Genomic DNA, 57,671 nt, shown 5'->3' with positions numbered 1-57,671 from the left:
TCTTTCATTTGAGTTCCAAAAATGGTGTTGTTACTTGTACAGTGAAAATAATCTGCATCAGCTGGGACGGTGTATCCTTTTGGAATGTGATTGTAATTTTCTTCTTTTGAAGAGGCAACAACAACTGTTTCTCCAAAGAATTTAGCTTCTTTTATTGCTCCGCTAGCCCATGTTCCTGAGTCAAGATAAGCTGCTTTCCCGTTTTCTTTCATTAAGTTATAAGGAACCATCAAGAACTCTAAGCTTGCACCACCTGCAAGGAAAAGCGCTTTATATCCTTGTCCTTCTAAACCTAGTAATTCAATAGCAAGATCTCTGGCTTCATCCATAACTGCCACAAAGTCTTTGCTTCGGTGCGAAATTTCCAAAATAGATAAGCCGGAATCATTAAAGTTTAAAATGGCCTTTGCTGATTTCTCAAAAACTTCTTGCGGTAAAATGCATGGTCCTGCGCTGTAGTTGTGTTTTTTCATGGTGTAGTTTATGTCCAAAAAATTAAAAAGCAAATTTCGGGATTAGGAGTTTAAAAAGCGTTAATTATTTCGGAATTATTAAACATATTTAGCCTATGTTGTTAACAAAAACGAAATAGTATCGACGTTATCTGCGTAATTCCATAATTGAGGATGTTGTGTTTGTCCAAAATCAATACTATTCAGGATCAGATTGTCACTTACAATGCATTGAATTTGCTCACTTTCTGATTCTAATCGCGTTTGCAATTCAGTGACGTCTTCGTAGTATTCATAAAACACGCTCGAAATAGGAGAGGCGTGGCTTTTATCTTCTTTTAAAGTTAAAAAACCATTGTCTAACAATTTGAAGTTGCTCATTAAGAAAACAGCCTTGTTGTAATCGTAATTATTGGCATACTTTTCATAATGGATGACGTCCTGATACTCAAAAATAGCTTCAAAAAAGGCGTTAAAAGAATATCCTTTTGGTACAAAAAGTTTAGAAACATTACGACATCCTAAACCAAAATAGCGAAAAATATCTTCCCCTAAAGCAATCAGTTGAACTTTAGTTTCTTTTCCACTTAGAACAGCAACCGAGTTCCTGCTTTTTCTAATTATGGATGGTTTATCTTTAAAATAATATTCAAAATAACGGGCTGTATTGTTACTTCCAGTGGCTATTACCGCATCAAAATTTTCTAATTTCCCTTCGACAAAAGTAATTTTATCAGCAAATTTTGGTTCAATCGCTATGATGTATTTTGCTAGAAAAGGAAGCAAGTGCTGGTCGTTAGACGATGTTTTAACCAAAACAGTATTTCCAGAAATTAAAACAGAAAGGAAGTCATGAAAGCCAACTAAAGGAATGTTTCCGGCTAGTATTAAAGCAATATTTTTAGATTTTGTCGTGTCTATAGTATAATCTGATAACCATTGATTCAAATTCTCTTCGGTAAGTGCTGTAGCCCAAGATTGAATTGAAAAATATACGTGTTCTGGGGTATACCAGCCATTATGAGATTGTGATAGTTTTATCAGATCGATAAAGGCATCAAAAAAGGGATCGTTATTTAAAACGTCAGGGTTTTTAATCGTATTATCTTCAGAAAATTGGCTTAAGAATTTCCCTAATTCAACAAAAACACTTTTTTTTGTTTCTAATGTCATAATGTTTGCTTATGAATTGTTTTGATTGTAATTTTGTACAAAAATAAGCTTTAATAAGTCGAAAGGCAAAAGTCTTAAAGTCAAAAGTGACTTAACTTGACTTTTTTTAGCTCAAATAACAAATACTATAGTAAAATGGCAATAATAATAACTGACGAATGTATTAATTGTGGAGCCTGTGAACCAGAGTGCCCAAATACAGCAATATATGAAGGTGCAGATGATTGGAGATATAAAGATGGTACTAAATTAACGGGAAAAATAATTTTACCCGATGGTACTGAGGTAGATTCTGATGATGCACAAACACCAATATCTGATGAAGTATATTATATTGTTCCAGGAAAATGTACAGAATGTAAAGGATTTCATGATGAGCCACAATGTGCCGCTGTATGTCCCGTAGATTGCTGCATTCCTGATGACGATCATGTAGAAACAGAAGACACCTTATTGAGCAGAAAAGCATTCTTGCACAACGAATAAGTTTTTTTGAAAATATAAATTTTAAAAACCTGAATAGCAATATTCAGGTTTTTTTGTTTCTATTTACTTCGTAACCTGCATTTAAACTGATTTTATGGTAGTTTAAGTGGTATTTTCATAATAAATAGGAATTTAAAACTATTTTCATATTATTTGTTTGTTAAATTTTTATTCAATGGTATGAAAAGACTCTTTTTATTATTAATAATTCTCTGTGGTTATAGTGTTTATAGTCAAAATGGTACGTATTCTATTTTGATTAAAGATATAGATACGCAATTGCCTATCGAGAACGCTACTTTAATAATACTAAAAACAGATCAAATTTTATTAAGTAATAAGGACGGTATAGTAGCTTTTCAATTAAGGGGGGCATCTAGTATCGAGATTTCTGAACCAACTTATTACTCTCAAAATATTCGTTGGGCATTGCTTGAACAAAATGATTTTGTGATTTACTTAAAAAGTAAGAGTAATAAATTAGATGAAATTATTTTGTCTAGAGAGAGTCCGCAAAAAACACTTCAGAAAATTGTAGCAAATTCTATTCAAAAATTAACCGTTCCTGCACGGATAAAAGTTTACGTTAGAGAATTTTTTAAACTGAATCATCAGTATGCATATTATAATGACGGGCTAGTGAATTTTCAGTTTTCAAAAAAACAAAAGAAATTAATTACGACTTTGCTAGTAGAGCAGAATAGATCTTATGGTCTAATAGAAGATAATATAGCAGCTGACTTATTGGGCTATAATTTGAATAACTTAATGGAGAATTATTGTACATTTAAGTATTTAGAGCCTATTTTAGAGACAAAAATGGGTAATGAATATGAATTTGTTATTAAGGCACACAAGTCTAATGATAAATTTTACATTATGTCCATTATTCCAATAGATGAGTCTAAAGGAATCCTAGATACTTTTGAGATAATTTACGATCCTGTAAAAAAAATAATTAACGAATATACTATCAAAATAGCATTTAAAAAGTTAGAGAATTCAATTGAAAAAGAGAAATTAAATGTTAAAAATATAACTAAATCTTCTGTGCAAGTGAGTTATAGGTTAGATGATCAAGGCTATTATTTGCTAAAAGCAAATGAAGAAATTGCCTATGATTTAACCGTAAGAGATAAATTGAAAAGTGTTGAAGTACGCAATAGTTTTATTACTACTGATTTTAATAAAGAAATCTTTACCTATAAGGAAAATGACGTATTTAAAGAAAAAACACTCTTTAATAAAAACAATAAAATTCTAACTAATTACTGGGATCTATCCGGTTTTATTGCTACAGATGAGGAAAAAGCAATAGTTAATGGTTTAGCATACAAGATGTAATTTTTGTACCCTTGTAAATCTCATAAAAAAAAACCTATTCGCATGGGCGAATAGGTTTTTTTATTTTTTGGACTCAAACAATAATATACACTTATCGCTATTTTGCAATATAATAAGTAGTGATAGTCACCGTATCAGTAGCTTCGTCATAATTTTCCAGAACTAGGTTTCCATCTGTAGTAAAATAACCATAAGATGTTTTATCTTTTGCTTTGTAGATATAATTATTATTTGACGTTTTTCTTAAAACAGCCGATTTTTCACCATTGGGATTTAACATGATGTAGCCACTTTTATCACTTGTAACTTGGTACTTCACTCCATCTAATTCATAATAGGCAGATCTGTCAATGGCAATTATTTTGGTTACTCCGTTTTCGGTAATTTTTGTCGTAGCAGTTACTTCTACTGGGCTTTCTTTTATATCTTTATTTAAAACGTTGGAATCAGCATCTTTTAGTCGAATCATTTGGACTTCTTCTATTTCCTTGGTTTGAATTACTTTTTTATCCCCATCAGAATCTTTTACGGTTGTGATATTAGTTTTAACTTCTGACTTTACATTTTTTTTCTGAGCTTGAATATTTATAGAAAATAAAAAAGCAGCCATTCCTAGCATTATAATTTTCATGATATTTAATTTTAATGATTTGTATTTTACAAATTTAGAAGTATCTCACTTTAAAACTGTTACATAATTTCTGTAAAAGATTGTATTATTTACGTTCTCTTTTTTGCTACAATGACATAAGTATCATACGCATAGGTTTTTCTATCTATCGTTTTTATGATTTGAAAACCATTCATATACAAAAATAGTTGCATTTCATTTAAGGTAAAGACACGAACGGTCGAAAAATCAGTGGCAATCAATTCTTTTTCCTGATTTTGAATAATATAATATTTTGCGGTCCAATCTAACATGAAATTTTCCAGTAAAGTGGTTTCCCAAGTACTTTCTCTTAAATAGTCAGTTCCTTCGTGTTCTGCTTTATGAATGATAAGCTGGTTTTCATTTGCATAGGGGATAAATCTATTGGCATCTATGAAATCAAAAATGATAATGCCATCGTCGGTAATGTTATTATGAAGCGAATTGAAGGTTTCATTAACATCTTCGTTAGAAGTAAGGTAACTAGTGGAACGACCTGTTATAATAATGGAGTCTACCTTTTTTTCTAGATTAAAGTCCCGCATATCACCTAGAATAAAACGACAATTTTTTGTTCTTTCTTTGGCAATAGCGATCATGCTTGTGCTATAGTCCAAACCAATATAATCTTGATGGTTTTCTTGGAATCGTTTGGCCAAATTCCCTGTGCCACTTCCTATTTCAAGTACAGTTTTGCATTTGTATTCATGAATTAGTTGATTGTAGAATTTATATTCTTCATCGTAGTCAACAAATGTTTGATACATGGCATCATATATAGTAGCCATTTTTCCATCGTATAGGGTAGCCATGTTCTGTTAATTTGAGTGGTTTACTAATAAGGGTTTTGTTGTCGAAATGGGTTAACTACCGTAGTTCAGTTTAATAAAATATAAATTTAGGAAAAAATATGATATAAAAAAAGGGCTATCCACTAGATAGCCCTTTTCAAAATTATTCGATTATAGAATTAGAATTTATAGTTCAATGATAAGTTGAACATAGTTCCTAATTGACTGAAATGATATCCATCATATGTCATTTGAGAATAACGTTGGTTAAAAGTAATCAAATTAGATTGATTTTGTACTTGTAAAGGGTCGCTTAAGAGATTAGTACCAGCCGCGTTTTCAGCTTTAAATTCCCATTCTGGTAATACGTTCAATAAGTTATTTATATTTAATGATAAAGTTAATTTTTCAGTTGCTGAGAAACTAACTCCTAAATCTGTAACAACTTTAGGAATAAACTCAGTTCTTAAGTCTGAACTTAGTCCAGCTTGGTTAAATGTCGTTTTTCCAAAATAAGTGTTGTTAAGAGAAAAAGCAAATTTACCTAGATCATAGTTTGCCCCTAAAATCCATTTTGTAACTGGTCTTGAAGTAAACATTAAAGATTCAAGCGTTTGACCGAAGTTATCGCTTTTTACCGGAGAAATTCTTTCATTTTGAAAAGTGATGTTTCCTGATAAATTAAAACCTAATGTACCTTCACCTATTAAAATATTATTGTAATTGGCAACTACATCTAATCCAGAAGTTCTAGAATCGAATGAGTTTTCAAACCAAGCTACGTTACCATAAGGAGTAGATTTAATATCACCCAAAATAATTCTGTCTTCTACTTTGATGTTGTAATAATCCAAAGTAAAATTAAAATTTCTGGATGGTTTAGCACCAATTCCAATAGTTACGTTAGTTGATTTTTCAGCATCTAATTTCGGAACACCAATTAAGCGTGCTTGAGGAGATACGTTATTGATAATACCACTTACTTGGATCCCTTCTCCTGCAACAAAAGAATATTGCGATTTCTGAGTGTAGATTTGATGTAAAGTAGGTGCTCTAAATCCAGTAGATAAAGATCCTCTTAAAGTAATTTTATCTTCAGCAAATTTATATCTAGAGCTTATTTTCCAAACTGTTGCAGCTCCAAAATCAGAATAATCTTCATAACGAACCGTACCGTTAATCAAGAAATCTTCTGTTACATCATAGGCAAGATCAAAATAACCTCCTAAGTTATAACGGTTCCATTTTCCTGAGTTTTCTGGTCTATTTCCTGCAAAAGAATCGGCTCCAGATCCATCCCAAGATGCTTTGTCGCCTTCAATTACTTCGAAAGTTTCTGATCTAATTTCAGAACCAAAACCGATACTAATTTTATCTGATAAAATTTTAGAGATATCTAAGTTACCGACAACATGATTGAAAGAAGTTCCTCCTGGGTTAAATGAAATAGGACTATTTTCTCTGTATACATTTTCACCATTTAGATCTTGAATATCTGATGGATTGTGTGAGTTATCTACATTATACCTTTGAGTATTACCTCCCACAGTAACGCTGGCGTCAGTATTCCAACCGTTTTGAACAGCTTTGTAACCTAAAGTAGCATTATAGTCGTTTAAATCACCTGTGAATGTTGGTACGTATCCTTGGTAAGATGCAGCCGTTCCGTCTCCAAAGAAATCCTTTAAATAAGGAAGACTTGATAATTGTTTCCAATATGTGGTTCTGTAATTAGCAAACGAATTTACTTTTTTGTAAACATAAGCTGCGTTATAATACATTAAAGTGTTTTCTGATAAATCAAAACCACCGTTTACTAAGAATTTAGCTGCAGCAGTTTCTGGAGAACCGTTAATATTACCTGCATCTGGCTTCTTAGCAAGAAAATCGTTTATTTGTATTATTCCAGCAGCATTATCTGCTCGGATAGATGCTGGATTTGCTCCATTAACCCACTTGTCAGGGTCATTAGGGTCTGTATAAATAAAATCGGCGTATTCTCCGCCAGAAAGCGGTTCATTGTCTGGTCCAAGATTTTTTGTTCCTCCATCAACTGTACCGGGTCTGTTTGCCTGACTTACTTTAGAAAAATCTAAAGTGTAGTTTATATATCCTTTGTCTCCAACAGTTGCTCCGTTGTTTAAGCTTACACCTAACATTTCACCGTCACCTTCAGAAGTTAGTCCACTTCTTAGTGTAACTGATCCACCGTTAGTACTCTTTTTTAAGATGATATTCATTACTCCAGCAATAGCATCAGAACCGTATTGTGCAGATGCACCATCGCGAAGAATCTCTACTCTTTCGATAGCGTCAGTAGGTATAGCTGAGATATCAGCACCTGTTTCACCGCGTCCTGGAGACGTTTGAACATAAAGTAAAGAACTTAAGTTTTTACGTTTACCATTAATAAGGATTAACGTTCTACTTGGTCCCATGTTTCTAATTTCATAAGGATCTAATAAAGAAGTCGCATCATTTACCGGTGTTTGTACCGTGTTAAAAGATGGAATCTTGTATTGTAAAGCTTTGTCAAATGATGCTTGTCCAGTTGAAGCTAAGTCTTTAGCAGAAATTACATCAATAGGAAGAGCTGTCGTGGTATTGCTCCTTTGAGCAGTTCTTGTCCCTGTAACAACAATTTCATTTAAGGCTTGACCACCTTCTTCTGATAAAACAACATCAATTTTAGAACCAGTAGCAGCTCTTTCTACTTTGTTAAACCCGATATAACTAAAAACAATTGTAGCTCCATCCTGTACTTTTATTTTGTAAGCCCCGTCCATATCAGTAGATACTCCATTGGTGGTTCCTTTTTCAATGATGTTAACTCCAGGAAGCGCTGCTCCTGAACCATCTTTTACTACTCCAGAAATTTCTTTTTGTGCAAAAAGAAAACTGACATTTAGCAGTAAAAATAATAATGTGATTTTTTTCATAATTTAGTTAATTTGGTTTTTGGTTTAGTGCAATTTCTGTTGCAAGATAAATTTTTTTTTAACAAAACATTGGCTTAAATCCCGTTTTTTTATAAAATGTTACCATAAGAGTGTTAATCTATTGTTTTTTCTTACGAAGCATTTATTAAATATTATATTTGCAAAATTTTAAAGTAAATAGTATAACTTATAGCGATGAAATGCTATATGTAAACATAAATATCATGAAAGCAGGAATTGTAGGATTACCGAATGTTGGAAAATCAACTTTATTTAATTGTTTATCAAATGCAAAAGCACAAAGTGCAAACTTTCCTTTTTGTACTATCGAACCTAATATAGGAGTTGTAAATGTACCCGATTCTAGAATGGAAAAACTAGAAGAATTAGTTAAGCCAGAACGCGTACAAATGGCAACTGTAGATATCGTAGATATTGCCGGTTTGGTAAAAGGAGCAAGTAAAGGAGAAGGTTTAGGAAATCAATTTCTAGGTAATATTAGAGAATGTAATGCTATCATTCATGTACTTCGTTGTTTTGATAATGACAACATCGTTCACGTTGACGGAAATGTGAATCCTATTCGTGACAAAGAAACTATTGATATTGAGTTGCAGTTGAAAGATCTTGAAAACGTTGAAAAACGTTTAGAGAAAGTAAATCGTGCAGCTAAAACAGGTAATAAAGAAGCGCAAACAGAAAAAGCCCTTTTAGACCGTATCAGAGAAACATTGCTTCAAGCTAAATCAGCAAGAATCGTAGTTCCTCAAAATCATGATGAAGAAGTTTTAATGGAAGCATTTCAATTGATTACAGCAAAACCAGTTTTGTATGTATGTAATGTAGATGAGAATTCAGCGGTTAGCGGAAATAAATATGTAGATCAGGTTCGCGAATTAGTAAAAGATGAAGATGCCGAGGTTATAATTCTTTCTGTTGGAGCTGAGGCAGATATTACCGAATTAGAAAGTTACGAAGAGCGTCAAGTTTTTCTAGAAGATATGGGCTTAATGGAGCCAGGTGCTTCCGTTTTAATTAGAGCTGCTTATAAATTATTGAAACAACAAACTTATTTTACCGCAGGTGTAAAAGAAGTTAGAGCATGGACAATAGATGTTGGGTCAACTGCACCGCAAGCTGCTGGAGTGATTCATACTGATTTCGAAAAAGGATTTATCCGTGCCGAGGTAATTTCATATGAAGACTTCGTTCATTATGGTTCAGAAGCTAAATGTAAAGAAGCAGGAAAATTCAAAGTAGAAGGAAAAGAATATGTAGTTAAAGATGGTGATGTAATGCATTTCCGTTTTAACGTATAGGAACAAAATTGAATAAAGAAAATAGATAAACTGTTGAAGAAATTCAGCAGTTTTTTTATGCCTACTGAATACTTTCTTAAGTACCTATTTCCAGCTTTCTGTTACAAGATTTTTCCAGACCTCCTTTTTTCTAAGACCATAAAGGAGCTTCCTTTGGTCGCTCTTTTTGCTCAAGAAAAAAACAAATCGGTCTAGAAAAATGCTTTCCACTTCAATCTGGGGTAAATAAAAAAACAGTATCATTTTTGATAAATTTTGAAAATGTTTCAAGATTTAAAATTCATAGTTGATTATTCAATCTTATTTTATTTGCTTTTTTTTTAGTATTTTTAAGGAAATAACACAATTATGAAAATTATAGCCTTTGGCGCAAGCCCCAGTAAAAATTCTATCAATAAAAAATTGGCAACCTATGCTGCCAGTTTATTTGAAAATGGTGAAGTAGAAGTGCTTGATTTAAATGCGTACCAGATGCCGATATTTACTGTAGATATTGAAGAATATATAGGGAAGCATCCTTTAGCGCAGCAATTTTTAGATAAAATAGCTGGTGCAGATATTTTAGTAGTTTCGATGGCAGAAAATAATGGAAATTATTCGGCCGCTTTTAAAAATATTTTTGACTGGTGTTCACGCATTTCGGGGAAAGTTTTCCAAGAAAAGCCAATGCTTCTTATGTCAACCTCAGACGGAAAGAAAGGAGCAGCAAATGTTTTGGGTATTGCTAAAAATGCATTCCCATATTATGGCGGCAATGTAAAAGCTTCGTTCTCATTGCCTAGTTTTTATAGCAATTTTGATGTTGAAAAAGGGGATATTTCTAATCCTGAATTAGATAATCAATTGAAGGCGATTGTTAGTAGTTTTCAATTCTAAAATCAAGAATCGTTAATCTTAAGTCTAAAATCATTTTGTCAAAAACATTCTTAATAACTTTGAGGGCTTACTCTATTAAAATATATTGAGATACCCTATATTAGCACAAAATCCACAAAATTTAAAATGTCAGATCAAAATCAGTATACCGAAGATAATATTCGATCGCTCGACTGGAAAGAGCACATCCGTATGCGTCCTGGGATGTATATTGGGAAATTAGGAGATGGATCTTCGCCTGATGACGGGATTTACATTCTTCTAAAAGAGGTACTAGACAATTGTATCGATGAATTCGTTATGGGTGCTGGCAAAACTATCGAGGTGACGATTAAGGATAAAACGGTTACCGTTAGGGATTATGGTCGTGGAATTCCTCTTGGGAAAGTGATTGACGTGGTTTCTAAAATGAACACGGGGGGTAAATACGATTCTTTAGCTTTTAAGAAATCAGTTGGTTTGAATGGCGTAGGAACAAAGGCAGTAAATGCATTATCGCATTACTTTCGTGTGGAATCCGTTCGCGATGAGAAACAAAAAGCCGCCGAATTTTCAGCAGGTAATTTGATGTTGGAAGAAGATGTTATTGATACCACAAAGAGAAAGGGAACCAAGGTAACTTTTATTCCAGACGAAGCCATTTTCAAAAATTACAAATACCGCTATGAGTATGTAATCAAGATGTTGAAGAATTATTGTTACCTAAATAATGGATTGACAATACTCTTTAACGGAGAAAAATATTTTTCTGAAAATGGTCTAAAAGACTTATTGGAAGAAACAATTCATGCCGATGATTTAGAATATCCTATTATTCACTTGAAAGGAGAGGATATCGAAATCGCATTAACACACAGTAAGACACAATATAGCGAAGAATACCATTCGTTTGTAAACGGACAGAATACCACACAAGGAGGAACGCATCTTGCCGCTTATCGTGAAGCGATTGTAAAAACCATTCGTGAGTTTTACAATAAAAGTTTTGAAGCTTCAGATGTGCGAAAATCGATTGTAAGTGCTGTTAGTATCAAAGTGATGGAACCGGTATTTGAATCACAGACTAAAACAAAGTTGGGTTCTACTGATATGGGATCAGAACCAGGAATGCCATCTGTACGAACTTTTGTAAATGATTTTGTTAAAACTAAATTAGACAATTACTTACATAAAAATACGGCGACTGCCGATGCTTTATTACGCAAAATTCTTCAAGCAGAACGAGAAAGAAAAGAATTATCGGGCATTCGAAAATTAGCAAAAGACAGAGCTAAAAAATCGAATTTACACAACAAAAAATTAAGAGATTGTCGTGCACATCTTACTGATACAAAAAACCCGAGGAATCTAGAAAGCACGCTTTTTATTACTGAGGGAGATTCGGCATCAGGTTCCATTACTAAATCTCGTGATGTGAATACACAGGCTGTTTTTAGTTTGCGTGGAAAGCCTTTAAACTCCTACGGCATGAGCAAAAAAATTGTTTATGAAAATGAGGAATTTAATTTATTACAGGCTGCCTTAGATATTGAAGATGACATGGAAAACCTACGTTACAATAATATTGTGATCGCTACGGATGCCGATGTTGATGGAATGCACATTCGCTTGTTGTTGATTACTTTTTTTCTGCAATTTTTTCCTGAGTTGATAAAAGATGGGCATTTATATATTTTGCAAACACCCCTTTTTAGGGTGCGAAACAAGAAAGAAACTATTTATTGCTATTCTGATGAAGAGCGAAAAGCAGCCATTGAAAAACTGAAACCTAAACCAGAAATCACCCGATTTAAAGGTTTGGGAGAGATATCACCAGATGAGTTTAAAAATTTCATTGGAGATACGATTCGCCTTGACCCAGTGATGATGGATAAAAACACCTCGATAGAACAATTGTTATCGTTCTATATGGGGAAAAATACGCCAGACCGACAAGAATTTATCATCAAGAACTTGAAAGTGGAGTTGGACGTGATTGAAGCGGTATAAAAAATAATATTAAATTGATAAGAACATTTCTTATACAATTCAAAGAAAATAGATGGACGAAGAAGAAAATTTAAATCCAGAAGAGCAACAAGAAGCGCAAAAATCTGAAGGGCATTTTTATAACAATAATGAAGACGGTGCGGACACCATTACCAAAGTTACAGGAATGTACAAGGACTGGTTTTTGGACTATGCTTCTTATGTAATTCTGGAACGTGCGGTTCCTGCAATTGAAGATGGTTTTAAACCAGTGCAACGTAGAATCATGCACTCGCTTAAAGAGTTAGACGATGGTCGTTATAATAAGGTAGCTAACGTAGTAGGGCACACTATGCAGTATCACCCACACGGAGATGCGAGTATTGGTGATGCGATGGTACAAATAGGTCAAAAAGAATTGTTGATTGACTGCCAAGGAAACTGGGGGAATATCCTTACCGGAGACAGTGCGGCAGCTTCTCGTTACATTGAAGCCCGTTTGTCTAAATTTGCTTTGGAAGTTATTTATAGTCCAAAAATTACGGATTGGGGAATGTCTTATGATGGTAGACGAGCAGAGCCTAACAACCTTCCTGTTAAGTTTCCATTGCTTTTGGCACAAGGTGCTGAAGGGATTGCGGTAGGACTTTCGACCAAAGTATTGCCACATAATTTCAACGAGTTAATAGATGCTTCGGTGAAAATATTGAAGGGGAAACCGTTTACGATTTATCCCGACTTTATGACCCAGGGTATTGCAGACATCTCCAATTATAATAATGGATTGCGAGGCGGTCGTGTGCGTGTGCGTGCAAAAATTGCGCAACTGGACAAAAACACCCTTGTGATTACCCAAATTCCGTTTTCGACCAATACGACTACTTTGATTGACAGTATTTTGAAAGCCAATGATAAGGGGAAAATCAAAATCAAAAAAATTGAAGACAATACCGCTGCCGATGTCGAAATTCTAATTCATCTTTTTCCGGGAGTTTCTCCAGATAAAACAATAGATGCGTTATTTGCTTTCACTGCCTGCGAAACATCCGTAGCGCCACTAGGTTGTGTGATTGAAGACAATAAGCCTTTGTTTATTGGTGTTTCTGACATGTTGAAAATTTCGACCAATAGAACGGTTGGTTTGTTGAAGAGTGAACTCGAAATTCAATTAAGTGAATTGGAAGAGCAATGGCATTTCTTGTCTTTGGAACGTATATTTATCGAAAACAAAATCTACCGTGACATTGAGGAAAAAACCACAAGAGAAGACGTTTTACAAGCAGTTGATGATGGGCTGAAACCACATATTAAACATTTAAAACGCGCTATTACTGAAGAAGATATTCTCCGATTATTAGATATCCGAATCATGCGTATCTCTAAATTTGATAGCAATAAGGCACAAGATAAAATTGAAGCATTAGAGGGAAATATAGAGCAAGTAAAACACGATTTAGAGCATTTGATTGATTTTGCAATTGCTTATTTTATCAAGCTAAAAGAGAAGTACGGAAAAGGGCGCGAACGCCAAACCGAACTTCGTGTTTTTGATGATATCGAAGCCACAAAAGTGGTTTTAAGAAACACTAAATTATACGTTAATAGAGAAGAAGGATTTGTAGGAACGAGTTTGAAAAAAGACGAGTACGTTACAGATTGTTCAGACATTGATGATGTAATTGTTTTTCTTCGGGACGGAAGTATGATGGTGACTAAAGTGGATGCCAAAACCTTTGTGGGTAAAGATATTATTCATATCGCCATCTTCGACAAAGGGGATAAGCGTACCATTTATAACGTGATTTATCGTGATGGTAAATCGGGTCCGTCTTATATAAAGAGATTTAATGTTTCTGGCGTAACCAGAGACAAACTATATGATTTGACAAATGGAACTAAGGGATCACAAATTTTGTATTTCACCTGCAATCCAAATGGAGAAGCTGAAGTGATTACGGTTCTCTTGCGTCAGATAGGAAGTATCAAGAAATTGAAATTTGATATTGATTTTGCTAGTATGGCTATTAAAGGACGCAGTTCGAAAGGGAATTTGGCCTCTAAACATCCAATTAAGAAGATTGAAATTAAAGAAAAAGGAATATCGACTTTACTGCCAAGAAAAGTTTGGTATGACGATACTGTTCAGCGATTAAATGTGGATGGACGAGGAGAGTTGCTTGGAGAATTTAGGCCAAGTGATAAAATATTGATTATCCAACAATCAGGAAAATTAAAAGTGATTACGCCAGAATTGTCTACTCATTTTGATTCGGATATGGTAGTGTTAGAAAAATGGGTTCCTAAAAAACCAATTTCGGCCATTTATTATGATGGAGAAAAAGAACGTTATTACATCAAACGCTTTTTGGTTGAAACCGAAAATAAAGAAGAGTTGATTATTACGGAGCATCCAAATTCACAATTGGAAATTGTATCAACGGATTACCGTCCAGTAGTTGAGTTGGTTTTTCCAAAGATAAAAGGGGTTCAAAAAGAATCGATGACAGTCGATATTGAAGACTTTATTGCGGTAAAAGGATTTAAGGCACTAGGAAATCAATTAACGACAGATAAGATCAAACAAGTGAATATGTTAGACCCATTACCTTATGAAGTTCCTGAAGAAATTGTTCCTGAGCGCCGAATCACAAACGACGACGGTACTGATGTTCAACTCGACGATGACGGACAAGTGATATTATTTTAATTATTAGAACATAAAAAAAAGCTCCGGAAGGAGCTTTTTTTATGTTCTAATAGTATTTAACTACTTCTTTTTAGTGACTTTCATATTGATCACTTCTACCATCAAAGAGAAAGAGATCGCAAAATACAAATATCCTTTTGGCACCGGTGTTACATGACTGCCTAAAATAAGCGCATTTGATAAGTGAGCGCTTTCTGTAAGCAACATAAAGCCAATAAGAATTAAAAAGGATAATCCCAGAATTTGTATCGAAGGATGTTTATTGACAAAATTACCAACAGGAACAGCAAACTGCATCATGATAAGAACTGAAATTACAACTGCTGTTATCATGATGTATATAGCACCTTCTACACCATTAGTCATACCGACTGCGGTAAGAATACTGTCAAAAGAGAAAACCAAGTCAATCATAATGATTTGCAAAAGCACATTTTGAAATGATTTTGTGGCGGCTTTACCTAATTCCTTTTCTTCGAGTCCTTTTTCATCCACTTTTTCTCTGATTTCACTGGTACTCTTATAAATAAGGAATAAACCACCAAGTAGGAGGATGATACTTTGGCCAGATACTTGTGCACTAAACCAATCAAAATCAATGGAAAACCAAGGTTTTTTCATTGCGATTAAGTGAGATATCCCTAGAAGAAGTAAGATCCTCATGAACATAGCAAGAAACATCCCTATTTTAGTTGCTTTTTTGCGACTTTCCAGCGGTAATTTGCCCGTGGCAATGGAAATGAAAATGATGTTGTCTATTCCTAGAACAATTTCCAGAAATGTTAATGTTAATAGGGCGATCCAAGCATCAGGATTTAAAAATACTTCCATTTTGTTTTATTATGATTTAGTGATTGTAATAGACTCAAGTCCTCGTTTTTAGTCGGATAATTTTGTTACGGTTCCTTTTTGTTTTCCAGGGACTCCTACCATTCCAAATTCAAAGGTATATGTATTTCCTGATGTTGTCAAAATTTTCATATCTATTGACTTTTCCTCTGCCATGTTTTTTGGATGTAATTTTTTCAAGATATACTCGCAATCGTTAATCCATCGTATCGATGCCGTATCTATTTTTCCATTGTAAGTTTCAATTTCCAGGCTGTCGTTACGTTCAAAAACAGTTGTTTTTTTAACCCCATTAACTTCATATTCAAAACTGAATTTACCGGTTTTAAAATCTTTGCAATTGCGTTCTACATTATAACAGGAAATTAATAATAGAAGTAGGGGAAGTAATAGTAATTTTTTCATTTTTAGTATTGGATTTTAATATCATATTTATCGAGAAGTCCAGGAATTCCTTGTGAGGAAAATCTGGCTTTTTTCATAGGATTGAATTCTGGGTCAATTTTATAATTGTAGGCTGTCAGGAAATTAACCTCCTTTAATTTGGTATCGTTAAAAATGGCGTTGTCTAAATTACAATTTTCAAAAACCGAATTAGAAAGCGTGCTTCCTATGAAACTAACTTCTTTCATCGAACAGTTATTGAATTTTGTCTTTGGCATTTTTTTATTGGCAAACGAAGAGTAATCCAAAACACAATCTTGAAAACTCACTGTAAATAAGAAATCAGTGCAGCTTTGAAACTGAATGCCCAATAATTTACAATTGGTAAAATGAACCGTTTTTAAACTGGTTCCCATTAAACTAGTCATCGAAAGATTGCAATCGATAAACTCGCAATCCATAAAGGTATTGTTTGAGAAATCACTGTTAGAGAAATCACAATTTTTAAAGACGCAATCTTCAAATTCCCGATTGCTGACTTTTTTGTCAATAAAAACGATTTTTTCAAATGTTTTTTGAATGTGAATCAAGTCTTCCATTAGTCGTTAAATAAAGCTTTCATAATAGTATTTAGTCCTTTAAACATTAAATACATTGCTCCCAGGCAGGCGGCAATACCAATGGCTAGAACGAGATAATGCCAAATATTTTGCTTGTTGATGAGTGCATTGTAAATAACAGATGGGCCTATAAACAACAGAGGCAAAGCGCCGGTTAGGTATTTAATTCCTTTGGATAAAAGTTCTTTATTGGTTGCCATTAATTTTAGTTTAAAAGATTTGATTTAACAGCAAAGAGTGCTAAGTTTTTGCAAAGCACACGACGCTATAATTTCAGTATTTATTTATTATAGAATTCAACAGCTTTCCTGACACTTCCGTGTTCTTGTAATAACGTAGCTGCTTCTTCATAAGGAACTGGAATTTCTCCCATAATCATTTTTACGCCGCGATCAACGAGTTTGGTGTTGCTTAGTTGCATATCGACCATTTTGTTGCCTTTTACTTTCCCGAGTTGGATCATAGTAGCGGTCGAAATCATGTTTAACACTAATTTTTGTGCTGTTCCGGCTTTCATCCTTGAGCTGCCGGTTACAAATTCCGGGCCTACTACAACGTCAATAGGGAATTGTGCTGTTTTAGAGAGCGGACTTCCTGCATTACAAGAAATACTTCCCGTGATAATATTGTTTTTCTTACACGCTTCTAAACCGCCGATGACGTAGGGCGTTGTTCCTGATGCGGCGATACCTATTACGACATCATTCTCAGTTATATTTTGTTCTTGTAAATCGCTCCATGCTTGATTAGCATTGTCTTCGGCATTTTCTACAGCTCTACGAATCGCCATATCACCACCGGCAATGATTCCGTTTACCAAGTCAAAAGGCACACCAAAAGTAGGAGGACATTCTGATGCATCCACAATCCCTAATCGTCCAGAAGTTCCAGCACCAATGTAGAACAATCTTCCACCCAATTTCATTTTAATAACAATTTGAGTGACTAAAGTTTCAATTTGGGGAAGTGCTTTTTCAACAGCATAAGGAACGGTTTTATCCTCTTGATTGATGTTAGCAAGCAGTTCTTGTACGGACATTTTTTCCAGATGTTCGTATTTTGAGGATTCTTCGGTGGTTTTAGTAAATGTCATTATAATTTGAAATTATGATTTTTTAAAAGGACAACTAAACGTTGACCGAGTACTAAGTTGCGTGAGGGATAGCAGTGGAAATCCTTTTTTATAATGTAGCGCTAGCAAAATTATAAAAAAGATTGAAACGCATAGCCCGACCCTTGTGGTCACGCCCAAATTGTAAATTTATAAAAAATAAGCCAATGCAATTCCCAAAACAATCATGGAAACTTTGGCAATATTGAATTTATGTCCTTCACTACTTTCAAAAATGATAGTGGAGGAGATATGAAATAATATACCGATGACAACGGCTGTGATTTCAGTGTAATAATCATTTAGTAATGGCAGATAATCAGATGCTAACGTCCCCAAAGGAGTCATTAATGCAAAGGTGAGCATGAAGCCAAAAATCGCTTTTTTGTGCAGATGTGAATTAATGAAAAAAGTGGTTAGGATAATCGCTATCGGTAAATGGTGGATAGCAATACCAACCGCTAAATCGTGGTGATGACTTACCGGAAAACCTTCCAGAAATGCATGTATGCAAAGACTGATGAACAGCAACCAAGGAATGTGTGCCATGTTTACGTGCCCGTGCGTATGTCCATGTTCTGCACCTTTTGAGAAAAATTCGAGTATAATCTGGAATAGAATTCCAAGCATTATGCAAATTCCTATATTTGGATTTTTACTTTCATAAACATCTGGCAACAAGTGCATCACAGTTAAAGATAATAGAAAAGCGCCACTAAAAGCCAATAGTAACTTTAGGTTGGTTTTGTTATTAGGTTTTAAAAACAAAGCGATCCCATATCCTAGTAGTACTGAGAGTAAAGGTAAAAGGTAATTCATACTTAGTTGTTGAATTGTTGTTTTGGTGCAGTCCCGAATCGTTCCTTTATAGGGGCGACTATATAAATTTACGAATTGCCGAATAGATTATTTAAAAATCATTATTAATCTCTCGCTTTCATTTCTATAGAACTTTTTCAATTTATAGTCTCCAAAAGTGTCTAAAAGATAGATTCCGGCTTCTTCCATTAATGCTTCAAAGTCTTGCAGTGTTAGGGCTTTTACTTTTTCGGTGAAATGAAATTTTTGTCCTTTGTCTTCAAAGTCAATTTCTTTATAGATATGTCCGTCTTTTAAATAGCGCTTTAAATGAAAATGAATTCCTTCGACCGTTTTTGTTTCTTCTGGAACTAGCGTATTAAGCACTTGGTTCACATTCATGAAGTCAATCACGGCAAAACCATATTCAGATAAGCTTTCTTTGATCGCTATTAGAGTCGTAAGATTGTCTTCGTCTTTTTCGAAATAACCAAAACTGGTAAACAAATTGAAAATGGCGTCGTATTTCTCTTCAAAAGGCTCTCTCATGTCATGCACTTTAAAATGCAAAGTGTCATTTGTATTTTTACTAGCTTCGACAATACTGTTTTCAGATAAATCAGCTCCCAAAACATCAAAGCCTAATTGGTTCAAATAGATCGAGTGACGGCCTTTGCCGCAAGCCAAGTCAAGTACTTTGGCGTTTTCAGGAAGATTGAGGTAGTTCGTTATGTTGTCCATAAAAAGCTGCGCTTCGGTATCGTTTCGCTCTTTGTAAAGGATATGATAGTAAGGTGTATCGAACCATGAACTGAACCAAGTTTCTGTTGGTTGTTCTGGATTTATATTCGCTGGTTTTTGTTCTTCAGACATTTATTCTTTTTCAATTAATTCAAGTCCCGCAAATTTAGTGTATTTTTGCTGAAAAATAACGAAACCGTGCAGATACACTAAGATTCTCGTTGAGAAACCTTTAATTTTGATCACGGATTAAACATAAAGCAGAAAAAGGTCTGTTTTAATTGATACACACAAATGGAAAATAATTTTAAGATGGTTGCCAAAACCTTTTTTGGTTTTGAGGAAATATTAGCAAAGGAATTACAAATGTTGGGCGCACAAGATGTGGAACAGGGAGTAAGAATGGTAAGTTTTAAAGGGGATAAAGGGTTTATGTACAAAGCGAATTTGTCATTACGTACCGCTTTAAAAATTTTGAAGCCTATTTATTTTTTTAAGGCAAACAATGAACAAGCTTTATATAAAGGAATTTCTGGCGTAAACTGGTCAAGATACATCAATGCCAATCAAACTTTTGTCATTGATGCTACAGTGCATTCAGATAATTTCAATCACTCTGAATTTGTATCTCAAAAATGTAAGGATGCGATTGTAGATCAATTTAGAGAACGTACAGGACAACGTCCAAGTATTGATAAAATACACCCCGATTTAAGAATCAACATTCATATCGACAAAGACCAAGTTTCTGTTGCATTAGATACTTCAGGAAACTCATTGCATCAACGTGGATATAGAACAGCAACCAATATTGCTCCTATAAATGAGGTATTGGCAGCAGGTGTTTTATTGCTTTCAGGTTGGGACGGGCAAGGTGATTTCTTGGATCCAATGTGTGGTTCAGGTACTTTCTTGGCTGAAGCAGCTATGATTGCTTGTAATATTCCGGCAAACATTAACCGTAAAGAATTTGCATTCGAAAAATGGCATGACTGGGACAATGATTTGTTTGACAATATCACAGACAGTTTATTGAAAAGAGTAAGAGAATTTCATTACACCATAAAAGGTTTTGATAAAGCGCCATCTGCGGTAAGCAAAGCAAAAGACAATATTAAGAATGCCAATTTAGAAGAATATATCACCATTGAAGAGAAAAATTTCTTTGACACTGAGAAAACGACACAAGGAAAATTACACATGGTATTTAACCCTCCTTATGATGAGCGATTGGATATTCATATGGAAGAATTCTACAAAAATATTGGCGATACTTTGAAGAAAAATTATCCTGGAACTAATGCTTGGTTCATCACTGGAAATCTAGATGCATTGAAATTTGTAGGATTAAAACCTTCAAGAAAAATCAAACTTTTCAACGCTAGTATTGAAGCGCGATTGGTTAAATACGAAATGTACGAAGGAAGTAAAAGAACAAAATTTCAGACTCAGGAACCAGATAATACTGCGGCTATTTCAGACAATAGTGATCAGTAATCAGTTTGCAATAGTAAGTGATAGGTTTACAGTGAACAGTTTTAGAACAATAAAGAGTATATCAGTTAGAACAAAAAATTTAGACAATAAAACTCCGCAAAGTCTCCCCTTCCTTCGGAGGGGGTTGGGGGGAGGATAAAATATAGATACAATGAGTAAATTACAAGTAAGAGCATTTTTATACCAATTGGGCTGTTTTGCCATACTATTCATTTCAGCACGTTACCTTGTGGAACGTTATACAGAATTAATAGGCTTCTGGATTCCTTTGACTGCCTTTGTTGTTGGGACGCTTTTGTCTCCAAAATTTCAAGCCGTTAAAACTAAGGATGGCGAGAAATTGTATATGAAATGGATTTTCACCAAAGGAGTAAAAGAAATAGGATAACGTTTATTCAAAAAACACATCAAAAAAGAACCGCAGCTTCACTGATTATTAAAATCATGAACTGCGGTTTATTATTTTTGAGTTAGTAATACTATAGATTAAAACTCTGTAATCTATGTCAAATGAAATGCCTTTCTAATCACAATAAAGGCTATGTTTCTATGTGTTTTAAAAAACAAGTCTATCATAGAAAAGTAAAATGTTCCTACCGCAAATGCGCAAATTTTTATTTTTGAATAAGTAACGATAGCTTAGAATTATGAAATCTATCTCTAAACACAATAAAATCTACCTTTCTATGTGTTGAAAAACAAGATTAAGAAACTTTACTTTTTCTTTTCTCCTTTTTTAGGCGCTACAACTGGTATTACTTTCTTTTTATAAATAGGAATGAAATAGGAAACAGTATAATTAAAACCTACTCCAAAATCACCGTTATAGGTTCTATTAAAGCCAGGAATATAGAGGTTCTCAAAATTCGCCGGCTCTTTATTAGAAACCAATCGGTTCAAGCGAAAGCTGAATCCCACAAAAATATTATCAAACACTTTTGCTTTTACCCCGGCAACCACTTCGATCCAGCTGGCTGTTAATCCGTTAAATTTTGCTCCCGAAGCAATGGCAGGTATTTCTCCAAAATAAGGATTGGCGTTGTAAATTTTATAGCTATTCAACTCCTGATTAAAAGTACTAAAACCATAGCGCAACCCAATAGAGATAATATTCTCCATGTCTAACCAGTTTTCGTAAGCATTGTAATCAAAACCTGCTTTTAGATATGATCCTTTTGTTGTAAAATTCAATCGGGAATCATCGGTAGTTTTATTTTCATTTCCTATTTCGGCAGCCAAAAAATATTTTTTTGTCAATCGATAGTCACCCACAAATTCGATTCCCTTATAATCCTTGTCATACAAGGCACGGCTTACTTTGAATAGATCAATACCCACTCGCAATCCATAACGGTTTGTTTTTACAGGAACCGCTGTATTTTGTTGCTCATCTGGCAATTTCACTGTCTTTAAATTCCCGTTATCAGGAATTATAGCTTTAGTACTTGTACTGTCAGCCACATTTTTAAGCGCAGTAGTTTGCTTCGCCAGTTCGCCTTTTTCGCTAGTGTCTTGCGCCTGAGCTAAAAGTAAAGATAAAACTAGGCAAATACTAAAAATATATTTCAAGATGTGTTTCGTTTTCGTTAGCGATACTACTGTTTTTAACTGCAATGTATTGAATCCATTTCTTATCTGCTGTCGCAGCATCAGTATGAACATAAGGCGTTTGAGGATCTAAGGTATAATTAGTTTTAAAACCACAGGCACGGGATACAAATAACTCTTCTCGCACATAATTAAATTTAAGGATGTCTTCGTTTACTAATCCAGGATTTGTACTTACATAGTTTAAAATGAAACTGAAAGTAGTCGCATCTGCATCTGTTTTCAGAGGAATTGAAACCGTACTTCCATTAATCAAACTACTACCATTAAAAATAACACCATCGGTTATTCCTTCGCCGGTTATTTTTAAATTCGTTACATTTTTTAAAACGGACGAATTCGTGACATCATAAAACGAAATCACTAAGCGGGGAGTGGTAACCGTATTGGTATCACAGATATCGTCTTTCTCACAACCGGAGAAAGACAAGGCGATAACAAACAGTAACAGTATTATTTTTTTCATAAATGGGTAAAATTCCAATTTTTAAAAATTCCAAATTCCAAATTCACATGCAAAACTCAATGTCTCTAAACTCTAACTTTACTCTTATCTTCTTTCTAAAAGAACCACATTCTCTACGTGATGCGTTTGCGGAAACATATCCACGGGACGTACGCGAGCCACTTTATATTTCTCGTCCATCAAGCCTAAATCGCGGGCTTGTGTAGCGGAGTTACAACTTACATAAACGATTTTTTCAGGAGCAATTTTCATAATTTGTTCAATTACATCTTTGTGCATTCCATCTCTTGGTGGATCAGTGATGATAACATCAGGTTGTCCGTGTTGTGCAATGAAATCATCGTTAAAAACGACTTTCATGTCTCCTACAAAGAACTCACAATTATCAATATTATTACGTACAGCATTTGCTTTAGCATCTTTGATGGCATCAGGGACACTTTCTACACCTATAACTTTTTTTGCTTTTTTAGAAACAAACTGAGCAATAGTACCCGTTCCAGTATATAAATCATAAACGATTTCATTTCCAGTTAAACCGGCAAAATCTCTCGTTATTTTGTACAATTCATACGCTTGATCAGAATTGGTTTGGTAGAATGATTTGGCATTAATACTAAATTTCAAACCTTCCATTTCTTCCAGGATGTAATCGCGTCCTTTATATAGTTTAATGTCAGTGTCGTATAAAGTATCGTTTGCTTTATTATTCACTACATATTGCAAAGAAGTAATTTGTGGGAACTTCTCATAAAGATGATCCAAAATCAATTCTCTATTTGCTTTGTCGTTTTCAAAAAACTGAATCAACACCATGATTTCTCCCGTAGAAGAAGTACGCAACATTAAAGTACGTAGCAAACCTTCGTGTGCTCTAGGGTTAAAGAAAGTCAGACCATTTGCATTAGCAAAATCTCGTACTTCGTTTCTGATTGCGTTTGATGGATCTTCTTGTAAATGACATTTGTTGATGTCCAGGATTTTATCCCACATTTTCGGAATATGAAATCCTAATGCATTTCTGTTTCCTAAATCTTCCGTACTACCTATTTCGGCTTCGGTCAACCAACGGCTGTTTGAAAACGAAAACTCCATTTTGTTCCTGTAGAAAAACTGTTTTTCTGAACCTAAGATTGGTTCAAATTCAGGAAGTTCTACTTTTCCTATGCGTTGCAAGTGGTTCAACACTTCATTTTGTTTGTAATACAACTGTTGGCTGTATTTCATATTTTGCCATTTACAACCGCCACAAACACCAAAGTGCTCACAGATAGGTTCTATACGATGTTCTGAATATTCATGAAAATGAATCGCTTTTCCTTCGTAATAGGCCTTGCGCTTCTTAAAAGTTTGCACGTCAACCACATCACCCGGAACCACATTTGGGATAAACACTACTTTCCCATCAGGGGCCTTTGCTACTGATACTCCTTTTGCACCTGCATCGATGACTTTTATCTGGTGAAACACCACCTTGTCTGTATTTTTCTTTGCCATGGCGCAAAAATAAGCGTTTGTACCTTAATATTTTCAAAAAGAGATGATTTTTATTTGTGCCTATTCCCGCTTTCCGCTACAAATCCCCAGTTCTTCAAGCAAGAATACTACCCCAGTAAAGGAGCTTCCTGCGGTCGCTCTTTACTAGCAAGTATTCTAAAGCTTTCCATCCTGCGGGTTTTCCGCTAGAATCAGGGGCAAGGGAGTAGATTCCGAATTAAAAATGATTTTTACGTTTCATCCATTCATAATTCACGATCGTCAGAAAATAGAAAACTACATCTGCACAAATTTTCCCAGCCATGATACCAGTTAATGCGTTTCCAGTGAAGATAGGCAACCAATACATACAAAACGGACGAATAAATAAAATATCTAATGCGGCAGGATATCCAAATTCCAGTAATAGGTTTTTGATAATCATCAGCACGTCTCTGAAAGTCGTCTTTTTTTGTATGGCTTTGTTCTTTTTGGAACGGTGGTAGTACGCCAAGCTGATAATCACACTATAGAAGGCAAAATATTCAATAAATGTAATTAAGTAAGCCGTGGTCAAACCACTAAAGATTCGGCTAAACTGGGAACCCAACAAAGCAGCCGTTGTCGCTGCCAACTCGGCATACTTATAGCGGTCAAACCATTCTTTAAACTGTGTTTTAGAAAGCATAATTGCGTATTTCTACTTTAATGAAAGACAAAACTAGACAAAATTACGGTTAGTGAACAGCAAAGTTGTTTCTGCAAAGGATTAACCTTAATACAAGATTTCTTTATGAAGTTAGGATTGCGAGTACAAATGAGGAACATCTACTGGCTGATGGGAAACATCAACTAAACTTCTAAAATCTTTTCCCGTAGGTTCTTCAAAAACTTCTAATTTAAATTGAGAGGTAATCGTTAGTAAATGATCAAAAATATCAGATTTGACTACCTCATATTTTTCCCATTCTTTTTCATAAGTGAAACAATAGATTTCTAGCGGCATCCCTTTAGAAGTTGGGTCTAATTGCCGAACCATATTTGTCATTTCTATATTGATATTTGGATTTGAAAGAATATAGTTTTCGGCATAAACTCTAAAAACGCCAATATTAGTCAAGCTTTTGGCATTAACTACGTTAGATTCATTATCAATTAACGCAGAATTGGATTTTTTAATTTCTTTTTCTTTCTCAAGGATGTAGTCTCTTATGAGTGTATATTTTTTAAACTGTTCCAGCATTTGATCATCACAAAAACAGAAACTACTTACTTTTAGATAAATGGCTCTTTTGATTCTTCGCCCTCCTGAATTACTCATTCCGCGCCAGTTTTTAAACGAGTCAGTAATGAAAGCGTAGGTAGGAATCGTAGTGATTGTTTTATCCCAGTTCTGGACTTTAACAGTGCTTAAATTGATGGACATGACGTCGCCATCAGCATCATATTTTGGCATGGCAATCCAATCGCCCACGCGCACCATATCATATACGGACATTTGAATGCTGGCCACAAAACCTAAAATAGTATCCTTGAAAATTAATAACAAAATAGCAGTCATCGCGCCCATGGCTCCCAGGAAGTAAAAAGGACTCTTTCCTAAAAGTAAAGACAAAATGAGAATTCCACCTATCAAATAAACAATGATATTCAATACTTGAATGTAACTTGTAACGGGCTTGTCCATGAAAATAGGCGACTTGGATAGAATGTTATCAAAGACCGCCAGCAAAGCAATAATCGTCCAGACGATTACTAAGAGAATTACAATCATGGCTAGCGTAACGATATAATTTGCAAGTGTTGGATACTCCGCAAATATGGAAGGCACTATGACAATGACGAGAAGCGCCGGAATGATATAAGCAAGTTTATCAAATATTTTTTTCTCGATTAAGATGTCGTCCCAGGTAATCTTAGTTTTTAAAAATAGTTTGTGTATCGAGTCAATAATTAGTTTTTTGGTTAACAACCAAGCGATAAAACAAAGAATAAGTAAACCCAAAAGTAGTATTGGAAGATTGATGTAGTGAGCAATTCGAGGATCTATATTAAAAAAATCAGTTAACCAACTAGGATCTAGTTGTATGGAGGGATATTTTTCGTCAGGTAGAATCATTGCTATAATTTGTTTTATGCAAAGGTAACATTCACAATTGAAGACACTAACAGAACCAAAGGATTGGCTTTTTCTTAACAAAGACTGGATTGTGTTTTAGACTACTATTTTCACTACGCCATAAATTGTCGAGGATTGCAAGCTTCAGCTAGTTAAAAACGCTGATTACTTTCAATTTCTAATTTTAGTGTATCAATGAGTACTCGACTTGTATTTTAATTGAATAGGCAAATAAACACCTTCGAAGTCAGGAGACTTCGAAGAGCATTGGTAATGTTTTGATTAAAAGCTAATTATTTTGATAGGTCTTTGTGATGTTACGATTTACTCGATCAAAAGTCAATACCAATTTTACCTCATTAATTAATCGCTTTAAACTGTTTCATCTCTTGTAATGGTTCGATGGCATTGTAATCTTTCCATATCTTAGGATCATAGGATTTGATCGTTGTAAATTTAAAATCAGTTTCCTTTATTTTGTCAATCGCCCCTTCGGCTATTGTAGTACGAGACATATTTAGGAATTCCGTTTTGCTACTCGTATTGGCTTCAATTTTTAAATCCAATTCAAGCACATCCTTTTCGCTACTTGTCAATTCTATAAATTTCACGGGACGGTTTAAATAAAAGTAATTTCCTTTCTCAATAGCGGCATATTGCATGTAGTAGCTATCGTCTTCGGTTCTTTTTTTGTAAATTATGCTTCCTTTACTAACATTTTCGGACACTTTAATTCCCAAAAGAAACTTCATGTTAAAATTATGCACCTTTTCACCGTTATCTAAAACATAATCAGTTCTCAGGATGGCATAATCAGTTTCAGAAATATACAATTTACCCACATACATGGCTTTGCTTTTTCGAGGTTTAAAAGTAAGAACGTAAGCAAATTCATTTTCATTAGTGTAAGTCGTACCTTCAAAAGTATAGTCATACAGCTCTGGTTTTTGTATAAAATCAAACTTCTTGTTGTTTAACAAATTGGTTTGATACATAAAGCTGCTAAGGTTACTTTTTGTAGCAGTTAACTGACTGTCTATTTCTATGTCAATACCTTTGTTTTTCTTTTTATTGAAGTCTTTACGTAACGAAATCGTATCTCTTGATCCAAAAAGACCACTTTTTGCGCGATAATATTTAGTGGAGTCTAAGTGTTGTAACATCATATTCATAGCTGTTTTTTCTAAATCGTCTAGGGACGTAGACTCTCCTTCATTTTTTAAGACAGTAGCTTTTAAAACAGCTAGTTTGGAGGTAAACACAAACTTATCAGCTTTTTTGGTTTTAACCGAATAGTAGTTACAAAGAATATCGGTAAATGATAACGGCGGATGCGATATTAATTTTTTAGAAAAACCCTGCAAGTCATTGTTGACTTTCAATAAAGCTTGCTTGCTAAAACCAGTTGATTTGTTAATCTCCACATCAATTATCGAAGGATTAAAATAATTAGAGGTTCTGTAGAAGAACATTTCTTTTGACCCTTTTTCGCCAGTGGTATAATTACGGCTCAAGTTGGCTTTTACATTAGCCATAATCTCATATGGATTGGGTTTTATATTGGATACAGCAACATCATTTAGTTGAAAAACACCAGGTGCCAGTTTAATGCTATAATCAAGTCTTTTTAATTCGGCGACGGTCAATTGCTGATTAACATAACCCAAATAGGAAACTGTAATTAGGGTTTCGTCCTTACTGTTGTTTTCTGAGAGTGTAAAATAGCCTTCACCATTAGAAACCAAATTTTCAGATTCGTTTACCTTAATATTAGCATACGGAATACTTTCCCCAGTTGCGGAATCAATGATTTTACCTTTTATGTTTTGAGCAACTCCTAGCTGAAAAAGGAATAAAATGAAAAAAGAATTAATTAAAATTTGCTTCATTTTTTAAAATGTTTAGTTGTATTAATTATGATGATTGTCTTTAGATACTAAATTGATTTTTGAGATAAAATTTAATGTTTCTATTTTTCAAATGTAAAGGTTATTAGAATAGGAATTAGAGCGTATTTATTAATTTTATGTTAATTTTCTTACTAAATTAAAATTTGTACTTAGGTGCGAAAATTAAACCCATCCCGTTCAGCGGTAGTGCTAAAAAGGTTGATTATAAAATTTTTAAAACTAAACTTTAAAATAGAATTAAACATAATATCTTTACGTTTCTATAATTAGCTTTTATTTAAATGAAAAAACTATTACTTATTACGATTTTCGCAATTACCGCAGGTGTTTTTGCTCAAGATAACACTCCAAGCACTGTTGGTCAGTACTACACTAAGAGAGAAGTACACATTAAAATGCGTGACGGAGCATCGCTTTATACTGCGATCTACACGCCCAAAGACCATTCGAAAAAATACCCAATTATCATGCAACGCACTCCGTACAGCTGCGCACCTTACGGCCCTGACCAATTCAAGAAAAGCATTGGCCCTAGCGAAACTATGATGAAAGAAGGCTATATTGTAGTTTACCAGGACGTACGTGGACGATGGATGAGTGATGGCTTGTATGACAATATGCGAGCGTTCATTCCTAATAAAAAATCAAAGATGGATGTTGATGAAGCTTCAGATACCTATGATACCATTGACTGGTTAGTTAAAAATGCAGACAATAATAATGGAAATGTAGGTGTATGGGGAATTTCATATCCGGGCTTTTACTCCACTTATTCGTTGTTGAGTAATCACCCTGCTTTAAAAGCAGTTTCTCCTCAGGCCTGTATCAGCGATTTTTTCTTTGATGATTTTCACCATAACGGTGCGTATTTATTGAGTTATTGGAAAGCGACACCACTTTTTGGTATTCAAAAAGCAGAACGCACAACCACTTCTTGGTACAAATTCCCTGATTTAGGAACCAAAGATGATTATCAGTTTTTTCTAGATGCAGGACCGCTGGCTAACTTGGATAAATATTACGGAAAAGAAGATGAATTTTGGCAACAGCTAAAAGACCATTCCAGTTATGATGATTTCTGGCAAAAAAGAGGGATTCTACAACACTTAAAAGACATTAAACCTGCAGTGATGACCGTAGGTGGTTGGTTTGACGCCGAAGATTTATACGGACCTTTGAATACCTATCAAGCTATAGAGAAAACAAGCAAGAATTACAATACAATTGTTATGGGTCCATGGAGTCATGGAGACTGGGCGAGAGATGGAGCGAAAGCTGTTATTGGAAACATAAATTTTGGTGATAGTATTTCGGGGTTCTTTCAAAAAAATATTGAAGCTAACTTTTTTCGTCATTTCTTAAAAGATAATGGTAAAGGAGAAAACAAACTACCAGAAGCTTATGTTTTTGATACAGGATCTAAAGATTGGAAAACGTATGACGTTTGGCCACCAAAAAATGCAGCAAAAGAAAGCTTTTATTTGGCACAAGATAAATTAACGGAGGCAGCATCAAATGAGGTTGGTTTTCAAGAGTATATCAGTGATCCTAAAAAGCCTGTTCCTTTTACGGAAGATATCAATCAAAAAGGGATTACACCAAGAAAATACATGACCGATGACCAGCGTTTTGCAGCCCGCCGTCCTGATGTATTGGTGTATGAAACAGAGATTTTAAAGGACAATATGACGTTGGCTGGAGATATCTTGGCACAATTACAAGTTTCCACTTCAGGAACAGATTCGGATTGGATTGTAAAAGTAATTGATGTTTTTCCTAGTGACGAACCAGAAACGGCTGAGGTAGCACCCTATTTAAAAATGAGCAATTACCATATGATGGTACGAAGTGAAGTGATGCGTGGTCGTTTTAGAAATAGTTTTTCTAAGCCAGAGCCTTTCGTGGCTAATCAGAAAACAGCGGTAAATATTAAATTGCAAGATGTAATGCATACGTTCAAGAAAGGACACAAAATCCAAATCCAAATTCAAAGTACGTGGTTTCCTTTGATTGACTTGAATCCACAAACTTTTGTAGAGAATATCTTTTATGCAAAACCAGAAGATTTTAAAAAGCAAACACAACGCGTGTATGATGATTCTAAAATTATATTTACAGTTTTGAAATAATAGATTGCTACTTTCAAACAAAAAACCCAATCCTATTCATTAGTGATTGGGTTTTTTTGTTTTTAGGGGGAGGATTATTATTGAGTTGCGAGTGTAAATTGGATGGCTTTCTCAACAAGCGGTTCCATAACCTGATAACCAGCTTTGTTAGGATGCACTCCGTCATTTGAATAAGTAAGGGGTAAGCCTTTTTTATCGTCAACCATAACGGAGTAATAATCAACATAGGTGATGTTATAGGACTCGGTATAATGTTCAATATTTTTATTTAAGGCTATGATGGTATCTGCAGGCTTTTCTTTAGGTTTCCAATAAAAATAATTGGCAGGTAAAACAGAACACAAAACAACCTTGATGCCATTAGCCTGAGCGAGTTCTATCATCGAAAAAATATTGTTTTGGATCATTTCTAGAGTCGAAGGACCTGTGTTTCCAGCAATGTCATTTCCGCCGGCAAGAATAACAACTAATGCTGGCTTTAAGTTAATGACGTCGGCTCTAAAACGCAGCAGCATCTGCGGTGTCGTTTGCCCGCTGATTCCTCGATTGATATAGGGTTTTCCTTGAAAAAAATTAGCGTTAACAGTGGGCCAAAATTCAGTTATGGAATCACCCATAAAAACAACCCTTCTTTTTCCGATTTCAGCGTCTTTTATGGCAGCATTTTCTTTTTTGTATTTGTTCAAATAAGGCCAGTCATGAGCTTGTGTTTTTTGTGCCATAAAGAATTATAGATAGAATTGTGAAAAGTGATTTGAATACTTTAGTAGTAAACAGAGTCATTATATACTATTAAGTAACACTTTTTAAGGAACAAATTTAATAATTTTAAATTAATAAGTAGCCCTGACAATTTTCCGTTATGAAAAAGTTGTAATTGCTTTTAACATAGTTTTTTTTTATAAACAAGAAAAGAGTATTTCCAAATTGAACCAACTTTTAAATTTTCGTTAAAAAATCTATGAAGTTAAAATACTACATTTTTAAAGTCTTAAATTTGAGTAAATTAAAAAACACAATTATGAAAAGAAATGCAACCGCAGTATGGAATGGTTCTCTTAAGGAAGGCGCTGGAAAATTGACAACACAAAGTAAAACATTAGAAAATACACAATATTCATTCAAATCTCGTTTTGAAGAAGGAGTAGGTACAAATCCTGAGGAATTAGTAGCTGCAGCCCATTCGGGTTGTTTTACGATGCAACTTTCAGCTTATATTACCGAAGAGGGTTTTGAAATTGAAAGTATTGAAACTAAATGTGACATTGATCTAGTGGATGGGGCAGTTATTAGTTCTCATTTAACGGTAAGTGCTAAAATAAAAGGGATATCTGATGATGCTTTTCAACAACAAGTTACAAAAGCGGAGAAAAATTGCCCAATTTCTAAATTACTGAACGCTGCTATTTCTACAACTGCCATGTTGGCTTAAAATAGCATTTTAAATTATATAAAAAAGTCTCCAAAGAGTAAAATGGAGACTTTTTTGTTGTAAAAAAACTTTTATGATAGTGATTTGCTAAAACAAACACTATCGTCTATTCCTTCATATTGACCATAATTAGTTGTGACAGAATATCCATTCTTTTTGTAAAGCGCAATCGCTTCAGGATATCTTCTGCCAGTTTCTAGAATACAACTGGTAAACGACAATTCTTTAGCCCAAAATTCTAAGGCGCCTAATATTTTAGAAGCAATGTTTTTACCGCGGTTCTCAGGATTAACAAACATTCTTTTTATTTCGGCAGTTTCACCTTGATATACTTTAAAAGCTCCACAGCCTACCGCTATATTGCCATCATAGGCAACCACAACATGTTTTATACTGTCAGTTTTATTGAATTGGGCATAAAAGATATGTTCTTCGCCATCCCGAATCTGGATGTCTTTGTCAAGCAGCGCAATTAATTGGATGAAATCAATATTATCTGGGTTTGTTCTTAAAATTGTTATCATTTATTTAATCAAATAAATCAGAGGACAAATAGCGGTCTCCTCGGTCACAGATTATAGCTACGATTACACCCGATTCTAATTCTTCGGCTATTTTTAAGGCCGCTGCCACAGAACCACCGCTGCTCATTCCTGCAAAAATACCTTCTTCAAGTGCAAGCCGTTTTGTCATTGCCCGCGCTTCAGTTTCGCTTACTTCCATAATGCGGTCTACTTTTGAGGAATCAAATATTTTAGGTAAATATTCCTGAGGCCATTTTCGAATACCTGGAATTTGAGAGCCATCACTCGGTTGTGCACCAACTATTTGTACATTTGAATTTTGTTCTTTTAAGTAGGTAGACGTTCCCATAATGGTCCCTGTAGTCCCCATGGCAGCAACAAAATGAGTTACGGTGCCATGCGTGTCATTCCAGATCTCTGGACCAGTCGTTTTATAGTGGGCTTTCCAGTTATCGTCATTGGCAAACTGATTAAGCATGATATAACCACCTTCAGCCACTTTTTTGTCTGCATAATCTCTGGAGCCTAATATTCCTTCTTTTGCAGAAGTTAGGATTACCGTCGCACCATAAGCGCGCATGGTTTGGGTGCGTTCCTTGGTTGAATCTTCGGGTAATACAAGTTCGATTTCTATATTCAACAATTGGGCAATCATAGCCAATGCAATTCCCGTATTTCCACTAGTGGCTTCAATCAATTTATCTCCTTTTTTGATGTCGCCTCTTTCTAAAGCGGATACAATCATATTATAGGCAGCACGATCTTTTACAGAACCTCCAGGATTGTTTCCTTCGAGCTTCAACAATAATTTTACATTCTTATTTTTAATCAAATTGACGCTTTCTACCAAGGGGGTATTCCCAATTAGGTCTAATAATTTTTTAGGTTCCATGCTATCTTAGTTCTTTTATTTTTACTTCTGTGGTTGTAGTGTTGGTCACTAGTGAATTTTCTGGAATGGATTTAGTAATCCAAGAGTTTCCACCAATGATACTATTTTTACCGATTACAGTATTTCCTCCTAAAATGGTTGCATTAGCATAAATACATACGTTTTGCTCCACTGTGGGATGTCTTTTTGCATTTTTCATTTCTTTACTAACGCTGAGCGCTCCTAAGGTTACCCCTTGGTATATTTTCACAGATTTTTCAATGACTGTAGTTTCTCCAATTACGATACCAGTAGCATGATCTATAAAAATGGGGGAATCTATTTTGGCACCGGCATGGATGTCCGTTCCAGTGATTCGATGTGCGTATTCGCTCATCAATCTGGAAAAGAGAAGTAGGTCTAAAAGATAGAGCTCGTGGCTCAGTCTATAGATGGCAATAGCATAAAATCCAGGATAGCCAAGATATACTTCCTCGATACTATTAGAAGCAGGATCATTTTCCAAAAAATAATTAGCATCTTGATTTAATTTTTCAAGAACGGAAGGCAGTTTTTCTAAATAGTGTTCCCAAATAGAATCACAGATTCCTGTCGGCTTTTTGCAGGCAATTACAGAAATTTCTTTGAAAAGAACTTGAAGTTCGTCAATACTTTCGCTCAACGGCGCATTGGCATCAAATAAAGTATAGAATAATTTTTCAGTAAAATCTTCTATTTTTGTTTTGATTCCGTAATTAATGGAGGATTGCCCCTTTAAAGAGATTATATTTTTAATAATCAGATCTTTTGTCATGATTATGGGATTGAATGATTAATAGAAAAGGCTTAAAGTACGCAGTAATTAGAAACAGCAACAATAATTCCCTGTTGAAATTGGAGGTGCATGTTGCTTATTATTTTGTTTTTGGTCTCAATAAATAAGACGAAACAAATATATTGAACTATTTTCAATTAAACTCTAAGAACTGCCATAGTCTGAGTTGAAGAGTACCGATTTAAATTTAAATGGGTTCAGAGTTCATTATTTTCATAAAAGAGTTTTTTAAATCCGTAAATTAGCATAGTAAAAACGATACAGATGGCTATTGTCCCCACTTTTAAGAGTGATCTTTCAAACAAGGAATTCCCTTTGATGGATAAGATCTCTGGAAAAACAATTCGAAATCCAATTTTAGCATTGATGCAGAATGATTTTCCGAATTTTTCGAAGGAGCAATCACTATCCGTTTCAGAACTAAATTTATATAGGCAAAAATACATTTCAAGCTATTTATTGAATGAAATAGGGGTGCTTTCGAATATTGAAAATAAAGTTAACGATGAATTAAAAGAATATGATTCTTTAGTTAGCACAATTGAAGAAAAAGTAGAACCCCGAACTTTTGGACAGATTATAGCAGATAAAGTGGCTAATTTTGGAGGGAGTTGGAAGTTTATAGTTCTGTTTGGGATTTTTATTCTACTTTGGATTTCAGCAAATATATATATTCTTTACAATAAAGGATTTGATCCTTATCCCTTTATTTTATTGAATTTAATTTTATCTTGTATTGCAGCATTGCAAGCTCCAGTTATTATGATGAGCCAAAACCGCCAAGAAGAAAAAGACCGTGACAGAGCCAGAAGGGATTATATGATCAACTTAAAATCAGAACTTGAAATTAGAATGCTTCATGAAAAACTGGACCATTTAGTTAGACATCAACAAGAACAATTAATAGAAATTCAAAAAATACAAATTGAAATAATGAATGATATTTTGAGCAGCATCAACAAATAGATGAGTTGAAATGTGAAAAATCGAAGCGATTTAAAAGTGTTTGTAGAAGTAACCAGCAATCATAAAAAGTACATTAATAAGCGCTACAACCAGAATAAATTTTTGAGAGACAACTCCTTTATAAATTAAATGAAAACCAAGAAGGCTTAAAAATAAGAGGGAGGTAAATAGGGCAGGATACATTTGGAAAGAACCGTTAAAATCCCCTTTTAAAAGCAATAGGAATGACCGCTGAAAACCACAGCCCAAACACTCCACTCCGAAGAGTGTTTTACTTAAACAAGGAATCATATATTTTTCTAAATCCAATGGTTTTATTTTTTTTACAATTTACAAAATTTCAGTAAAGCATTTAATAAAAAAGGGAGCCAATTTTAAATTTATTACATTTGGAATCTGATAGGTAAAGAAATGAAAAAATTAATAATTCCAATGATGATTGTGGCAATACTTGTTGCTTTCTTTGAACAGGTAAGTGCCGAAAAAAATGTGTATATAACTGTAATTGCAATTGCTCTTTTTATGTTTGGCATGATGCAGTTGAGTGCTAAAACGCCGAGTAAAAATCAAGATAATCAAGATAAAGAAGAAAAAGATGTTTAATAAAGGAGACAAAGTTTCAGTGCTGGACGAAGCTATAAATGGAGTGGTAGTATCTGTCAAAGATAAAGAAGTTACAATAGAAACAGAGGATGGATTCATGATGACATTTTTTGTCAACGAATTGCTTAAGACGAACGATACCAGTAACTTAATGGATTCTATTAGAAGGGTTAATAGAGATGAGGTAGAAAAAGAAAAAGCAATCCCAAAACCGAGGAGTTTTGTAAAAGAACGCAAAGACAAGCACGAGAGATCAGCACCAGAATTCGATTTACATATCGAAAAATTGGTGCCCAATAAACAAGGCATGTCAAATTATGACATTCTTACTTTGCAATCTGAAACAGCCAAACGTCATATCGAATTTGCGATTCGCAACCGAATTCCAAAGATTGTTTTTATTCATGGTGTTGGCGAAGGAGTGTTAAAAGCAGAGTTGGATTTTTTATTAGGTCGCTATGACAACATTGCTTTTCAGGAAGGTAATTATCAAAAATATGGTCAAGGTGCTACTGAAGTTTTTATTAAACAAAATAGTAAATAAAGCACGTTAAATTCATAAAAAAAAGTCCCGTTTGTGATTTCAAACGGGACTTTTTTTGTGCTTATTTTTTACTAATATCTGTGTCTTAATTAGTCGTCAACAAATCACCGTAGATAAAATTATCACCCAATAAAAAATCGCTATTTCCTTTCTTTAATGTTACTTTTTTAAGCACAATTGTGTGCTTGAAAGCATTGGGTCCATTTGTAGTTGTCGTTACTTCGATAATACCGCTGACACCATTTACACCACTTACGGCGTCCCATTGTTGGTTTATTGTGGGTGTGGCAGGTATTGTTGTCCCGCAAAAATAATCGCCTGTCAGGGGAACTCCTGTAAATAATCGATAAGTAAGTTGGTTTGAGGTCGTACCTATGACTCCAGTTCTTGGGCTGTTTAAAGGGGTAGCTACATTAGCAATCAAACTTGGGTCGATATTTAAAGTTAACGCTTCACTGCTGGTATGATTATAAATCAAATTAGAGGAGCTGCATTTTTCTACTGTTTTGTCAAAAAGAAAAGGCAAAGAGTTAGAAGTTGTTACATAATCTCCAAAAGGGAAAGTTTCATAAACTTGCGTTCCGTTGCTTTTTGCAAAAGTGATGTTTTTAAAAACGATGTTATGATTGTATCCCGTAATTCGGGTACTGTTCTCCGTCGTGTTTAATGTTTTTATCGCTGTTGTAAATATTTGTATTTTTCCTGCTGTTGCAGTCCATTGATCGGTTACGATGGGTATTGCAGGAGCTATAGTTTCACAGATGTTGTTATTTGCTACCACACCGTTATAAAAGCGATACACCACGCGGTTACTACTACTGATATCTATTGTGGTTGGTATTCCTACTACTGAAGGTTCGTTTACAAAAGAAGTTGCCGGAATTTCAAGTAGCAAAGCTTCTTTTTCTTTTATTTTGAAAATAATGTCATTTGTAGTACAACTTTGAGTTGTTATATTTTCGAAGTTAATGTCTTCTTGAATTAAATTACCATCATCACAACCATTTAATACCAAAACAAAAACCAATAGGCTTAAAACTCTTTTCATCGTAAAATATATTTTTACAAAAATAGCTAAAAAAATGACAATTGATATTGAACAATACACAATTGATATTTCATAACTTTGCAGTAATGAAAAAAATATACCTCGATAACGCATCAACGACAGCCATAAGACCTGAAGTTATTCAAGAAATGACAAAAGTAATGGTAGAAGATTTTGGGAACCCTTCGTCAACGCACAGTTTTGGGCGAAATGCTAAAAGTGTTTTAGAACTTTCTAGGAAATCAATAGCCAAGCAGTTGAATGCTGCTGCACAAGAAATTATTTTTACGTCCTGTGGAACGGAAGCCAATAATTGGATCCTTCGCTCTGCTGTAGCAGATTTGAAAGTAAAACGCATCATCACTAGTAAAATTGAGCATCATGCCGTTTTATATACCGTGCAAGAATTGCAAAAAGAGTTTGATATTCAGGTAGACTATGTTACAGTCAAGCCAAATGGAGAAATAGACATCACAGATTTAGTGGAATTATTAGCACAGAATCATAAAACTTTAGTGAGTTTAATGCATGTTAATAACGAAATTGGAACTGTTTTAGACTTGAATAGAGTTGCACCAATATGCAAACAATACAATGCGCTATTGCATTCTGATACAGTTCAGTCCATTGGAAAGAAAGAAATTGATTTACAGGAACTACCCATTGATTTTTTGGTAGCCAGTGCCCATAAATTCCACGGCCCTAAAGGGGTTGGATTTGCATTTGTGCGAAAAAATTCAGGATTGCAGCCTTTGTTTTATGGAGGAGAGCAAGAAAAGGGATTGCGAGCCGGAACGGAAGCAGTACACCAAATTGCAGGAATGGCAAAGGCTTTGGAACTTTCCTATGCTAATTTAGATGCCGAAAGAACTCAGATTTTCGAATTGAAAAAGTATTTGATGGAACGACTTGAAATTGATTTTCCTGGTTTTATGGTGAATGGAAGTCAAGATGGTTTTTACAATATGTTGAACGTTTTGTTGCCTTTTCCTAAGGACAAAACTGCTATGATTTTATTTCATTTAGACATGAAAGGGGTTGCGGTATCCAGAGGAAGTGCTTGTCAGAGCGGGAGCATCAGAGCATCACATGTATTAGCTGAAATGCTTTCGGATGAAGATTTAAGAAAACCAAGCTTACGCATTTCATTCAGTCATTACAATTCGAAAGAGGACATAGATTTATTTATAGATGCTTTAAAAAGTATTTAAATGACAAAATCCTTCTTGTAAACTGCCTCAAAAAAGTTAGATACTGTTTGGGTAAGTTTACAAGACGGATTTTTTTAAACTGTTATATTTTCATCGAGGACTGCTTCTTTTTCTTTCCTTTTTTCTTCCAGAATTGTTTTTTTCTTTTTAGCTGTTATCATTAAACCCAGCATCATAATAATCGCAGTCATCAGGATCACTTGAATAATTAATGATTTGTTAACTAACAATATCGAATGCTCAGGAGCGATACCTAGGAATAGTAAGATGGTAATAAGTCCTCTAGGCGCTACAAAAAGCAAAGGAAACAAAGGCATTCTAGAAATTTTTAGCTGAACGAAACGCAAAAGAAATAGAATTGCCACAATTCCTACAGCCCAAATAATCGTATCTGGATTTATAATTTCAGCCGTTTTGATTAAATAGCCAAATAATAGAAAGAATAGCGCTCTAACCAAGAAGGTAGCCTCAATTATTAATTCTTTAAATTTAACAACCTCCTTGTTCAACAAATCAAGTCTAAATTGCTGTGTCCATTTATAATGTCTTAATTCATCTAAATTACCAATCGACAATCCAAAAACTAGGATGAAAATAAGTGCCGGTAAATGGAATATTTTTGATATTTCATATATCAATATAATTAGCAGCACAATTGGCACAAACTTAATATGGTGTTCAATTTTATTTAGAAGAAAGGACAATAATATCGTTGCTACAAAAGAGATTGCAATTATAATTAATATCTCTAAGCAAAAGTATCCAAATGTTTCTAGTCCGAAGCTAGTGTTATAGGCAATGAAATTAAAGAAAACCACTCCAAAAATATCAGATAAACTACTTTCATAAATAATGAATTCTTTTTGACTCGAAGTCAAGTTTCTTACGCTTGGAATCGCAATGGCGCTGCTAATTACACAAAAGGGAATCGCATTTATAAGACTAGATCTAAAGGAATAGCCTCCATAGTAATGCAATAAATAAGCAAGGGAAAACGCTAAAACAATCAAAGGAAGGAAAGCGCCAATAGATGATTTTCTTATCAGTCCAACTTTAGATTTGTTGAGTTCGAGCTCTAACGATCCTTCCAATACAATAAGAATAAGTCCAATTGTACCTAATACAGGCAAAGTAGGGGAAAGATCTGGTAGATTTATATCAAATAAATAGGTTACTTCTCTAACGATCCATCCTAAAAGTAATAATAGTATAACTGAAGGTATTTTTGTCCTTGATGCCGTAAGGTCAAATAAGTATGCAATAAGCAACAGTAGACAAAGTGAAATTATAACTGTCATAGAAAATTAATTATATTTTTTAATTTTTAATGGTTTCCACAAGCGGTAATGGAGATCTATTTTTTGTAATATAATACATTAGCGGGTCAAATCACAAATATATTTTTATATTTAAAAATATATTTGTGATTTAGCATTCTTTTTTTAGGCTAAAAGACTGTACGTAAATGCTCTATTTTTTAATTTCATCGGCCTCTTATTTTTTATAAAGAACGAAAGGGAGTTACAATGCTACATGTTTTTCCATTATTAATCGAGCTTTAAAAAAACACAAGGTTGACTCAGCGCCTTGATTTATATTGATGTGTTTGTCTTCAAGGCCATCATAAGAAGCACCATTTTCGGGGTTATACATAATTTGTTTCAGATGATTGTTACCTAAAAACCAAACGAAAGCTAACTTTAATTGGTCTTTGTATTTTGTGTTTTTGGTTACATCGTTAAACAAATCTAAAGCAATAATTGTAGTAGCCACTTCAATAGGTTGTTCTCCGTAAAAACACCTTTCGTTTTCTTTTTTAAACCATCCTCTGTTAGAGATCACTTTAAGTTGTCCTTTCATGAAGTAGTGGGATAACAGAAAGTCAAAGGTAATTATGGCTATTTTTTTATATTTCATCTTTCCAGTAACCAGATAACTATACATCATCGCCTCTGGTAACACATTATTAGCATAGGTCATATAGTCTTCATACCAACACCAATTTACATCTGAATTAATATGATAATGGCGCAATAATTCATCTGCCAGTTTTTCCATCTGTTTCTCAATTTCATCCTCTTTATAGACGGAATAATAATTATAGAGCCCTTTTAAAGCATAAGCTATGGCTCTAGGTGAACTAAAATCATCGATTCTTACAATTGCGTTATCCCAACATCTTTTTGCTCTTAAAACTATTTCAATTGGAAGCGTTTCTTTATGTGCTAGGGTCGTTCCCAGACTCCACAAAGCTCTTCCGTTGGCGTCTTCCAGATTTACTTCATAATTTTGCGCGGTCAATACGTTGTTATAGTCTTTGTAATTGTCAAACCAGCCATTTGGTCTTTGGATTCCTTCTATGTAACTTAGATAGGTATTTGCCAATGATAAGGTTTCGTCGTTAGGCTTATATTTATAATACATAACCATATTTATTAATGCTCTTGCATTATCATCCAAAGTGTATCCTGATTCGGGATCAGGTTCGCTAAATTTAGAAAATTGCAGTATGCCATAATCAGTAGTTAAGTTTTTAATATGATCTAACTTTATCGGTGGAAAGCAGAAATTTAAATTTTCTTCTTTTGTTGTCAATTGATCAAATAGCAGTCTGTATTGGATTGCAATATTTCCCCAAGAGGTGACATGTGATTGTGAAAAAGCATTTTTGCCCATACTAACCCTTTTCTCCTTATTTTCAATAAGCCATACTATTGCTTCTTTAAACTCTTCAGAATCATCAAATTTAGTTAGTAGAACCCCTGTACTTTGTGCTAACATTTCAACTGCATGGGGAATTGGCGTGGAAATTACGGTACAGCCGCAGCTCATAGCATAAGCAAAAGTTCCGCTCACAGCCTGGTTAGGATCTTTGGATGAAAATAAATAAATATCGGATAATGTCAAATATTCTAATAGCTGTTTCAATTCAACGTATTCATTGATGAAAAGTACGTTATCTTCTAAATAGAGATCTTTCACAATTGTAGCTAGTTTTTCACGGTATTTTTCCCCTTCTTTTTTGATGATTTCGGGATGTGTTTTTCCAATTACCAAATAAAGCAAATTGGGATGTTTTTTTGCGATTTCAGGTAAAGCGAATAATGTTGTTTCAATATTTTTATTCTCACTGATCAATCCAAAAGTGGATAACACAATCCTATCGGAATAATTGTAGCGCTCTTTTAATTTTTCTTTTTGTTCCCATAACACATTGTGGTTGCCGTGGGGAATTACTTGAGTTTTTGAAATGGGACAGTTATAATAGTTTGTCAAAATCTCTTGCGATTTTTTGGTAAGGACTATGATGCGGTCTGAGAGATCGACGATTGCGTCGACTATTTTTTTTCTTTTTTCATCAGGATTAGGGAGTGCAGTATGGAATATTGTAGCAATGGGTTTATTTAAAGCCAGTATAAAGGCAAGTATGTAATCACCATATTCACCTGCAAAAAGTCCAAACTCATGTTGGATACAAACAAGACCGATGTCTTTTCGTTCATTTATTTGTTCTGCTACAGACCTATATTCATCCAAGTTAGCAGCTGGTAGGGTATAGGTTACTTCCTGAGGGTATTTGTATTCGACGCCATTATTTTGTAAGGCACATACTTCAACGGAAAGGGTATCTCCGAATACGATTTTTACGGCATTAACGATATCATTTGAAAATGTTGCCAATCCACACTCTCGAGGTGGATAAGAACTTACAATCAGCATTTTTAATCCTTTCTCAAATCTCATGGTAATATTGTATTTAAGGTTGTTTTCTTAATTCACCAAGCAATTCGGGGAGGTTTATTTTAGCGACTGCAATATGCGTGTCAGCGGCGCCGTAGTAGATATAAAGGTCATTTTCAAATAATGCAGAACCAGTGGGAAAGACAACATTATTCACAATCCCCTCTTTTTCCCATTTTTTTGTTGGCGAAAATAGAGGGTATGGCAATCTCGACAGTTCCATTTCAGGTTTGTCCAAATGCATTAAAGCAGCCTTAGCATGATATACTTTTCCGGTCGTAGTCTCCTGTACACCATGATAAATTAATAACCATCCGCAAGGAGTTTCAATGGGAGGGACACCACCTCCTATATAATTCATTTCATAAGGATCTTTAGGATCCAGAATAATATGATCTGTGAGATGCATTAGATAATCCTCCCAAAAGGTTTTGGTTAGGTCTTCCCACTTGTCAAACTTAACGATTTGAATTCCTGGCCAAATTCGATGTAAAAGAACAAATTGTCCGTTTATTTTTCTTGGAAAAAGTAGTACATCTTTATCGCGTAATAAACGGGTTTCATCACTAACTAACCCAATTTGGGCAAAAAGGTTATAATATTGGTGGTATTTCGGATTTAATTTGGAAGTATTACACTTATTGACATAACTTTCATATTCCTCATAGTTCACGGTAGGTGTGATTATTCCATGCTTTTCAAAATGAATTAAATCTTTGGAAGTGGCTAATGCTCCCATAGCATTTATTCCGTCATAAGCAGTGTATGTGATGTAATAGGTATCTTCAATTTTTACAACTCTCGGATCTTCGGCTCCTTGTTTTTCATAATCAAATTCCCTCAAAAGAAGAGGCGTTTCCATTCTTTCCACTATTTTGGTCGGTCCGTCCATTTTTGCATAGCCTATGGTAGATAAGTTCCCTTCCTCTACGGCCCGATATAAAATATGGACTGTATTTCCATCCTGATAAATACCCGGGTTTATAACGCTGGTATTTTCAAATTCTAAATTGGTAGGGCTTAGAATGACCCCTAATTTTTCTATTGTAATCATGATAGATTATTTTGTAATTTCTGATTCAATATCTTTTTTATGCTATTTTTTTTGTTCCTTTCTTTTTTCTCTTTCTAACCTTCTGAAGTATCCTCGAAAGAGAAAATTATGTTTTAAAGCTTCTAGATTTTCGTTTAGTTTAGCACTAGATTCAGTGACGTTAGTCATTGTAGAGTCAATTTTATTTACAAGTTTAGGATCATTAGAAAGATAATTCAAAGCCCCTTTTCCATCTTTTATATTTAGAATGGTTTTGTTTAGATTAGTCACTACTTTGTTTATTTCTACAGTTGAATTATCTAAATTACTTACGATTGTCTTTATGCTATTGGCAACAGCCTTATCATTTAAAACACCTATTACATTGTCCTTGTTGTTCATCGATTCAAGAAGTCTATTTAAATTTTTAGTAGCATTTGCTGTTTCTCTTCCCGATATTTTTAAGTAACGCATGGTCTCTTTTAAATCTTTGGCTATTTCAGCATCATTTAATAAAAGTCCTACAGTTCCTTTTCCGTCATTAATTTCTTCGGTGATGATGAGTAAGTTTTCAGTAAGACGCGCTGCATTATTATTGGTTTTATTTAGGGTATTCAATAAGTCGTCTGTACGAATGCGATTTACAGAGCTGATTTTATCACCGGGTTCAACAGGAGATTGAGTTCCTTTTCCCGGCAGAATGTTAATGATCATACTTCCAACTAAGCCGTCTGAACCTATCGTGGCAACTGCATCTTTTTTTATGTGTTTAAAGATATCCTTGTCAATAATCATGTCCACTTTGATGTTTGTGTCATTGATCATTTCAATGCCGCGTACAGTTCCTACATTTACACCGGAGTAGCGCACATTATTCCCTATTTGTAAACCATTTACGTTATCGAAAATAGTCTCTAAATGACTTGTTTTTCCAAACATTTTTTGTTTATCGCCAATTAAATAGGTTGCTAAAACAAAGATTAATAACCCAATTATTACAAAAAGGCCTAATCTTATTTTTTGTGAAGTCGTTTTTTCCATATCTATACTTATTTAAAGAAAGCTTGTATTTTTGGATCTGTTGAAGTTGATAATTCATTAAATGTGCCTTCGGCATAATTAATACCATCGACTAGCAAAATCATTCTATTCGAAATCACTCTGGCGCAATCAACATCATGGGTGATGATTACAGCTGACGTATTGTATTTTTCCTGAATTGATTTCATCAATATTAATATTTCTTTGGCTGTGATAGGATCTAATCCTGTAGTCGGTTCATCATACAGAATGATCTTGGGTTGCAGAATTAGTGTTCTTGCCAAGGCAATCCTACGCTTCATTCCACCTGAAAGCTCGACTGGCATCAAGTTTATAGTGTGCGCCAATCCTACATTTTCAAGGGCTTCCATCACTAAGGCAGTAGTGTCCTTTAGAACGCCAAATTTTTTAGTGTGACGGCGCAATGGAAATTCTAAATTTTCTCTAACGGTCATGGAATCATACAGTGCACTTCCCTGAAAGAGAAATCCAATTTCAGTTCGAAGCTCATCCAAGGTAGAACGGTCGAGTTCTTCAATTTTTTCTCCCATAACCATGATGGAGCCGCTATCGGGTCTTTCCAGTCCAACAAGACATTTTATCATTACGGATTTACCAGAACCTGATTTCCCCATTATGACTAAATTCTCCCCTTCATATAAAGTCATATTAAAACCATTTAAGACATGATTGTCTCCATAGCTTTTTTTTAAGTCTTTGATCTCTATAATAATATTTCTATTTTGGGTTGTTGTATTCATAATTAGTTATAAATCATAAAATATATCAGTAACAAAAACAGCGATAAAATCAATAACAAAAAGGAGCATAGAGGTATAAACTACTGCAGAATTAGCGGCTAGACCAACGCCAGCCGTTCCTTTTTTGCAATAATATCCTTTAAAGCACCCCACCAGTCCTATGGCAAATCCAAAAAAGAAGCTTTTAATTGTGGCTGGGATAAGGTCTCCAAATTCCAAAGCGTTAAATACCTGATTGAAATACAATAAAAAAGACACATGTCCTTTTATATTTTCAACCAGATACGATCCAAAAAGAGCAATAGCATCTCCGAAAAAAACGAGTATGGGAAGCATTAAAGTAGTAGCCATTATTCGAGTAACCACCAAGTACTTGAATGGATTAGTACCAGAAACTTCCATCGCATCAATTTGTTCCGTAACGCGCATAGACCCTAATTCAGCACCAATACCAGAACCAATACGTCCAGCACAAATCAAAGCGGTAATAATAGGGCCTATTTCTCTAATTATCGAAATACTGACCATCGAGGGCATCCAGGAAACAGCGCCAAATTCAAGTAAAGTAGGGCGTGATTGCAAGGTAAAAACTAAACCTATTATGAAGCCAGTAACGGCAACCAGCAATAAAGAGCGATTACCCATATAAAAACATTGGCGAAGAAACTCTTTAAATTCGAATGGACGTCTAAAAGACTCTCTGAAAAAGCGAGCGGCAAAATAGGAAAGTTCCCCCATTTCAAGCAAGAAAGATTTAATCAATTCGATTATTTTAAAAATAGCATTCATAGATGTCATGCATTAATTTTCCAATACGTAGCTACTCAAATATACGATTATTCTGCTGATTATCAGTCATTATTAATGTTGTATAACTGATTTTGAGATGATTTAATCGGGATAAAATGCTTGTTTTGGAGATAATTAGTAAATGCACTCTTGTAAAAAGACAAAAAAAAGTAGTTAGTAATAATGGCGAACTAGTTTTTTCAGTATTCAAACACATATGAAGCCCAAAAGACTTACCTAATCTAGTTAAGTATGGTTGACTCCAATTTATTTAAACGACCATCAGAACAACTTTGCTTAATTCCATAGTAATGGCAAGTGTTTTTAGTTTAGAGAATTAACAAATCGCTGATGTCAATTCGGTTACTTTCATGCGGAATCGTGTTACAAGTAATAACTTCCTTAGCACCAGATTTTTTTATTTCCTCAAAAGCATTTTTTGCAAATACAGCATGTACGCCAATACAGATAGGGGGTTTCATTCCACCATTTTTCAAATGACAGATGGTTTCAATCATGGTTCGTCCTGTCGAAATGATATCATCAACTAAAACAGGAACATAATCCTTGTATTTATCAAGATCGGGTATAGATACTTCTACATCACGGTCCCCATGACGAATCTTATCTAAAATGATATAAGGAGCATTGGCATTTTTTGCCACCTCAGCCACCCATTGCTCACTTTCGCCATCGGGACCAATCAAAATAGGTTTGTCAATGGTATATTTTATCCAGGCTGAAATATGATGAGCTGCATGGGATATTGTTGTAGGGATGCTGTAAATTTCAGATAGAGAACTTCTTCGATGTAGGTGCGGGTCAATCGTAATTAAAGTATCTGCAAATCCAGAAATTAAATTTGCAAAATAGGTTGAGGTAACACTTTCCCCAGTATTGAAGGCTTTATCCTGACGCATGTAAGCAAGGTAAGGAGCAATAAGGCAAATACTTTTGGCACCAAATTCTTTTGCGGTCTTCGCCAAAAAGTAAAGCGGTAACAATTTAGTGTCCGGTTGATCAAGCGTACAAACTAGAAATACTTTTTTATCTTTCACATCCGATATAATCCGAACATAGGTTTCTCCATCAGGAAAAGAACGGATTTCAACAATTCCTTTTTCGCCCTTCTCTTTTTGAATAAGTATTTCTGTCAAATCTTCATTACCGGGTAAAGCAAAATATATTTTTTTCATGATGTTTATTGAATTAAAATGATATCCTCTTCAGATTTCATATAATCTATCGAGTATTTCAGCTCGCCTTTTGTTTCTGAATAAATACAGTACAATACATCACCCGTTTGCACTTTTGTATTCAAAGGCGTTTTCAGTAACACCCCTGCTTTGCTATCGTGCGGGGCACCTGCAAGTTTTGCGATTTTCGCAAGTCTTCTGTTATCAATTTCAGTTACAATACCTGATTTTTCAGCTTTTACATCTTCTTTATAAGGGGCAAACTCAGGTTCTTTAAAACCACCTTGCGCTTGGCATATTGCCATAAATTTTGCATATGCTTCTCCTGATGAAAGAATTTCCTTTGCAAGTTGTAATCCACTTTTGTTTTTTGTGCCATTTACCATTTCAATAATACTCGCCGCAAGAAGTAATGATTTATTTCTTAAATCTTGTGGTGCGTCCTTTTCGTTGCGCAAAACACTCAAGACATCCATCGCTTCTAGTGCAGGACCAATTCCTCTACCAATAGGTTGCGAACCATCAGTAAATAGCACATTTACATTAATACCCATTGCTTTGCCTACGACATTGAAGTAATATTTTAGTTTTTCGGCATCTTTTTCTGTTCTTACTTTTGCAGTTTTTCCTATTGGAATATCAATAACTACGTGTGTCGATCCAGCCGCAATCTTTTTTGATAATACGGAGGCAATCATTTGACCCTCACCATCGACATCAAGTGCTCTTTCCACACGTATTAAAATATCATCGGCGGGGCTCAGCTTTATCGAACCACCCCATACAAAGCATCCGTTTTCTTGTTCGACTACTTTTTGAATTTGTTTGATGCTGAGATCTATTTTTGTCATAGTTTCTAAGCTGTCTGCGGTACCTGCGGGAGATGTAATTGCGCGAGATGAAGTTTTGGGTATCGTAAGTCCAAAGGCAGCTATGATAGCCACGACGATGGGGGTTGTTCTATTCCCGGGAAGTCCACCCACACAGTGTTTATCGACGACGATTTTTTTATTCCAAGAAAGTCTTTGTCCTGAAACTACCATGGCTTTGGTGAGTCCTATGATTTCGTCAATACTGAGGCTGTCACCACCACAAGCCGTAATGAATGCTGCAATTTCAATGTTAGAATATTCACCTTTAACAATATCGTTTATAATGTTTTGTAAGCTCTCATAGTTCAGTTCTTGACCATACATTTTAGCTCTAATACTTCTCATGGAGTTAACGGGCTGAACATGCGAAAAACTAATTTCGTCTCCTTCTTTAGCGTTTAAGTCACCCCATGCACTTTCAGACAATCCCGCTTCTCCAGGGTTCAAAATTCCATCATTAATAATGTATAAAGTGGCTATTTTAGATTTCCCTTTTACTGTTACTAATACTCTATTCAGCGCTTCAAATCCTTCTGATATACAAATATGGCAATCTTTACGCATGAAAACGACATGTTCCCTTTGGGTGTCAATACCAAGGTGTACTAATTTTAACGTATTGAAGGGAGTATTCATAAAAAAGAGGAGTTGATAGCTATGTTAGTTAAAAATTTAAGGCTTTTTTTAAAGATATTACCGTATTATTCTAAGTAAATACCAATCATTTAGATAAAAATTAATCAGTAATGCGAGAAAGAGTTAAACTCTTTTAGTAATTTATATAATTGATGAGAATTAATTTTCATACAAGCGCAACCTATTTCTGACATTGACTAATTCCTTTTGCAGTGCATCTATTTTTTGAAGTAAATTAAAAACAACGTCTATTCCTTCTATGTTGACATCCAATTCCTGATGCATCCGAATCATTTTTTCTATTTCATAGATAGAATCCTGATGTATATATTGTACCTGTTCCACTGTTTGAATCTCCAATAATCCAAGTTCACTTAGATTGCTAAAGAAGGTCAGTTCTACTTTATAATGGGTAACTAATGTGTTTAAGGGAATGAAGTTTTCTATGTTCATAAGGTTCTTAGCTTAGAAAGTTCAGTGAATAATTCTTTTTCTTTTTCAGAAAGACTTGTTGGAATTTTTATTTCATAGGTGATGTAAAAATCACCAAATTGGTCTTCCTTTTTATAAATAGGAAATCCTTTTCCTTTCAGTTTAACTTTGGTTCCATTTTGAGTTCCCGACGCTACTTTCAGTTTTACCTGTCCGTCAAAAGTATCGACGGTAATGTCACCTCCCAAAATGGCTGAGTACAAGTCTAAAGCTACAGTCGCATAGAGGTTCTCTTTATCTCGTTTAAAAGCAGTGTGATTATCGATGGTAAAAGTGATGTATAAATCTCCTTTTGGGCCACCTCCAGATCCTGCAGCCCCATGTCCGGTAATTTTTATAACCTGACCATTTTCTACTCCTGCAGGAATAGTAAGTCGAATGTTTTTGCCATTAATGGTTAGCGTGCGTTTATGAGTAGTGTAAACATCTTTTAAGTCAAGATGTAATTCGGCATTAAAATCTTGTCCTTTAAATTGCGCAGTACGACCACCGCCACCTCCTCTTGCGGAGCGCCCGCCAAACATAGATTCAAAAAAATCTGAATAATCCGCACCGCCACTAAAACCACCTCCATAATCGGCTTGTTGTCCACTTCCTTGGTATTGCTGCTGCTGTCTTTTCGATTGTTCATACTGGTCCGCATGTTGCCAGTTTTCTCCATAGGCATCATATTTTTTACGATTTTCGGCGCTACTCAATACTTCATTGGCTTCATTTAGTTCCTTGAATTTTCTTTCGGCTTCCTTGTCGTTTGGATTCAAGTCTGGATGGTGTTTTCGGGCCATTTTACGATACGCCTTTTTAATCTCAGCTTCCGTTGCCTTTTTATCGACCCCTAATACTTTGTAATAGTCTATAAATGCCATTTTAGATTGTTTTCAATTACTATTTTAGTTATTGATATTCAATAATGCTTCCTATTATGCATGTTAAAAGCAAACGGATAGTGGATATCTTGTTGCTATCAAATTTACTCAATTTTTAGATGACAAATTGTAATAAAATGTTTTATTTCAGTTTATTACTGGAGTAATATGTGGTTTTCTATTATAGATTAATTTTTATTTTAAAATAATTCTGACTGATGGAAATGATTTTTTAAGATTTGGAATAGGGGACTATTTTATTCTGAAATCTCTCGATTTATTTTCCTGAAATCTACAGGCCTTAATTTTACTAAATTATAAAAAGTGTTGCTAAAAGTAGCTGGACTATTGTACCCTGATACATAAGCAATCTCACTTATTGACATTTCGGTTTGTAATAGTTTCTCCATACTGCGAATAATTCGAGTGAGTTTTACATACTGCAAGAATGAAATATCCAAAGTGTCTCTAAATAAGCGTGAAAGACTTCGACTGCTAAAACCAAATAGTTGCGCAACTTCTTTTAAAAGTAAAGGCTGGTCTAAATGAAGATGAATGTGTTTTAAGATTGGACTTAACCTTTCGTTTGTTGTAGTCGGAAGAACTACAGGTAGCGGGTTTTTACTAATCTCTGCAATAATGGTTCCTAATGTTTTAATATATTGGTATTTGCTTTTTTCTTTTTTGAAAATATTCTCACTCCAATTTTCTGTGAATAGGATCATTTCCATAATCAAATTTGATGCAGGATAGATACCCATTTTCGAATAAAACTCATTACTATTTAAAATATGAGTTGGTATATAAATATTTCGTATTATGCTTATCGGTGTTTTTAACTCTATAAAATGTTCCATGCCCGCAGGAATCCATACATAATGTCTGGCAGGCAAGAAATAAGAATTATCATTTGTCTTTAGATAGGCCACACCGCCTTCTACATAAGTTAGTTGATGTTTGTTGTGACTGTGCATAGCCAGACGCTCTTCAATCTTAGTATGATATATATAAGTAGTCTTTGGGTATTGGTTTACTTTTTCTAAAAAACTTAGCTCTTTTATCATGAATATGAGATATTTGTTAATTTGGCTCAAATTAACAAATAAATGGCTTAATTGACAAAATAAGACTTTAAAATATATCCCAATTTTGTATTTTAATTTAAGAACTCAATATGCATTTTAATTGTTATAAAATAATACTGCCTTTATTCTTGTTTATGCTCTTATCAGTACAAGCGCAAGAAGTCCGTATAGATAGTATTCCCATTTCTTTAGAAAAAGTTTGGGCAAAAGCTGCTGTAAACAGCAAGGAAATTAAAATGAATCATTTGCATACACAGTCAGGAGCTGAAGCTGTAAAAAATGCCAGGAGCAAACAATTACCTGAAATAGGTTTTAATGCTAACTATGGCAAATTAGCCAACATTCCCATTTTTAATAACGGAATTTTACAACACGCAGATTATATTCCGTTAGAAGACCATTCCATTTATGGAGCTACAATAGCTGCTTATTTTGATATTTATAATGGGCATAAACTGAAAACAAACATCCAAAAAGAAACGGTCAAACAAAAGTTGTCTCAATATATAGAAGAGGAAACAATTGAATCTATTCACTATCAAGTGGCTCAAGCTTATTTGAAATTGCAACTATATTTACAATTTGAAAAATTAGTAAAGAAGAATATTTATCAAAACGAAGAACGCTTAAAACTAATCCAGAAATTACATACCGGAGGAGTGGTTTTAAAAAGTGATGTGCTTCGGGCGCAGCTGCAATTGTCTAAGCAAAAAACATCTTTAACAGAGATTCTTAATAATGCGCAATTAGCCATGCAGGAATTAAATATCTTCATGGGAGAACCTGATGATCAAATTTTAAAACCTATAGATATTATCGGTTTTCAAGAAGATCAAAAATTAATGGGCTATGATGATTATATAGATAATGCTATAAACAAATCGCCATTACAGAAGATTGCAAAGCAAAAAGTAGCCTTAAGCAAATTAAATGTAGAAGGATTAAAAGCAGATAAATTGCCTAGAATAGGTTTTTTTGGAGATTATAATTATTCGTACCCACAAATCAAGTTGTATCCATATGCAAATGCTCCGTACCTATTAGGAGTGGTAGGAGTAAAGTTATCATATACTATTTCGTCGATTTATCATGATGTTCATAAGGACGAAGAAGCTAAAATAATATATGAAGAACAAAAAATAGCTCAAGAAAACGTGCAGGATAATTTGCGTAAGGATATCAATAAAGCTTACAAACATTATGTTGAAGATCAAGAAAAGATTGAAGAGTCACAATTGAGTATAAAACAAGCTACAGAGAATTACCGTATTCTCAACCAGACTTATTTTAACCAATTGTCTTTAATTACTGATTTGCTTGACGCAGATGCTCAATTATTGCAAGCACAATTCGAACTTATTTCTGCTCAAATCTCAGAAAAGTTACACTATTACCAACTTTTAAAAAATACAGGAAACCTATAATTATGGCGACAATAACAGAGAAACACGAACGCATTGACAGGATTACAGTGAAGATTACCTACGGTATTGCCTTTTTAGTATTGATTGTATTATTAGTGTATGGCGCTTATGCCTTAGTGAAAATGTATCGATATGAAGAAACTAATGATGCGCAGGTAGAAGAATATATTAATCCAATTTTAAGTCGTACTACCGGTTTCGTGCAAGAAATTAAATTTAGAGATCATCAAATAGTCCATAAAGGAGATACCTTGATTGTAATAGACAAAAATGAAACCTTGATGCAGTTGCAAGAAGCTGAAGCCGCTTTAAGCGCAGCTAAAGCCTCTTTTTTAGTCCTTGAAAGTAATACTGTAACAACAACTAGTAGTGCATCAGTGAGTGAGGCTAGTATTGCTGCATCGAAAGCAAAGTTGTGGCAACAAGAACAAGAATTTAAGAGATATAAAAAATTATTGGACGAGGAAGCAGTCACTCAGCAGCATTTTGAGGCGATAAGAACGAGCTTTGAAATTGCAAAATCAGAGTATAAAGCAGTTCAAAACACCTATAAAACTGCTAAAGGGAAAATAAATGATGTTGATTCTCAATTAGCAGTAGCAAGTGCAAATGTTCAGCAGAGAGAGGCTATCATAGCTACTATAAAACTTAATTTGACTTATGCTGTTATTACAGCTCCTGCTGATGGAATTATGGGTGATAAAACCATACAAGTGGGACAACTAATTCAAAAAGGACAAACCATAGGTTTTATAGTAGATCAGGATCAAGGGAAATGGATTGTGGCTAATTTCAAAGAAACTCAAATTGCAAACATGAAAGAGGGTCAGAAAGTAGAAATTAAAGTAGATGCCTATTCAAAGGAAACATTTCATGGTAAAATACAATCTCTTGCTCCAGCAACAGGGTCTCGGTTTTCGCTTTTACCTCCTGATAATGCCACGGGTAATTTTGTTAAGATTGTGCAACGATTTCCCGTACGAATCCTTTTAACTGATGCAGTAGAAAAAACAAATCATCTTCGTGCGGGAATGAATGCTGAAGTATTGATTCCTAAATTATAAACTTGCATGAATCAGTCTTCAAATATATTTAAAAGTTGGGTTCCCAAATGGCTTATTAGAGTTATTATTTTTTTAGTAATTCTCCCTGCAGCATCGATGCTAGCGGGCTATATTGGTGGGATTACAAGCGCAGCTAGTTATTATGGGCTTGATCCCACAGATATTCAATTTTCAATGGTTTTATATTATGTAGGGATTGCCAGTTTTTTTCCATTAGAAAGAAGGTTCTTTAGTTATTTTGCTTCCAAAACTTATTTTTTAATGAGTGTTCTATTATTTACAGGGATTAATTTGCTTTTGTACAGTACTCAAAATGCATTGCTTTTCTTTGTTTTACGTTTTTTAGGTGGGGCTATAACAGTTGCTATAATTGGAGTGACACTAAATTTATTATTTTCTCAATTTCATTCTGAGCGATCTAGAGTATTAGGTTATGCTGTTTTTTATGGAACTTTACTTATTTCTAATGCTTTTACTTACTTGTTTGATGCTTACATATTTCAAAATTATAACTTTAATGTATTGTATTTAGCAATTATTTATGTTCAAATTCCCGGCGCTTTGTTACTGTTCCTTTGCCTTAAAACAAATATACGTTTACATACTAAAAGGTTTCCATTGCTTAATTTAGATTGGAAGAGTTTCTTGATTTATAGTTCTCTATTATCATTAATTGCCTATGTTATTTTATATGGTCAATATTACAATTGGTTTGAGAGCATTCGCATTTGGATCTGTATCGGAACAATCATGCTATTGTTTGCAACTTTTATTTTGATGCAGAAAAAAAAGAAACGACCGTTTATAGATTTAAGCATATACGAATTTCGCAATTTTAGAATAGGAGGGCTGCTGCTTGTACTATATTATATTTGTAAAGGGGATTTAAGTGTCGCTAATTCATTTTTGTTTAACCAAATGGGGTTAGATACTTTTCATTATGCTTATGTTATGTTTTTTAATGCTTTAGGTATTCTTGTTGGTATTGCAATAACAGCTCGATTTCTTTTAAGGAAACGCAATATGCGGTTAATTTGGCTTACTGGATTTGCATTTTTACTGCTCTATCATATTCAAATGTTTTTTGTTTTTGGCTCCCAAGCCAATGAAGAAAGTATTTTATTACCTTTATTTTTTCAAGGAATGGGAAATGGAATTTTAATGCTTTCTATTGTGATGTTTACCATTTCATCTGTGCCAGAATCCAAAAGTTTTTCAGCCTCATTAAGTGGTGTTTCTTTTCGATTTTTTGCTTTTACAGTAAGTTTAGCACTAATTTCATTTATGAATCTAAGACAAGCAAGTGTGCATTATCATGCATTAGGGAATACGGTTACCAGTCTAAACTTTGAATCTAATAAGCGATTACAATTGTATGAAAATTTGGCTCTTGCCAAAGGTGCTTCTGCAATGAAAGCTAAAGTTATGGCTAAGGGATTATTAGGTAAAGCAATAGCAAATCATACGAATATGCTGTTTGCAAGGGATTACTATTATTTTATGGGGATTGTGATATTCTTTATTATGCTAGGTATTGCATTAATTCCTCATTTGCATTTTCGTTTTCGAAAAATTGGAGCTAGACTCATTCCAATCTAATAAGAAAGTAAGACATACATTAAAAGGAATATTTTTACATCTATATGATTTTTAACGTATCATAGTTTAAATCCCGTTTCTTTTTTAAATCAATAAGAAATGATTTATAACCAATGAATTCCGTGTCTTTTGGGTTGATCTGCAAAACAAAATTGATTTTTCCAAGCAGGTGTTCTAAAAAGTTCCTTTGGTTAATTTCTCTGTATTCCCGATGTTGATCAATTCCAAATTTTTGGATGTAATACATGGCTTGTCTTAATTCATTACGTTTGTGAAAAACGACCTGTGGTTTTTCATTAACCACAATGCCGGTTACGGTTTGGCGGCTGCCGGGAGTCATAAGTTTGGTTTTGGCAGTGTTAATGTTGAAATTCATTTTTTTAATGATTCCGTTTACTTTATCAAAAAGTTCTTTTTCATCGAAATCGCCTGAAAAACTGAGATCATCAGCATAGCGGGTGTATCTTATTTTTCTTTGAATGCAATAGTCAGCAATCAGTGCGTCAGCCTCAATAAAAATTAAATTTGAAAGGGAGGGACTGGTTGGGGCACCTTGTGGCAAAGTGCCATCACGAGTACATAGTTTAGCCAGCAAATCAGAAACGCTTTTAGAATAACCTAATTCAATAAAGATTTTCTCGATACTATCTATGGTAATGGATGGGAAAAAATTTTCTAAATCCAGCGTAAATACTTTCGGCTGGTTTCTATGAAATTTCAAATTTTCGATGAGACTTATATTTGGTTTGTAGGCCTTGGCGAAAGGACTCACCGGAATATTATACAAGATATTTTTTAGAATCCAATGCTGAATTTCTTTCAAACTGGGCAATGGTTCTGATATGGGTCTTTTTTTACCGTTTCGTTTAACAATTTCAAAATCACGATAAAAGTATTTAGTATGAAGAGCGGCTTTCTTAAGATATTCCTTTTTGTAGCCCACTAATACTGACAAATGGGACGTATTGTAAATTACAGGAACATCATTGGAAAATAAAGGTGCCGCATAATCCAAACAGCGTTTAATATTCTGTTCAGAGTAGCCTCTTTTTATAGCCTCGTTGGTGAAAGTGTCTTTGTAGTTTGAAAAATCCATAGCCTTAAAATCGTTAATGGAGTGAGGACTTTTATGTCTCTCACTCCAATTAGGAATACGGGTTTAAAAGGTTCGGAGCTCTGCGGAGGATCTTTTAAACCCAGTGCTTGAAAAAGCATTCAATTACAGAACAGTGACTCACTGCTCCGATGTTAGCTGAGCTAACACAATCTTTAAAAAATGAATTAGAATAGTAATTCATTCTGCAGGGGAATATATATTGTTTTCCTGGACAATTTGGGGATTTTACTTTTTAAATCCTTAGCTATCCATTCTTCTTTTTTTCGTCTTTGTATTTTAATTTGTTCCATCGGTATAAAGCTTACGTTAAATCGACTATTTTTACTTTAACATGTTTTAAGTGAACGGATTAACTTAATTAAAGTTACAAAAAAATATTTAAAAAAATATTTTACGTTCCTATTATTTTTGCTCCAAAATAAAAAAACCACCAAAATTGAATTTGGTGGTTTTAGATAACTACGAAGATTGTTTTTTTAATGAAAAATTATTTTTTTACCAAGTATTTGATGTTTTGTAATTTTCCGTTTACAACGGTTTTCAAGAAATAGAATCCTTTTCTTAACGTCGATAATTCTAAATTTGAAATTGATTTTCCAGCGCTAATTTCGTTACTACTTTGATATACTAACTGACCAAAGAAGTTGTAAACCCAAAAGTCAACTTTAGCAGTTACTGAACTAGTTAGACTTACATTTACATTATTAACAAATGGATTTGGAAAGACATTCACGTTAGTAATTCTTACCTGATTATTATCTTGTTGCGTACAACTTCCTAAAGTATCCCCATGTGCTAAATGCCATTTTACAGCGTTTTCATCGACGCAAATTGATCTTCCGTTATGACAAATTTCAACTTTTGGATTTCTGGTGTTATTCCCACAACGAACATCTTCGACATTTACAGTTCTTTCTGCAACAGCAGTACAACCATTAGCATCAGTAACTGTTAACGTAAATGTAGTTGTTTGCTCTGGACATACTTTAATTGTGTTTGTTGTAGCTCCATTACTCCACTTATAAGAGTAGGGTTGAATACCTCCAGTTATTCCAGTCGCACTAAGTGTCGTACAAGATTTTTCTTTGTAACCATTATAAACAGTTACCTCTTCTGCAGAAGGAATATCAATCGCATCAGCTTCAGTAACGGTAAAGTCTTTAGTGATGGTATGATTTAAAGCATCAGTTATTGCTACACTATAGTTTCCTGCAGTAAGAGCTGTAATAGTACTTGTGGTTGCATTAGTGCTCCATAAATAGGTATAAGGACTTATTCCTCCAGAAACATTTATTGTAGCGGTTCCGTTAGCTTCGCCATTACACATTGCATTAGTAACATTTAGAGATTCAACTTCCATTAATTTTAATTGCAATCTGGCAGTTACCGGGAAGTGATCTGAAGCTGTTTTTGTGTAATCACTAGAGAAAAACTCATAGTGTACTCTTGCTGATTGATCAATATACAAATCAGCTAGTTCATTAGAAAGGGTAATGTGATCAATCA

54 protein-coding genes (2 of these 54 cut by a window edge) are annotated in these 57,671 nt (G+C 34.3%); 17 read left to right on the top strand and 37 right to left on the bottom strand.

Features of this window, described 5'->3' with window-relative positions; translation table 11 throughout:
- Both serC and BMW63_RS09185 read right to left on the bottom strand, forming a co-directional pair.
- A protein-coding gene (serC, locus tag BMW63_RS09190) for a 3-phosphoserine/phosphohydroxythreonine transaminase (RefSeq protein ID WP_074723166.1) crosses the window boundary here: on the bottom strand, positions 1-473 show its 5' end (the start). The gene continues 598 nt to the left of window position 1, outside the view; the window shows 473 of its 1,071 coding nt (coding positions 1-473); its start codon is at positions 471-473; the stop codon falls past the left edge of the window.
- A 93-nt stretch (positions 474-566) separates the two neighbouring features.
- Positions 567-1,625, bottom strand: a complete 1,059-nt coding sequence (locus BMW63_RS09185) for an acyl-CoA reductase (RefSeq protein WP_074723165.1) — start codon at positions 1,623-1,625, stop codon at positions 567-569.
- Between the two features lie 135 nt (positions 1,626-1,760).
- Here BMW63_RS09185 and BMW63_RS09180 point away from each other — a divergent pair, with 135 nt between their 5' ends.
- Both BMW63_RS09180 and BMW63_RS09175 read left to right on the top strand, forming a co-directional pair.
- Positions 1,761-2,111 (top strand): 4Fe-4S dicluster domain-containing protein, encoded by a 351-nt coding sequence (locus BMW63_RS09180; protein ID WP_074723164.1) that lies wholly within the window; start codon positions 1,761-1,763, stop codon positions 2,109-2,111.
- Positions 2,112-2,291: 180 nt separating this feature from the next.
- Positions 2,292-3,455, top strand: a complete 1,164-nt coding sequence (locus tag BMW63_RS09175) for a hypothetical protein (protein WP_074723163.1) — start codon at positions 2,292-2,294, stop codon at positions 3,453-3,455.
- Positions 3,456-3,552: 97 nt separating this feature from the next.
- Here BMW63_RS09175 and BMW63_RS09170 read toward each other — a convergent pair whose 3' ends face one another.
- The 3 genes from BMW63_RS09170 to BMW63_RS09160 form a co-directional block, all read right to left on the bottom strand.
- Entirely contained in the window at positions 3,553-4,086 is a 534-nt protein-coding gene (locus BMW63_RS09170) for a hypothetical protein (RefSeq protein WP_074723162.1), read from the bottom strand.
- An 89-nt stretch (positions 4,087-4,175) separates the two neighbouring features.
- Positions 4,176-4,919 carry a class I SAM-dependent DNA methyltransferase gene (locus BMW63_RS09165; protein ID WP_074723161.1) on the bottom strand — a complete coding sequence of 248 codons (744 nt, stop codon included), beginning with the start codon at positions 4,917-4,919 and terminating at the stop codon, positions 4,176-4,178.
- A gap of 158 nt (positions 4,920-5,077) precedes the next feature.
- Complete coding sequence (locus BMW63_RS09160; protein WP_074723160.1) at positions 5,078-7,837, bottom strand: TonB-dependent receptor; 2,760 nt, start codon at positions 7,835-7,837, stop codon at positions 5,078-5,080.
- Between the two features lie 224 nt (positions 7,838-8,061).
- Between BMW63_RS09160 and ychF the strand changes: the two genes are divergently transcribed.
- The 4 genes from ychF (at position 8,062) to BMW63_RS09140 (ending at position 14,707) form a co-directional block, all read left to right on the top strand.
- Entirely contained in the window at positions 8,062-9,156 is a 1,095-nt protein-coding gene (gene ychF / locus BMW63_RS09155; protein WP_074723224.1) for a redox-regulated ATPase YchF, read from the top strand.
- A gap of 348 nt (positions 9,157-9,504) precedes the next feature.
- Positions 9,505-10,032 (top strand): NADPH-dependent FMN reductase, encoded by a 528-nt coding sequence (locus BMW63_RS09150; protein WP_074723159.1) that lies wholly within the window; start codon positions 9,505-9,507, stop codon positions 10,030-10,032.
- Positions 10,033-10,158: 126 nt separating this feature from the next.
- Complete coding sequence (locus BMW63_RS09145) at positions 10,159-12,021, top strand: DNA topoisomerase IV subunit B (RefSeq protein WP_074723158.1); 1,863 nt, start codon at positions 10,159-10,161, stop codon at positions 12,019-12,021.
- A 52-nt stretch (positions 12,022-12,073) separates the two neighbouring features.
- Positions 12,074-14,707 (top strand): DNA gyrase/topoisomerase IV subunit A, encoded by a 2,634-nt coding sequence (locus BMW63_RS09140; RefSeq protein ID WP_074723157.1) that lies wholly within the window; start codon positions 12,074-12,076, stop codon positions 14,705-14,707.
- A 60-nt stretch (positions 14,708-14,767) separates the two neighbouring features.
- Here the strand turns inward: BMW63_RS09140 and BMW63_RS09135 are convergent, their stop codons facing one another.
- From BMW63_RS09135 to BMW63_RS09105, 7 genes are all read right to left on the bottom strand, one after another.
- Complete coding sequence (locus BMW63_RS09135) at positions 14,768-15,538, bottom strand: TerC family protein (RefSeq protein WP_074723156.1); 771 nt, start codon at positions 15,536-15,538, stop codon at positions 14,768-14,770.
- A 48-nt stretch (positions 15,539-15,586) separates the two neighbouring features.
- Positions 15,587-15,961, bottom strand: a complete 375-nt coding sequence (locus BMW63_RS09130; protein ID WP_074723155.1) for a DNA topoisomerase IV — start codon at positions 15,959-15,961, stop codon at positions 15,587-15,589.
- A gap of 2 nt (positions 15,962-15,963) precedes the next feature.
- A complete protein-coding gene (locus tag BMW63_RS09125; protein ID WP_074723154.1) occupies positions 15,964-16,539 on the bottom strand; it encodes a pentapeptide repeat-containing protein in 576 nt (191 codons plus the stop codon).
- Complete coding sequence (locus BMW63_RS09120) at positions 16,539-16,760, bottom strand: DUF6095 family protein (RefSeq protein WP_074723153.1); 222 nt, start codon at positions 16,758-16,760, stop codon at positions 16,539-16,541. Before BMW63_RS09120 ends, BMW63_RS09125 begins: the two co-directional genes overlap by 1 nt.
- A gap of 80 nt (positions 16,761-16,840) precedes the next feature.
- A complete protein-coding gene (gene murQ / locus BMW63_RS09115; RefSeq protein WP_074723152.1) occupies positions 16,841-17,653 on the bottom strand; it encodes an N-acetylmuramic acid 6-phosphate etherase in 813 nt (270 codons plus the stop codon).
- Positions 17,654-17,821: 168 nt separating this feature from the next.
- Positions 17,822-18,490, bottom strand: a complete 669-nt coding sequence (locus tag BMW63_RS09110) for a ZIP family metal transporter (protein WP_074723151.1) — start codon at positions 18,488-18,490, stop codon at positions 17,822-17,824.
- A gap of 87 nt (positions 18,491-18,577) precedes the next feature.
- Positions 18,578-19,342: an SAM-dependent methyltransferase gene (locus BMW63_RS09105; protein ID WP_074723150.1), complete on the bottom strand. Its 765-nt coding sequence runs from the start codon at positions 19,340-19,342 to the stop codon at positions 18,578-18,580.
- A 162-nt stretch (positions 19,343-19,504) separates the two neighbouring features.
- On the opposite strand from BMW63_RS09105, the gene BMW63_RS09100 reads away from it, so the two are divergent.
- A complete protein-coding gene (locus BMW63_RS09100) occupies positions 19,505-20,707 on the top strand; it encodes a THUMP domain-containing class I SAM-dependent RNA methyltransferase (protein ID WP_074723149.1) in 1,203 nt (400 codons plus the stop codon).
- Positions 20,708-20,858: 151 nt separating this feature from the next.
- A complete protein-coding gene (locus tag BMW63_RS09095) occupies positions 20,859-21,095 on the top strand; it encodes a hypothetical protein (RefSeq protein WP_074723148.1) in 237 nt (78 codons plus the stop codon).
- A 326-nt stretch (positions 21,096-21,421) separates the two neighbouring features.
- On the opposite strand, the gene BMW63_RS09090 is transcribed toward BMW63_RS09095, so the two are convergent.
- The 6 genes from BMW63_RS09090 to BMW63_RS09065 form a co-directional block, all read right to left on the bottom strand.
- Complete coding sequence (locus BMW63_RS09090; RefSeq protein ID WP_074723147.1) at positions 21,422-22,276, bottom strand: DUF6048 family protein; 855 nt, start codon at positions 22,274-22,276, stop codon at positions 21,422-21,424.
- Positions 22,260-22,781 carry a DUF6452 family protein gene (locus tag BMW63_RS09085; RefSeq protein ID WP_074723146.1) on the bottom strand — a complete coding sequence of 174 codons (522 nt, stop codon included), beginning with the start codon at positions 22,779-22,781 and terminating at the stop codon, positions 22,260-22,262. The genes BMW63_RS09090 and BMW63_RS09085 overlap by 17 nt, the downstream gene beginning before the upstream one ends.
- Positions 22,782-22,865: 84 nt before the next feature.
- Entirely contained in the window at positions 22,866-24,278 is a 1,413-nt protein-coding gene (gene rlmD / locus BMW63_RS09080) for a 23S rRNA (uracil(1939)-C(5))-methyltransferase RlmD (RefSeq protein ID WP_074723145.1), read from the bottom strand.
- Positions 24,279-24,495: 217 nt separating this feature from the next.
- On the bottom strand, positions 24,496-24,945 hold the full coding sequence (locus BMW63_RS09075; protein ID WP_074723144.1) for a hypothetical protein: 450 nt from the start codon (positions 24,943-24,945) through the stop codon (positions 24,496-24,498).
- Between the two features lie 111 nt (positions 24,946-25,056).
- The gene (locus BMW63_RS09070; protein ID WP_083380408.1) at positions 25,057-26,376 is read right to left on the bottom strand and encodes a mechanosensitive ion channel family protein; all 1,320 of its coding nucleotides are present in this window, start codon (positions 26,374-26,376) and stop codon (positions 25,057-25,059) included.
- Positions 26,377-26,735: 359 nt separating this feature from the next.
- Positions 26,736-28,265 (bottom strand): carboxypeptidase-like regulatory domain-containing protein, encoded by a 1,530-nt coding sequence (locus BMW63_RS09065; protein WP_074723143.1) that lies wholly within the window; start codon positions 28,263-28,265, stop codon positions 26,736-26,738.
- 302 nt (positions 28,266-28,567) lie between these two features.
- Between BMW63_RS09065 and BMW63_RS09060 the strand changes: the two genes are divergently transcribed.
- The gene (locus tag BMW63_RS09060) at positions 28,568-30,415 is read left to right on the top strand and encodes a CocE/NonD family hydrolase (protein WP_074723142.1); all 1,848 of its coding nucleotides are present in this window, start codon (positions 28,568-28,570) and stop codon (positions 30,413-30,415) included.
- 77 nt (positions 30,416-30,492) lie between these two features.
- Here BMW63_RS09060 and BMW63_RS09055 read toward each other — a convergent pair whose 3' ends face one another.
- Positions 30,493-31,137 carry an SGNH/GDSL hydrolase family protein gene (locus tag BMW63_RS09055; protein WP_074723141.1) on the bottom strand — a complete coding sequence of 215 codons (645 nt, stop codon included), beginning with the start codon at positions 31,135-31,137 and terminating at the stop codon, positions 30,493-30,495.
- A 299-nt stretch (positions 31,138-31,436) separates the two neighbouring features.
- Between BMW63_RS09055 and BMW63_RS09050 the strand changes: the two genes are divergently transcribed.
- Positions 31,437-31,847, top strand: a complete 411-nt coding sequence (locus tag BMW63_RS09050) for an OsmC family peroxiredoxin (RefSeq protein WP_074723222.1) — start codon at positions 31,437-31,439, stop codon at positions 31,845-31,847.
- Between the two features lie 71 nt (positions 31,848-31,918).
- On the opposite strand, the gene BMW63_RS09045 is transcribed toward BMW63_RS09050, so the two are convergent.
- From BMW63_RS09045 to epsC, 3 genes are read right to left on the bottom strand one after another with little or no spacing between them, the layout of a single operon-like run.
- Complete coding sequence (locus BMW63_RS09045) at positions 31,919-32,371, bottom strand: GNAT family N-acetyltransferase (RefSeq protein ID WP_074723140.1); 453 nt, start codon at positions 32,369-32,371, stop codon at positions 31,919-31,921.
- A 4-nt stretch (positions 32,372-32,375) separates the two neighbouring features.
- Entirely contained in the window at positions 32,376-33,263 is an 888-nt protein-coding gene (gene cysM / locus BMW63_RS09040; protein ID WP_074723139.1) for a cysteine synthase CysM, read from the bottom strand.
- A 1-nt stretch (position 33,264) separates the two neighbouring features.
- Complete coding sequence (gene epsC, locus BMW63_RS09035; RefSeq protein WP_074723138.1) at positions 33,265-34,056, bottom strand: serine O-acetyltransferase EpsC; 792 nt, start codon at positions 34,054-34,056, stop codon at positions 33,265-33,267.
- Between the two features lie 285 nt (positions 34,057-34,341).
- Here epsC and BMW63_RS09030 point away from each other — a divergent pair, with 285 nt between their 5' ends.
- Positions 34,342-35,043 carry a DUF1003 domain-containing protein gene (locus tag BMW63_RS09030; protein ID WP_074723137.1) on the top strand — a complete coding sequence of 234 codons (702 nt, stop codon included), beginning with the start codon at positions 34,342-34,344 and terminating at the stop codon, positions 35,041-35,043.
- Positions 35,044-35,073: 30 nt separating this feature from the next.
- Here the strand turns inward: BMW63_RS09030 and BMW63_RS09025 are convergent, their stop codons facing one another.
- Positions 35,074-35,352, bottom strand: coding sequence for a DUF2752 domain-containing protein (locus tag BMW63_RS09025; RefSeq protein WP_074723136.1), 279 nt, complete (start codon positions 35,350-35,352; stop codon positions 35,074-35,076).
- A gap of 102 nt (positions 35,353-35,454) precedes the next feature.
- Here BMW63_RS09025 and BMW63_RS09020 point away from each other — a divergent pair, with 102 nt between their 5' ends.
- Both BMW63_RS09020 and BMW63_RS09015 read left to right on the top strand, forming a co-directional pair.
- Positions 35,455-35,646 (top strand): hypothetical protein, encoded by a 192-nt coding sequence (locus BMW63_RS09020; RefSeq protein WP_074723135.1) that lies wholly within the window; start codon positions 35,455-35,457, stop codon positions 35,644-35,646.
- Complete coding sequence (locus tag BMW63_RS09015) at positions 35,639-36,190, top strand: Smr/MutS family protein (RefSeq protein WP_074723134.1); 552 nt, start codon at positions 35,639-35,641, stop codon at positions 36,188-36,190. Before BMW63_RS09020 ends, BMW63_RS09015 begins: the two co-directional genes overlap by 8 nt.
- A gap of 85 nt (positions 36,191-36,275) precedes the next feature.
- On the opposite strand, the gene BMW63_RS09010 is transcribed toward BMW63_RS09015, so the two are convergent.
- Positions 36,276-37,238 carry a hypothetical protein gene (locus BMW63_RS09010; protein WP_074723133.1) on the bottom strand — a complete coding sequence of 321 codons (963 nt, stop codon included), beginning with the start codon at positions 37,236-37,238 and terminating at the stop codon, positions 36,276-36,278.
- Positions 37,239-37,324: 86 nt separating this feature from the next.
- Between BMW63_RS09010 and BMW63_RS09005 the strand changes: the two genes are divergently transcribed.
- Positions 37,325-38,449 (top strand): cysteine desulfurase family protein, encoded by a 1,125-nt coding sequence (locus tag BMW63_RS09005; protein WP_074723132.1) that lies wholly within the window; start codon positions 37,325-37,327, stop codon positions 38,447-38,449.
- A gap of 74 nt (positions 38,450-38,523) precedes the next feature.
- On the opposite strand, the gene BMW63_RS09000 is transcribed toward BMW63_RS09005, so the two are convergent.
- From BMW63_RS09000 to BMW63_RS08950, 11 genes are all read right to left on the bottom strand, one after another.
- On the bottom strand, positions 38,524-39,747 hold the full coding sequence (locus BMW63_RS09000; protein ID WP_074723131.1) for a cation:proton antiporter: 1,224 nt from the start codon (positions 39,745-39,747) through the stop codon (positions 38,524-38,526).
- A 223-nt stretch (positions 39,748-39,970) separates the two neighbouring features.
- On the bottom strand, positions 39,971-42,193 hold the full coding sequence (locus tag BMW63_RS08995) for a glycosyltransferase (protein ID WP_074723130.1): 2,223 nt from the start codon (positions 42,191-42,193) through the stop codon (positions 39,971-39,973).
- A gap of 13 nt (positions 42,194-42,206) precedes the next feature.
- Positions 42,207-43,244: a glycoside hydrolase family 130 protein gene (locus tag BMW63_RS08990; RefSeq protein WP_074723129.1), complete on the bottom strand. Its 1,038-nt coding sequence runs from the start codon at positions 43,242-43,244 to the stop codon at positions 42,207-42,209.
- Between the two features lie 42 nt (positions 43,245-43,286).
- Positions 43,287-44,264: an MlaD family protein gene (locus BMW63_RS08985; RefSeq protein ID WP_074723128.1), complete on the bottom strand. Its 978-nt coding sequence runs from the start codon at positions 44,262-44,264 to the stop codon at positions 43,287-43,289.
- An 8-nt stretch (positions 44,265-44,272) separates the two neighbouring features.
- Positions 44,273-45,025 carry an ABC transporter ATP-binding protein gene (locus BMW63_RS08980; RefSeq protein WP_074723127.1) on the bottom strand — a complete coding sequence of 251 codons (753 nt, stop codon included), beginning with the start codon at positions 45,023-45,025 and terminating at the stop codon, positions 44,273-44,275.
- Between the two features lie 6 nt (positions 45,026-45,031).
- Positions 45,032-45,823 carry an MlaE family ABC transporter permease gene (locus BMW63_RS08975; RefSeq protein ID WP_139174224.1) on the bottom strand — a complete coding sequence of 264 codons (792 nt, stop codon included), beginning with the start codon at positions 45,821-45,823 and terminating at the stop codon, positions 45,032-45,034.
- 320 nt (positions 45,824-46,143) lie between these two features.
- Positions 46,144-47,010 carry a ribose-phosphate pyrophosphokinase gene (locus tag BMW63_RS08970; protein WP_074723125.1) on the bottom strand — a complete coding sequence of 289 codons (867 nt, stop codon included), beginning with the start codon at positions 47,008-47,010 and terminating at the stop codon, positions 46,144-46,146.
- A 5-nt stretch (positions 47,011-47,015) separates the two neighbouring features.
- Positions 47,016-48,518 (bottom strand): thymidine phosphorylase family protein, encoded by a 1,503-nt coding sequence (locus BMW63_RS08965; protein ID WP_074723124.1) that lies wholly within the window; start codon positions 48,516-48,518, stop codon positions 47,016-47,018.
- Positions 48,519-48,677: 159 nt separating this feature from the next.
- Positions 48,678-48,971: a chaperone modulator CbpM gene (locus BMW63_RS08960; protein WP_074723123.1), complete on the bottom strand. Its 294-nt coding sequence runs from the start codon at positions 48,969-48,971 to the stop codon at positions 48,678-48,680.
- On the bottom strand, positions 48,968-49,876 hold the full coding sequence (locus BMW63_RS08955; protein WP_074723122.1) for a DnaJ C-terminal domain-containing protein: 909 nt from the start codon (positions 49,874-49,876) through the stop codon (positions 48,968-48,970). Before BMW63_RS08955 ends, BMW63_RS08960 begins: the two co-directional genes overlap by 4 nt.
- 257 nt (positions 49,877-50,133) lie before the next feature.
- Positions 50,134-50,940 (bottom strand): helix-turn-helix domain-containing protein, encoded by an 807-nt coding sequence (locus tag BMW63_RS08950; RefSeq protein ID WP_074723121.1) that lies wholly within the window; start codon positions 50,938-50,940, stop codon positions 50,134-50,136.
- Between the two features lie 155 nt (positions 50,941-51,095).
- On the opposite strand from BMW63_RS08950, the gene BMW63_RS08945 reads away from it, so the two are divergent.
- Genes BMW63_RS08945 through BMW63_RS08935 form a run of 3 tightly spaced genes read left to right on the top strand, consistent with a single transcriptional unit; the run spans position 51,096 to position 55,048 of the window.
- Positions 51,096-52,385 carry a TolC family protein gene (locus tag BMW63_RS08945; protein ID WP_245744925.1) on the top strand — a complete coding sequence of 430 codons (1,290 nt, stop codon included), beginning with the start codon at positions 51,096-51,098 and terminating at the stop codon, positions 52,383-52,385.
- 2 nt (positions 52,386-52,387) lie between these two features.
- The gene (locus tag BMW63_RS08940; protein WP_074723119.1) at positions 52,388-53,449 is read left to right on the top strand and encodes an HlyD family secretion protein; all 1,062 of its coding nucleotides are present in this window, start codon (positions 52,388-52,390) and stop codon (positions 53,447-53,449) included.
- 6 nt (positions 53,450-53,455) lie between these two features.
- A complete protein-coding gene (locus BMW63_RS08935) occupies positions 53,456-55,048 on the top strand; it encodes an MFS transporter (protein ID WP_074723118.1) in 1,593 nt (530 codons plus the stop codon).
- 40 nt (positions 55,049-55,088) lie between these two features.
- On the opposite strand, the gene BMW63_RS08930 is transcribed toward BMW63_RS08935, so the two are convergent.
- A complete protein-coding gene (locus tag BMW63_RS08930) occupies positions 55,089-56,144 on the bottom strand; it encodes a reverse transcriptase family protein (protein WP_083380406.1) in 1,056 nt (351 codons plus the stop codon).
- Between the two features lie 508 nt (positions 56,145-56,652).
- Positions 56,653-57,671 carry the final stretch of an endonuclease gene (locus BMW63_RS08925; protein WP_083380404.1) on the bottom strand. 4,234 nt of this gene lie beyond the right edge of the window, so the window shows 1,019 of its 5,253 coding nt (coding positions 4,235-5,253); its start codon lies off the right edge, out of view — the gene reads right to left on this strand; its stop codon occupies positions 56,653-56,655.

The organism is Flavobacterium frigoris, assembly GCF_900111075.1.
Taxonomy (GTDB): Bacteria; Bacteroidota; Bacteroidia; order Flavobacteriales; family Flavobacteriaceae; genus Flavobacterium; species Flavobacterium frigoris.
Note: the sequence above shows the minus strand (reverse complement) of the source record. Positions and strands in the feature narration are given on the sequence as shown.

Excerpts from the sequence above, each read along its gene's own strand:
- BMW63_RS09060 (WP_074723142.1), top strand. The coding sequence starts at position 28,568 with ATGAAAAAACTATTACTTATTACGATTTTCGCAATTACCGCAGGTGTT.
- BMW63_RS08995 (WP_074723130.1), bottom strand. The coding sequence starts at position 42,193 with ATGAGATTTGAGAAAGGATTAAAAATGCTGATTGTAAGTTCTTATCCA.
- BMW63_RS09030 (WP_074723137.1), top strand. The coding sequence starts at position 34,342 with ATGGCTATTGTCCCCACTTTTAAGAGTGATCTTTCAAACAAGGAATTC.
- BMW63_RS08945 (WP_245744925.1), top strand. The coding sequence starts at position 51,096 with ATGCTCTTATCAGTACAAGCGCAAGAAGTCCGTATAGATAGTATTCCC.
- BMW63_RS09000 (WP_074723131.1), bottom strand. The coding sequence starts at position 39,747 with ATGACAGTTATAATTTCACTTTGTCTACTGTTGCTTATTGCATACTTA.
- BMW63_RS08990 (WP_074723129.1), bottom strand. The coding sequence starts at position 43,244 with ATGATTACAATAGAAAAATTAGGGGTCATTCTAAGCCCTACCAATTTA.
- ychF (WP_074723224.1), top strand. The coding sequence starts at position 8,062 with ATGAAAGCAGGAATTGTAGGATTACCGAATGTTGGAAAATCAACTTTA.
- BMW63_RS09010 (WP_074723133.1), bottom strand. The coding sequence starts at position 37,238 with ATGAAAAGAGTTTTAAGCCTATTGGTTTTTGTTTTGGTATTAAATGGT.
- BMW63_RS09015 (WP_074723134.1), top strand. The coding sequence starts at position 35,639 with ATGTTTAATAAAGGAGACAAAGTTTCAGTGCTGGACGAAGCTATAAAT.
- BMW63_RS08975 (WP_139174224.1), bottom strand. The coding sequence starts at position 45,823 with ATGACATCTATGAATGCTATTTTTAAAATAATCGAATTGATTAAATCT.
- BMW63_RS09185 (WP_074723165.1), bottom strand. The coding sequence starts at position 1,625 with ATGACATTAGAAACAAAAAAAAGTGTTTTTGTTGAATTAGGGAAATTC.
- BMW63_RS09050 (WP_074723222.1), top strand. The coding sequence starts at position 31,437 with ATGAAAAGAAATGCAACCGCAGTATGGAATGGTTCTCTTAAGGAAGGC.
- BMW63_RS09055 (WP_074723141.1), bottom strand. The coding sequence starts at position 31,137 with ATGGCACAAAAAACACAAGCTCATGACTGGCCTTATTTGAACAAATAC.
- BMW63_RS08930 (WP_083380406.1), bottom strand. The coding sequence starts at position 56,144 with ATGGATTTTTCAAACTACAAAGACACTTTCACCAACGAGGCTATAAAA.
- rlmD (WP_074723145.1), bottom strand. The coding sequence starts at position 24,278 with ATGGCAAAGAAAAATACAGACAAGGTGGTGTTTCACCAGATAAAAGTC.
- BMW63_RS09145 (WP_074723158.1), top strand. The coding sequence starts at position 10,159 with ATGTCAGATCAAAATCAGTATACCGAAGATAATATTCGATCGCTCGAC.
- BMW63_RS09170 (WP_074723162.1), bottom strand. The coding sequence starts at position 4,086 with ATGAAAATTATAATGCTAGGAATGGCTGCTTTTTTATTTTCTATAAAT.
- BMW63_RS09125 (WP_074723154.1), bottom strand. The coding sequence starts at position 16,539 with ATGGAAGACTTGATTCACATTCAAAAAACATTTGAAAAAATCGTTTTT.
- BMW63_RS09020 (WP_074723135.1), top strand. The coding sequence starts at position 35,455 with ATGAAAAAATTAATAATTCCAATGATGATTGTGGCAATACTTGTTGCT.
- BMW63_RS09105 (WP_074723150.1), bottom strand. The coding sequence starts at position 19,342 with ATGTCTGAAGAACAAAAACCAGCGAATATAAATCCAGAACAACCAACA.
- BMW63_RS09070 (WP_083380408.1), bottom strand. The coding sequence starts at position 26,376 with ATGATTCTACCTGACGAAAAATATCCCTCCATACAACTAGATCCTAGT.
- BMW63_RS08955 (WP_074723122.1), bottom strand. The coding sequence starts at position 49,876 with ATGGCATTTATAGACTATTACAAAGTATTAGGGGTCGATAAAAAGGCA.
- BMW63_RS09135 (WP_074723156.1), bottom strand. The coding sequence starts at position 15,538 with ATGGAAGTATTTTTAAATCCTGATGCTTGGATCGCCCTATTAACATTA.
- BMW63_RS09150 (WP_074723159.1), top strand. The coding sequence starts at position 9,505 with ATGAAAATTATAGCCTTTGGCGCAAGCCCCAGTAAAAATTCTATCAAT.
- BMW63_RS08950 (WP_074723121.1), bottom strand. The coding sequence starts at position 50,940 with ATGATAAAAGAGCTAAGTTTTTTAGAAAAAGTAAACCAATACCCAAAG.
- BMW63_RS08960 (WP_074723123.1), bottom strand. The coding sequence starts at position 48,971 with ATGAACATAGAAAACTTCATTCCCTTAAACACATTAGTTACCCATTAT.
- BMW63_RS09095 (WP_074723148.1), top strand. The coding sequence starts at position 20,859 with ATGAGTAAATTACAAGTAAGAGCATTTTTATACCAATTGGGCTGTTTT.
- BMW63_RS09075 (WP_074723144.1), bottom strand. The coding sequence starts at position 24,945 with ATGCTTTCTAAAACACAGTTTAAAGAATGGTTTGACCGCTATAAGTAT.
- BMW63_RS09100 (WP_074723149.1), top strand. The coding sequence starts at position 19,505 with ATGGAAAATAATTTTAAGATGGTTGCCAAAACCTTTTTTGGTTTTGAG.
- BMW63_RS09165 (WP_074723161.1), bottom strand. The coding sequence starts at position 4,919 with ATGGCTACCCTATACGATGGAAAAATGGCTACTATATATGATGCCATG.
- BMW63_RS09005 (WP_074723132.1), top strand. The coding sequence starts at position 37,325 with ATGAAAAAAATATACCTCGATAACGCATCAACGACAGCCATAAGACCT.
- BMW63_RS09110 (WP_074723151.1), bottom strand. The coding sequence starts at position 18,490 with ATGAATTACCTTTTACCTTTACTCTCAGTACTACTAGGATATGGGATC.
- epsC (WP_074723138.1), bottom strand. The coding sequence starts at position 34,056 with ATGACAAAAGATCTGATTATTAAAAATATAATCTCTTTAAAGGGGCAA.
- cysM (WP_074723139.1), bottom strand. The coding sequence starts at position 33,263 with ATGGAACCTAAAAAATTATTAGACCTAATTGGGAATACCCCCTTGGTA.
- BMW63_RS09160 (WP_074723160.1), bottom strand. The coding sequence starts at position 7,837 with ATGAAAAAAATCACATTATTATTTTTACTGCTAAATGTCAGTTTTCTT.
- BMW63_RS09085 (WP_074723146.1), bottom strand. The coding sequence starts at position 22,781 with ATGAAAAAAATAATACTGTTACTGTTTGTTATCGCCTTGTCTTTCTCC.
- BMW63_RS08935 (WP_074723118.1), top strand. The coding sequence starts at position 53,456 with ATGAATCAGTCTTCAAATATATTTAAAAGTTGGGTTCCCAAATGGCTT.
- BMW63_RS08980 (WP_074723127.1), bottom strand. The coding sequence starts at position 45,025 with ATGAATACAACAACCCAAAATAGAAATATTATTATAGAGATCAAAGAC.
- BMW63_RS09175 (WP_074723163.1), top strand. The coding sequence starts at position 2,292 with ATGAAAAGACTCTTTTTATTATTAATAATTCTCTGTGGTTATAGTGTT.
- murQ (WP_074723152.1), bottom strand. The coding sequence starts at position 17,653 with ATGACATTTACTAAAACCACCGAAGAATCCTCAAAATACGAACATCTG.
- BMW63_RS08970 (WP_074723125.1), bottom strand. The coding sequence starts at position 47,010 with ATGAAAAAAATATATTTTGCTTTACCCGGTAATGAAGATTTGACAGAA.
- BMW63_RS09120 (WP_074723153.1), bottom strand. The coding sequence starts at position 16,760 with ATGGCAACCAATAAAGAACTTTTATCCAAAGGAATTAAATACCTAACC.
- BMW63_RS09140 (WP_074723157.1), top strand. The coding sequence starts at position 12,074 with ATGGACGAAGAAGAAAATTTAAATCCAGAAGAGCAACAAGAAGCGCAA.
- BMW63_RS08940 (WP_074723119.1), top strand. The coding sequence starts at position 52,388 with ATGGCGACAATAACAGAGAAACACGAACGCATTGACAGGATTACAGTG.
- BMW63_RS08985 (WP_074723128.1), bottom strand. The coding sequence starts at position 44,264 with ATGGAAAAAACGACTTCACAAAAAATAAGATTAGGCCTTTTTGTAATA.
- BMW63_RS08965 (WP_074723124.1), bottom strand. The coding sequence starts at position 48,518 with ATGAATACTCCCTTCAATACGTTAAAATTAGTACACCTTGGTATTGAC.
- BMW63_RS09180 (WP_074723164.1), top strand. The coding sequence starts at position 1,761 with ATGGCAATAATAATAACTGACGAATGTATTAATTGTGGAGCCTGTGAA.
- BMW63_RS09045 (WP_074723140.1), bottom strand. The coding sequence starts at position 32,371 with ATGATAACAATTTTAAGAACAAACCCAGATAATATTGATTTCATCCAA.
- BMW63_RS09130 (WP_074723155.1), bottom strand. The coding sequence starts at position 15,961 with ATGAAAAAATTACTATTACTTCCCCTACTTCTATTATTAATTTCCTGT.
- BMW63_RS09065 (WP_074723143.1), bottom strand. The coding sequence starts at position 28,265 with ATGAAGCAAATTTTAATTAATTCTTTTTTCATTTTATTCCTTTTTCAG.